Below are 54,281 nucleotides of genomic sequence, written 5' to 3' on the forward strand. Positions count from 1 at the left end.
CAACTTTTCCAACTGCCACGCAGGGATCGTCAAGCGCCTCACCGCGCTTGACGAGTTGCCCGCCTTGCTGGAGCCCGCCGCCAGGGCACGCCAGATCGCCGAGGAATCGCTCGAATTCTTCCGCGAAGCCATCTTCGAACACCACCTGGAAGAAGAGCGCGAGCTGTTCCCCGCCGTGATGGCCAGCGCCCAGCCCGGCGCGGAACTCGAACGGGTCAAGGCCATGGCCAAACGCCTGACCGATGAACACCGCGCCATCGAAGCCCTCTGGAAACAGCTGGAAAAGGGTTTGAAACCGGTTGCCAAAGGCCAGAGCACCCGCCTGGACGTGAGCGAGCTGCACCGCCTCGTGACCGAATACAAGGCCCACGCCACGTTCGAGGAGACCGAGTTTCTGCCCCTGAGCGAAGAAATCCTCGGCCGCAACAGCAACCACATGGCAGCGCTGGGGATGTCGCTGCACATGCGGCATGTGCCGCCGGTGAACGCCTATATCTGATCGGGTGCAGCGTCTGGCCGGCGCTGGTGCCGGACATGGTCATAAAAAAGGGGATGTCCTTACATCCCCTTTTTGCGAACAGCTCGCGAAAGCCGTTTTCAGCGCGAAAGCGCTGTGCGCAGCTCAGCCTCTGGCTGCATGGCCTGCTGTGGTACTCCGGTCATCGCGGGGTGCAGCGGCGATGCCTTGGTTGATGGGCTCAGGGCCTCCTGAATACCGATCTCGCTGATGCCGAAAGTCTGTTTCAGTGCGATGGTCTGCTGGTCCTTGCTGAGAAACACACCTTGTCCCTCTCCCCGGTTGGCGTTCGTCGCTGCCAACTGAGCCACGCTTCTTGCGATGGCGTCGATCTGCTCGGGTGAGTAGTTGGCGCCAAGGGAACCACTCAGGCGCTCAATCGCCATCTGGTGGACACGCTGCTGCTCGGGGCTCAACGCGGACCGAATCTGCGAAGAGGCAGTGGGCATATCCGGACTGTCAGTGGTTTTGGCCGGCGTGCGCGTTACGACACCCTCCTGAAAGCCTTCGACTTTCTTCATGCCGTCGAGCAGGGCTTCAAACTCCTTGCTGCTCAGGTTTTTGATTGCCTTGCCACGAAGCTCCACGCCCTGACGGTCACCTTCGGCGTAGACCGAGTTCGCGTAGGCATCGGTGTTGGCTTTGCCGGTGTAATCGTCCTTCGCATACCGGCCAAGCATCTCTGGAATCGTGCGATCGCCATGGGTGTTGGTCAACAGTTGGGCCTTGGCCGCTCGACCCGCTGCCTGGGTTTCAAAAATCGCGTTACCCCACTGGTCCAGCGCGACCACCCCGCCGTAACGTGCCTGAGCCGCCGCCAATGCGGCTTCGGGCGTCCGCGACGATGTCACCGTCTTGTCAGCGCTACCGGCATATTCGAACTTGAGGTTGCCTGGATTGTTGTTGCGCCAGGACACCGTGCCACCTTCGCGTGTCTCCTGCGACCCATCGTCCATCTGATAGACGCGGGTTTTACCTTCGGTCCTGATCAGATCTGTGATCTTGCTGGGTTCACCCATTGTTTTCTCCCTGTGAGTGTCTGGTGAGCGCGGGCACCGCGCTCATGCATGGCGTGCACAAGCTCAGGGGCGGGTTTCGCGTACCGTCACATCCTTGAGATGGTATTTGCCAGATCGGCTGATCTGACAAAAAGGTGTTGCTCGCAAACGCACCGTTTTTCCGTGGTACGGCGCGATGTCGAACTGCTCAATCGCCATGATGTTCATGATTTGCTCGCCACACTCGCCGCGGTCATCAAACCTGATCGGTACCGGGAGTTCCAAAGCGTAGGCTTTCAAGCCCGCGCCTTCGCCGGGCTGACCGAATTCGATCGGTCCCACGATCTTGCCGGTGAGTTCTCCCGGCGTGTCGAGGGTCGGAACGCTGAGGGTGGTGCCTGGTGTGCTGCAGGCGGTCAACGAAACGACGAGCGTGCAGACGGCAGCGGCCTGCGAAAAAGGACGCAGAAAAGATGTCATGTGAAACTCCCTGATGAATGGCAGCAGGCAGTATAGAAGCCTGCAACCCGTTCCCTGGAGCGATTGCCTTCCGCGACAACGAAAGGGGTTCAGCCCGCTGCCGCGCCGCTCGGCCGCGTCCGGTAGAACGTCACCGGGCTCGCCGGCACGGCGTTCAACACGCTGCGCTTGATCTTGCCCACCACGTGCATTTCGCAGGGCTTGCAGTCGAAGCGCAGGGTGAGCTTTTCATGGCCGTTGATGAGTTGCATGGGTTCGGCGCGCACCGTGCCCTGAACCCCCGTCACGCCCTTGGCCTGCTTGGGGCACAGGCTGAGGCTGTAGCGCACGCAGTGTTTGGTGATCATCAGGCTGACTTCGCCTTCTTCCTCGTGGCTCTCGTAGGCGGCGGCGATCATGTTCACGCCATGTTTCGCATAGAAGTCGCGGGCCTTGTGGTTGAACACGTTGGCCAGGTAGGTCAGGGTGTCTTCGGGGTAGGGGGCGGGCGGCTCCACCGGCTTTGCCCGCGGCAGGCGCTGCCACGCGGCGGTGCGGGCGGCTTCGAGTTTGTCGATGGCCTCGCGGCGCAAGGGGTTGAGCAGCGAGGCGGGCACGAAGCGGGGTCCATTCAGGTTCAGCGCCACGTCGATGGGCTGGAAGATGGTTTCACCCAGGCGTGAGAGGCTGTCGCGCAGCCGGGCATCGGCCTGCGCCGGGTCTTTCGCGGGTTCCAGCGCGCAGGGCAGGGTGGCGGTGGCGCTGTGGCCGTCTTCGTCGGTGACCGTGAGGCTCAGGCCGTTGGTGGTTTCGTCCAGCCTCAACCAGGCGCCGATGCGGCGCTCGGCCGATTTTTTCTCCAGCCCGCGCACCCAGTCCATGTCGCGGTTGCGGTTGATCTGCACGCCTTTGCGAAGGTCCTTGAAACTGTCCATCGGGTCTTTGGGGAACACGCGCCAGAGGCCCGGTTTGCCTGTCGACTCGGCCCGGTTGATCTGCAGGCCCACCAGTTCTTTCTGCAGGTCCAGGTAACACAGGCCATCGCCGTTGTGGATCACGGTGGCCGGGTCGTCGGTCTCCAGCTCCACGAAGTGGGGGCCGACCTGGGTGACGTAGCCGATGGGGCGGCCGGGGTTCTTGGGGGTGTCGAAGGCGCCGATGTCTTGCTGGCGGCCCTGCACGAAGTAGTCGGTGAACTCGCGGTTGAAGTTCTGGTCCGGGTCGGGCTGAAAGCTGAAGGTGCATTCGCCGCTGCTGGCGCGCGCCAACTCGGGGCGTTCTTCCAGGATCTGATCAAACAACACCCGGTAGTGGGCGGTGATGTTCTTCACGTAGCCCATGTCTTTGTAGCGGCCTTCGATCTTGAAGCTGCGCGCGCCGGCGTCGATCAGGGCGCGCAGGTTGTTGCTCTGGTTGTTGTCCTTCATGGAAAGGACATGCTTGTCGTGCGCGACGATGCGGCCCTGGCTGTCTTTCACTTCATAGGGCAGGCGGCAGGCCTGCGAGCAGTCGCCGCGGTTGGCGCTGCGCCCGGTGTGGGCGTGGCTGATGAAACACTGGCCGCTGTAGGCCACGCAGAGCGCGCCGTGGATGAAGAACTCCAGCGTGCAGCGCTGTGGGTCGGTGGCGGCGCGGATGTCGGCGATCTGCTGCAGCGTGAGTTCACGCGCGAGCACGATCTGGGACAGGCCGGCGTCCTGCAGGAAGCGGGCTTTTTCGGGCGTGCGGATGTCGGTCTGGGTGCTGGCGTGCAGCTGGATCGGCGGCAGGTCGATCTCCAACAGGCCCATGTCCTGGACGATGAGCGCGTCCACCCCAGCGTCGTAGAGCTGCCAGGCCAGCTTGCGCGCGGGCTCCAGCTCGTCGTCGCGCAGGATGGTGTTCATCGTCGTGAAGATGCGGCCGCCGAAGCGGTGCGCATGTTTCGCCAGCCGGGCGATGTCCTGCACGCGGTTGTCGGCGCTGGTGCGCGCGCCGAAGCTCGGCCCGCCGATGTAGACCGCGTCGGCCCCGTGGTTCACCGCCTCGATGCCGATGTCGGCGTCGCGCGCGGGGGAGAGCAGTTCGAGTTGGTGCGGCAGCATGGTCGGTGGGGCGGGGCGAAGAGGCAGAATCGGGGGAAAAATTCAAGCCGGTATTGTCCTGGAGAACGCCCATGAACGCAGCCACCGAAATCGCAAAGACCGCCATCGTGCTCGTGCACGGCTCCTGGCACGGCGCCTGGTGCTGGCGCCGCGTATTGCCCCTGCTGCGCGGCGCGGGTGTCGAGACGCACGCCGTCACGCTCACTGGCGTGGGCGAGCGGGCGCACTTGCTCAGCCCCGAGGTCGGCATCGACACCCACACCCAGGACGTGATCGGCCTGATCGAGGCCGAAGAGCTGCAGCGCGTGGTGTTGGTGGGTCACAGCTACGCGGGCAACCTCATCACCTGCGTGGCCGACCGCCTGCAGCGCACGCACCCGGGCCTGCTGCGCCACCTCGTTTACGTGGACGCGGGCGTGCCCAACCCCGGCGACAGCTGGAGCACGCCGCACAGCCCCGAAACCGTGGCCAGGCGCGTCAAGGAAGCGCAGGCCAGTGGCGGCCTGAGTTTTCCGCCGCCCGACGCCTCGTTGTTTGGCCTGGAAGGCGCCGACCGCGACTGGGTCAACCGCCGGCAGACGCCGCAACCCTTCCGGCTCTACCAGGAGCCGCTGCGCTTCGACCCGGCGCTGGTCTGGGCCGTGCCGCACAGCTTCATCGACTGCACCCACCCACCGCTGGCCACCATCGCGGCGTCGCGCCAGCGCGTGCGCAGCGAGCCGGGCTGGACGGTGTACGAAATGGCCACCGGGCACGACCCCATGGTGAGCGCGCCGCGCGATCTGGCGCAACTGCTGCTGGCGATTCACCACCGTTCTGCCGCCTGACGCCGGTATGTCCAGCGGAAACATGCTGCCAGGCCGTCTCGACCGCATCGACCTGCTGCGCGCCACCGCCATGCTGTGGATGACGGTGTTCCATTTCTGCTTTGACCTCGACCACTTCGGCTTCATCCGCGCGGACCTCCACCACGATCCGTTCTGGACCTGGCAGCGCAGCGCCATCGTGAGCCTGTTCCTGTTCACGGCCGGGCTGTCGCAGGCGGTGGCCTTGTCGCAGGGGCAGGGCTGGCCGCGTTTCTGGCGGCGCTGGGGGCAGGTGGCGGGCGCGGCGCTGCTGGTCACCGCGGGCTCCATGCTGATGTTCCCCAAAAGCTTCATCTACTTCGGGGTGCTGCACGGTATCGCGGTGATGTTGATCGTGGTGCGGCTGACCGCCGGCTGGGGCGCCTGGCTGTGGCCGCTGGGCGCACTGGCGATCGCGGCCAAGTTCATCGCACCGGCCGTGATCGCCACCGTGCCGGCGCTGCAGGTGCTCAACAGCCCGGGCCCGAATGCGCTGGGCTTCATCAGCCGCCTACCGGTGACCGAAGACTATGTGCCGCTGCTGCCCTGGCTGGGCGTGATGTGGTGGGGCGTGGCGGCGGGTCGCTGGGCCTTGTTGCACCGGCCGCAGTGGCTGGGGTCGGCGGACGCGCCGGCCACCGGCCTGAAACGCGGCCTGGTGACGCTGGGCCGCTGGAGCCTGAGCTACTACCTGCTGCACCAGCCGGTGTTGATCGGGCTGGTGAGTGCTTGGGTGTGGGTCAGCCGATGAGCATTGAACCCCGGTGTCTTTTTCGTTTTCCAACGGTGCCGGAGCGCAACCCAGCAGCCTGAAACAGTGCCACCCAGAGACACCGCCGGGCTGGCTCTGCCAGACGGCTGGTGTCGCCCCCGGAGGGTGACGCGAAGCGGCGCGGGGGGGGCGTTTAACCCGCGCAGAACGGCCGCAGGAACTGCCCGGCCACGAACAGGTCTTTCTCGATCGCGCGCCGCACGCCGGCGCTGTCGCGCAGCCGCAGCGCCATCACCACGTCGCCGTGTGCCTCGTTGATCACGCGCAACGAGGCGGACACCTCGAACAGTTTGTTGGACAGTGGCCCGACCTTGAGCCAGACGGTTTCGATCAGCGAGAGCAGGGTGGGCGACGCGGCGGCCTGGTACAGGCGCAGGTGAAAGAGCTCGTTGGCGTCCAGGTAGCCCTTGGCGTCGTTGACCTTGAGCGCGTCGCGCATCTTCTGCTCCAGCGCCAGCAGCTCGGCCACGCCGGCGGCATCGAGCCGGTGCGCGCCACGTTCGGCGGCTTCGCCTTCGAGCAGCAGGCGGGTCTGTAACACGTCGTCGAACTCGGCCAGCGACAGCCGGGGCACCAGCATGCCGCTGTGCGGCACGTTGACCAGTGCACCTTCGGCGGCCAGCCGCTGCAGGGCGGCGCGCACGGGCATGACGCCGACGCCCAACTGCTTGGCGATCGCGTGGATCTTGAGCCGTTCGCCCGGCAGGAATTTGCCCACCGTGACCCACTGGCGCAGGCGCAGGTAGGTGCTGTCCTGCTGGGTGGTAGCGGTGGTGTTCTTCATGGGACGGCGGGCGCCTTGATCTGGGTGATCACCTCGTCCAGCGCGGCGATCAACCGATCCACGTGGGCCTCGGTGGTCTGCGGGCAGACCAGCATCATGTTGTGAAAGGGCGTGATCATCACGCCGCGGTTGAGCAGGCCGAGGTGGATCAGGTGTTCCAGCTCAGCGTCGAGCGCTTGCCCGGCCTCGCTGCCGTTGCGCGGTGGTTCGGGGCAGAACTGGAACTCGGTGCGTGCGCCCACCTGGGTCACGCACCAGGGCAGGCCGTGGCGCGCCAGGGTCTGGCGAATGCCGTCCGCAAGCCGTGCCGAGACGGCCAGCATGTGCCCGTAGGCGGCTGGGGTCATCACCTCGCCGAGCGTGGCGCGCATGGCCGCCATGGCCAGCATGTTGCCGGTGAGCGTGGTGCCGATGCCGCTGTGGCCGGGTGGCGCGTCCTGCTTGGCTTTCACGGCGCGCTCGGCGAGGCGCTCGCTCATGCCGTAGACCGCGCAGGGCACGCCACCGCCCACCGGTTTGCCGAGCACGAGCGCGTCGGCCTCGATGCCGTGGGCGCGCGCGTAGCCGCCGGGGCCGGTGCTGATGGTGTGGGTTTCGTCCATCACCAGCCAGGCGCCGTGTTGCCGGATGAGCGCCTGCGCCGCCTCCCAGAACCCCGGCTCGGGCAGCACCATGCCGATGTTGGTCATGACCGGCTCGGCCAGCACGCAGGCCACGTCCCCTTGGGCCAGCGCGGCCTCCAGCGCGGGCAGGTCGTTGAACTCGACCACCACCGTGTGCTCGGTCAGGTCGTGCACCTGGCCCAGCAGGCTGTCGCGTTGCGTGGGCCGGCCGTCGATCAGATCGACGAACACGTCTTCGATGGTGCCGTGGTAACAGCCGTTGAACACCAACAGTTTCTTGCGCCCGGTGGCGGCGCGGATCCAGCGCACGATGTAGCGGTTGGCGTCGGTCGCGCTCAGGGCGAACTGCCAGAACGGCAAGCCAAAGCGCTCGGCGAGCAAGCTGCCGACGGCAGCGGCATCGGCCGTGGCCAGCATGGTGGTGTAGCCCCGCGTGGCCTGCCGCACCAGCGCGGCGGCGACCGGCGCGGGAGCGTGGCCGAACATCGCGCCGGTGTCGCCGAGGCAGAAATCCACCAGGGCGTTCCCGTCCACGTCGGTGACTTCGGCGCCGCTGGCGTGGGACACGTGCAGGGCAAACGGCGTGCCCCAGTCGTTCATCCAGTGCAGCGGCACGCCAAACAACAGGTGCTGCCGCGCCTGCGCGGCGAGCGCCGCCGAATGCGGATTGCGTGCGGCGTAGCTGTCGCGCTCGCGGGCCAGGAAAGCCTGGGCGCGGGGCCAGTCCAGGCCGGTCCGGCTGGGGAGGGAAGGGGTTGGAGTTTTCATCTCGCCTCTATCGTTTTTTCAAGATTCAACGCACATCCTCAACGGAACGCGGCCCCACCCAGCCGCGCAGCGGCGCAGGGGGTGCCACATACCCTCACACCAGCAACAGCAGGTGTTCGCGTTCCCACGAACTGATGACGCGGTTGTAGGTGGCGTACTCCACCTCTTTCACGGCCAGGAAGGCGTCGATGAAGGCCCCGCCCAGCATCTCGCGCAGCGGCTCGCATTCGCGCATGCGCCGGATCGAGTCTTCCATGTGGCTCGGCAGTTCGTGGTCCATGGCCCAGGCGCTGCTGTTCATGGGTTCGGTGGGCAGGCTTTGCTCCACCATGCCGAGGTAACCACAGGCCAGCGTGGCGGCCATGGCGAGGTAGGGGTTCACGTCCACGCCCGGCACTCGGTTTTCCAGCCGGCGGTTGGCCGCGTCCGACTCCGGCACGCGGATGCCGCAGGTGCGGTTGTCGTAGCCCCATTGCACGTTGATGGGCGCCGACATGTGGCGCGCGAGCCGGCGGTACGAGTTCACATACGGCGCGAGCATGGGCATGAGCTGCGGCACGTAGCGCTGCAGGCCAGCGATGTAGTGGTGAAACGCGGGGCTCACCGAGCCGTCGGGCAGGCTGAAGATGTTGTCGCGCGTCTTCGCGTCCAGGATGCTCTGGTGGATGTGCATGGCGCTGCCCGGCTCGGCCTCCATGGGCTTGGCCATGAAGGTGGCGAAGATGCCGTGGCGCAGCGCGGTTTCGCGCACCGTGCGCTTGAACAGGAACACGCGGTCGGCCAGGTCCATCGGCTCCCCGTGCGTGAAATTGATCTCCATCTGGCCCGCGCCGGCTTCGTGGATCAGCGTTTCCACCCCCAGGCGGTGCACCTCGCAGAAGCGCGAGAGCTCCAGGAAAAACGGGTCGAAGTCGTTCACCGCGTCGATCGAATACGACTGGCGGCCGGCCTCGGGCTTGCCGGTGCGGCCCAGCGGCGGCTGCAGCGGTTCGTGCGGGTTCTGGTGGCGCGCCACCAGGTAGAACTCCATCTCGGGCGCCACCACCGGCTGCCAGCCCTGCGTTGCGTAGAGCTGCAACACGCGGCGCAACACGCAGCGCGGGGAAAGCGCCACCGGTGTACCGTCGAACTCCTCGCAGTCGTGGATGATCACCGCGACCTGCTCCGCTGCCCAGGGCACCACCCGCGCGGTCGCCAGGTCGGGCACGCAGACCATGTCCGGGTCGGTGTCGCCCACGAAGGCGGTGTTGTCGGGCTGCTGGCCGTTGACCGTGTTGAGCAGCACGCTCTTGGGCAGGCGCATGTGGCCGGAGTTGAGGAACAGGTCCTTGGGCAGGATCTTGCCGCGTGCGATGCCCGTCATGTCGGGGATGACGCACTCCACTTCCTGGATGCGGTGCTGGGACAGAAAGTCCTGGATGCTGGGGCTGGAAGCAGACATGAAGATCGCTTTGTTTGATCAAATAATGGCGGGAATTATGTCAATTTATTCATGATCGTCAAATATTTGATCAAATATTGTCGTGACGACGGCTCTTCGAACCCGATGCGCAGGCACAAAAAAAGCGCGACCGAGGTCGCGCTTTTCGCCAGCAGGGAAGGGCGCCGAAGCGGCGCACCACCGTCGTTTCTTATTTGACCGTGGCCTTCTCGCGCAGGCTTTGCTGGAACGCCATCAGTTTCTGCTGTTGCATCTGCTGGGCGATCTGCGGCTTGATCTCTTCGAGCTTGGGCAACTGGGCTTGGCGCACGTCGTCCACGCGGATGATGTGCCAGCCGAACTGGCTCTTCACCGGCTCCTGCGTCATCTGGCCCTTGTCCAGCTTCACCATGGCTTCGGAAAACTCGGCCACGTAGCTGCCGGCCGCGGCCCAGTCCAGATCGCCACCGTTGGCGCCGGATCCCGGGTCCTTGGACTGCTTCTTGGCGATGTCTTCGAACTTGGCGCCGCCCTTGAGCGAGGCGATGATGGCCTTGGCTTCGTCTTCCTTTTCCACCAGGATGTGGCGGGCGCGGTATTCCTTGCCACCGTTGGCCGCGGCGAACTTGTCGTACTCGGCCTGCACCTCGGCGTCGCTCACCGGGTTCTTCTTCTGGTAGTCGGCGAACAGCGCGCGGATCAGGATGGTCTGGCGGGCCAGTTCCATCTGGGTCTTGTATTCGGGCGTGGCGGCGATGCCGCGCTTCTGCGCTTCCTGCACGAAGATCTCGCGCAGCACCACTTCTTCTTTCAGCTGTGCGCGCACGGTGTCATCCACCGGGCGGCCGGACGCCGCCACCTGCTGCGCCAGCGCTTCCACGCGCGCGGTGGGCACGGCTTTGCCGTTCACAACGGCCACGTTCTGCGCGGCGGCCCAGGGCGCAGCGACGATCAGGGCGGCCGCGGTCAGGGCCGACAGGGAAAATTTCATGGTGTTCCTCGGGTTGAAAAAAGGGGTTGGAGCGGCCGTGTGCAGCGAAGTTGCATGGCGCGGCGGCCGCAAAAAAAGGTGTCAGGGTGTGTCGAGGCCAACGGGCGGGGCGGTTGGCGGTGCGTGCATCGGTGGAAGGGTTCAGACCTTGATTTCAATCGCCAGCGCGTGCAGGCCCGCGTCGGTGAATTTTTGCAGCGCATCATACACAAGCCGGTGCTGGGCCACCCGGCTCTTGCCGGCAAACGCCGGCCCGCCGATGCGCACCCGGAAGTGGGTGCCATACCCCAGCGCGTTCGCGCCGGCATGGCCGGCGTGCGCGGCACTCTCGTCGAGCACCTCCAGCCAGGTAGGCGCCAGCGCGGCGCGCAGGGTCGCGTCCAGTGCCTCGGCCGTGGGCAGGGTCGTCTCTGTCATGGTTTCGGTTCCCCGTTGGCGGCGGAGCCGTCGTCTTTCAGATAGCGCGCGATGTACAGCCCCTGGCCCACGATGAAGATCACCGGGAACACATAGCCCCAGAGCTTGAAGTTCACCCAGTCTTCGGTGGAGTAGTACGCGGCCACGTAGGCGTTAATGCCCGCCATGAACAGGAAGTAGCCGATCCAGATCACCGTGAGCCGCGCCCACACCGGCGCGGGCAGCGTCAACTGGCTGCCCAGCAGAAGCTGCAGGAAGTTCTTCTTCCAGCCCCAGAGTGCCGCCCCCAGCACGATGGCCATGCTCGCGTACAACACGGTCGGTTTCCACTTGATGAAGCGCTCGTCCTGCAGCACCAGGGTCAGCGTGCCGAACACCAGCACCAGCACCAGCGTCACCTTGTGCAAGGTCTGCAACCGCCGGTCAATGGCATAGATGATGGCGGTCTGCACCACGGTGGCCACCATGAGCACGGCGGTGGCGGTGTAGATGTCGTGCAGTTTGTAGGCCGCGACGAAAAGGCCGATGGGGAAAAAGTCGATCAGAAAGCGCATGCGGGGATTATCGGGGTTGCGGCGCGGGTCGCGGTCCAGACGCACCGGGTATCCCGTTGGACCCACGAAGGTCTTGATACCAGAACCCTTGGCCCTGAAATGCCCGCAGCCCATACTCGGCGCATCCAACGCAACCCAGGAGAGCACCGCCCATGTCCCCTCAAGAACAACAGTCCATTCTGAGCATCGCCTTGCTGGCCGCGTTTTCGGACGGACACAAGGCCGACGCCGAGCGCGAGGCCATTCGCCACCTGGCGGACACACTCGGCCAGGAGCCCGGTGGCGCCGGGCTGACCCGGCTCTACCAGGACGTGCTGCTCAAGCGCGTTTCGCTGGCCGATGCCGTGGCTGGCCTGACGGACGCCGGTCAGCGCCAGCTCGCCTACGAAATGGCGGTGTGCGTCTGCGATGCGGACGGGCGCCAGAGCCCGGCTGAGGCCGCCTTCCTGGCCGACCTGAAGACCCGTCTGCAGCTGGACGCGGCGCAGGCCCTGGCGTTCGAGCGCGAGGTGGCGGCCCTCCTGGACGCGGCCGACGAGGCCGCCCCGGTGCCCGTGCCGGTGGCCGCCACCACGCCGGCGGCGCCACCGGTGCCACGGGCCGCGCCGCTCGATACCGCGCTCGACGCCCAGCTCGACAAAACCATCCTGAACGCGGCGCTGCTCAACGGCGCGCTGGAGCTGCTGCCGCAGTCCTGGGCCTCGATGGCCATCATTCCGCTGCAGGTGCGCATGGTCTACAACATTGGCAAGGCGCACGGTGTCGAGCTTGACCAGGGACACATCCGCGAATTCATCGCCGCCGTGGGCGTGGGCCTGACGTCGCAGTACCTCGAACAGTTCGGCCGCAAGCTGCTGGGAGGGCTGATCGGTGCCGCCGCGGGCCGCATGCTCGGCGGGCTGGGCCGAGCGGCCACGGGCGTGGCGTTTTCCTTTGCCACCACCTATGCGCTGGGCCAGGTGGCCAAGCGTTATTACGCGGGCGGCCGGGTGATGAGCACTGCGCTGCTGCAGGAAACCTTCCAGAACCTGCTGGAGCCGGCCAAGCAGATGCAGGCGCAATACCTGCCACAGATCCAGGCCACGGCGCAGACGCTGGACGCGGGCAAGGTGCTGGCGATGGTGCGGGGCGGTTGAAGGCACCGCCGCCCGCGCCCGAGACCGGCGGATGCAAGCAGGTGTAAAACCGGGGCTCCATGGCGGGCTCCGTGTCCGATCGCACCGAGCGGGCGTTTTTTGTCCTGCACAATCCGCGCTACTTTGACCCGTGAAGCAGCTGCAGCCACAGGCCCGACCAGGACCCGGTTTCACCGTTTCACCCAACCTTGGGATTTCCATGATGACGAAGACGACATACACCCGTTTCAAACTGATCGGCCTGGGCCTGGCGATGGCCACCCTGACGGCCTGCGGGGGTGGCAACGACGATCCTTTGCCCGGTGATACGTCGGGCGACGTGGTGGCCAAATACATCGGATCCTGGGAAAGCGAGTGCTACACCGACGATGGCGCCTCGGCCCACCTGCGGGCCGACATCACCAAGACCAGCGCCACCGGCTTTTCGGGCGACGTGATCGCCTATGCCTACATCGGCACCTCATGTTCAGGCCCGAGCGTGAAGTCTGAAAAGGTGTTGACGAATCTGCAGATGACCCACGTGGGCACCAAGGTGACCGCGGGCGTGACCGCCGACAAGTTCACCGGCACCTCCGACCAGGGTTCGAGCAAGGTGCTGCTGCACAGCGATGGCACCCTGCTGCAGATCGGCGACCCGGACTCCGGCAAGGACGCCGAGGGCTACCCGAGCGAATTCATCGAGTACAAGCTCTCGCGCATCTGATCGGGCCCGGCGGGTCTCACGGCCTCAAAGTTCAAGGTTTTATTGAAGAAGCCGTTGCACTCGCCTGATTTCATTGAGAAATCTGACATGCTCAGTGCTTAGGCCAGGCCGTTCCTCGGCTTGCCTGACACGGCATCAGGGCCTTGCGCGATGCATGCCGCCGTGTTGCGGCGCGTTTGTTCAGAATCCGGCGACCCCGCAGCTTGCGGGGTCAGTGTTGTGTGCCGGTTTGTGTTCCTGCCGCGCTGCCAGTGGCCTTCCGTGATGCATGGGGTGGGCCACGGCGCGTGCGGTGGATGTGCAGACAGGCTGCGGCATTTCCTCACCTGTCTTCAATAACACCATGAATTACCAGAAATTGATTCGGCACACCACCGTGGCCGCTCTCGCACTGTGCGCCGCCACCTGGGCTGGCGCGGAAGGGGCCCGCCCGCATTGGGAATACAAGGGTGAACACGGCGCCGCCCACTGGGGCGCGCTGGAACCCGGCTTCGAAGCCTGCGCACGCGGCATGGCGCAAAGCCCCATCGACATTCGCAACACCGTGAAAGAAGCGCTGCCCGCATTGGACTTCCAATACACGGCTGGCGCCCCCACGCTGGTCAACAACGGGCACACCGTGCAGGTGAACATGCCTGCGGGCAGCAAGCTGGTGGTGGATGGCAAGGCGATGGAGCTGCTGCAGTTTCACTTCCACACCCCCAGCGAAGAAGCCATTGGCGGCAAGCGCGCGGCCATGGTGGCGCACTTCGTGCACAAGGGCGAGGACGGCAAGCTGGGCGTGGTGGCCGTGCTGATCCAGCCCGGCAAGACCAATGCGGCCTGGGCGCCGATCTTCGAGCACCTGCCACGCGTGGGCGAGCAACTGACGGTGGACGGCCTCACCCTGGATGCCAGCACCCTGTTGCCCGCCAAGAAGGGCTATTACAGCTTTGCCGGCTCGTTGACCACGCCGCCCTGTTCCGAGGGCGTGCAATGGATGGTGCTCAAGGAACCCGTGAAGCTGGGCGCCCAGCAGATCAAGGCGTTCCGCCAGCTGTACAACGCCAACGCGCGGCCCCTGCAGCCGCTCCATGGGCGCGTCGTCAAGGAAAGCGCCTGACGAAAGCCAGCGACCCCATGGCTTCCATGGGGGGAGGGATGTGCCCTCGGGCACTCCCTTTGACGTCTTGCGGCCTCCTCAGGCCGGCAGGAAACCGTCGACAGACAGGTAACGTTCGCCGGTGTCGTAGTTGAAACCCAGCACCACGGCGTTGGCTGGCAGTTCCGGCAGCTTCTGCGCGATGGCCGCCAGCGTGGCGCCCGACGAAATCCCCACCAGCATGCCTTCTTCGCGCGCGCAACGGCGCGCCATCTCGCGGGCGGGTTCGGCGTCCACCTGGATCACGCCGTCGAGCAGCGTGGTGTCGAGGTTGTTGGGGATGAAGCCCGCGCCAATGCCCTGGATCGGGTGGGGCGCCGGGCTGCCGCCCGAGATCACGGGCGAGGCCACCGGCTCCACCGCGTACACCTTGAGCTGGGGCCATTTCGCTTTCAGCACCTGCGCGCAGCCGGTGATGTGGCCGCCGGTGCCCACGCCGGTGATCAGCACGTCCACACCCTCGGGGAAATCGGCGGCGATTTCGGCGGCCGTGGTCTTGGCGTGGATCGCGACGTTGGCCGGGTTGTTGAACTGCTGTGGCATCCAGGCGCCAGGGGTGCTGGCCACGATCTCTTCGGCCCGGGCGATGGCGCCTTTCATGCCCTTTTCACGCGGCGTGAGATCGAACGAGGCGCCGTAGGCCAGCATCAGGCGACGGCGCTCGACGGACATGCTGTCGGGCATGACCAGCACCAGCTTGTAGCCCTTGACGGCGGCCACCATGGCCAGGCCGATGCCGGTGTTGCCCGAGGTGGGCTCGACGATGGTGCCTCCGGGCTGCAGGGCGCCGGACTGTTCGGCGTCTTCCACCATGGACAACGCGATGCGGTCCTTGATGGAGCCACCCGGGTTGCTGCGCTCGGACTTGATCCACACCTGCTGCGAGGCCCCGGCAAACAGGCGGTTGATGCGGACGTGTGGCGTGTTGCCAATGGTCTTGAGGATGTTCACGGCTTTCATGCGGTCTCCGGTTCGTTGATGCTGGGCGCCAAGTATCCCCCGATCGGGGGTGCCGTGCAGGCCGCTCACATGGCCGCTTCGAGCATGGCGCGGTAATCCTGTGCGCTGGCGATGCGTGGATTGGTCTTGTGGCAGTGGTCGGCCAGGGCTCCTTCGATGACCTTGTCAAACAGGTCGGGCGTGACGCCCATGGCGGCCAGGCCATTGGGCAGGCCCAGGCGGGCGTTCATGTCCTCGATGGCCTCGGGCACGTCGCTGCCGCTGTGCAGGCCCATGGCATGGGCCATGCGGTCCAGGCGCCGGTCCTTTTTCATCGACTCGGCCTCGGCGTTGAAGCGAATCACGGCGGGCAGGAACATCGCATTGAGCGTGCCGTGGTGCAAGCGTGGGTTGACGCCGCCCAGGCTGTGGCTGAGCGAATGCACGCAGCCCAGCCCTTTCTGGAACGCCATCGCGCCCTGCATGCTGGCGCTCATCATGTTGAGCCGCGCCTCGCGGTCCTGGCCATCCCGGGTGGCGCGCTCGATGTGCGCCCAGCCACGCATCAGGCCGTCCAGCCCGATGCCGTCGGCCGGCGGGTTGAAGGCCGGCGCCATGAAGGTTTCCATGCAGTGGGCGATCGCGTCCATGCCCGTGGCCGCGGTCAACATGGGCGGCAGGCCCAGCGTGAGTTCGGGGTCGAGCAGGGCGGTCTTGGGCACCAGGTGCCAGCTGTGGAAACCGAGCTTGCGGCCATCGTCCACGATCACGATCGCACCGCGCGCCACCTCGCTGCCGGTGCCGGCCGTGGTGGGCACGGCGATCAGCGGCGGCACGCGGTCGGTGATCTTCGGCGAGCCGCCTTCGATGGTGGCGTAGGTCTTCAGCGGGCCTTCGTGCACCGCGGCGATGGCCACGCCCTTGGCGCAGTCGATGGCGCTGCCGCCGCCCAGCGCAACGAGTCCGTCGCAGCCTTGCGCCCGGTACACCGCCACGGCCGCGCGCACGGCGGCCTCGGTCGGGTTCGACGGCGTCTGGTCGAACACAGCAGGCTGCAGGTCGGGCAGGGCGGCCAGGGCCTTGTCCAGCAGGCCCGCGGCCTTCACGCCCGCATCGGTCACGATCAGCGGGCGTGTGATGCCCACCCGCTCGCACTCGGCCTGCAGTTGCGCCAGGGCGCCGAAGTCGATCAGGATGTTGGTCACATAGAGGATCTGGGCCATGCTTGTCTCGCTGTGTTGTGGTCTGAATTAGGATTCAAAACTATACGACCGCAGCGCTCCCGGGCCAATGCCGCACTCGATGCGACGGTCCCGCACAGGACATGGGCCACCTCGACGGCCAGACCTCACAAAAAACGCACCGCATGCCGCACCACGCCAACCCCCGAGCCTTGCTCACGCCCGCCATGCGCGGACTGCTCGACCGCATCGCCCGCGCCGGGCATCCGCCCATGCACGCCCTGTCCCCCGAGCAGGCCCGACAGGCCTACGAAGCCGGTGCGGGTGTGCTTGAGGTTTCCCCACACAAGCTCGCGCGCGTGGAAGACCTGCGCATCCCCACGCGCGATGGCCACGCCCTGCCGGCACGCCTGTTCGCGCCCGCGACCGGGCAGCCGCTGCCGGTGCTGCTGTTCTTTCATGGCGGCGGCTTCACCATCGGCAGTGTGGCCACGCACGAGCCGCTGTGCCGGCACCTGGCGCACCTGGCCCACTGCGCGGTGCTCTCGGTGGACTACCGGCTCGCGCCCGAGTGGCCTTTTCCCACCGCGGTGCACGACGCCTGGGACAGCCTGGCCTGGCTGCGCGAACAGGCGCCGGCGCTGGGCCTGGACGGCGCCCGGATCGCTGTGGGCGGCGACAGCGCGGGCGGCACGCTGTCGGCCGTGACGGCCATCGCCGCGCGCGACGCTGGCTGGCCGCTGGCACTGCAGCTGCTGTTCTATCCCGGCACCGCCGGCCACCAAAACACGCCCTCGCACCACAGCTTCGCCAAGGGCTTCCTGCTCGAAGAAGCACATATCGGCTTTTTCTTTGGCCACTACCTGCGCAGCCCGGCCGAGCGCGACGACTGGCGTTTCGCGCCACTCGATGGTGTGGACGAACGCGGCCAGTTGCGCGACCTGGAGGGCGTGGCACCGGTCTGGATGGGGCTGGCCGAATGCGACCCGCTGGTGGATGAGGGCGTGTTGTACGCCGACCGGCTGCGCATGGCCGGCGTGGCGGTGGATCTGGAGATCTACGCCGGCGTGGTGCACGGCTTCATCCAGTTCGGCCGCGCCATCCCGCAGGCGCTCAAAGCCCACAACGATGCGGCGCGTGCGCTGCGCCAGGCCTGGGGATCGGGCGCTTGAATCCGAGGTAATGGATGGGCGGTGCTGGGCGCCCATCCTCCGGACAAACCGGTGACCGCCAGGGATGCCCGGCGGCACTATGCTTGACGGCCCTGGCTTTTTGAGCCCACCGCCACCGACCCGGAGCCCCCCATGAGCCTCAAACGATCCGACTTCCGCTTTGTCCACCGCCTGCGCGTGCGCTGGGCCGAGGTGGACATGCAGAAGATTGTCTTCAACGCGCACTACCTGATGTACTTCGACACCGCGATCTCCGACTACTGGCGGGCGCTGGCGCTGCCCTACGAGGCGGCCATGCAGCGGCTCGAAGGCGATTTGTATGTGGTCAAGGCCACGCTGGAGTTTCACGCCTCGGCGCGGGTGGACGACCAGATCGAGGTGGCCATGAAATGCGGCCGCATCGGCACCTCATCGATCCAGTTCACCGGCGCCATCTTCCGGGGCGACGAACACCTGATCTCGGGCGACATCGTCTACGTGTTCGCCGACCCGGGCAGCCAGACCTCGCGCCCGGTGCCGCAGGCGCTGCGCGACATTCTCATGGGCTACGAGGCCGGCGAAACCATGAGCACAGTGAAGCTGGGCGCCTGGAACGAACTCGGCGCCGACGCGCAGCGCATCCGCACCGAGGTGTTCGTGCAGGAGCAGCGCATCCCCAAAGACCTGGAGCACGACGAGGCGGACCTGACGGCGCTGCACGCGGTGGCCCACAACCGGCTGGGCCAGCCGGTGGCCACCGGGCGGCTGATCCCGACCGGCGCACCGCGCGTGTCGCAGGTGGGCCGGCTGGCGGTAAACCGGGTGCTGCGCGGCGGCCATCTGGGCCAGCAGGTGTTGCAGGCCTTGACGGACGCGGCCCGCGCGCGCGGCGATCGCGAGGTGATGCTGCACGCGCAGCGCAGCGCCGAGGGGTTTTACGAACGCCTGGGTTACCAGCGCCGGGGGGAGCCGTTCGACGAAGCGGGCATCGCCCACCAGGAGATGTTCGTTCCGCTGCGGTAGGACGTCCCCCACAACGCGGCTCGGCTGGACCGTTTCGCGCATTGAGGGTCGCGTGGCGCCGCGGATGCGGTCTGCCCGCTTTCACCAGACCAGGGTTTCGCTGCGCCGGGCCTGCTCGGCCCAGGCGTGCGGGCCGTCCGGCGCGGGGCCGGGTGTGTGTGTCCATTCGCTGATCTGCACCTGCCAGCGCGGGGTGTCTGCCTCGGCCTGAGGGGGCTTCGTCGCGGGTTGCACGCGCAGCACCACGCTGCTGCGTGTGCCGTAGCCGCGCTCGGGCATGCGCACAAAGGGGCTGGACAGTGCCGATTCCACCTCGGGCGGCACACCGGTCAACGGCAACTCGTGCGCGGCCGCCGCCTGCCGATCGGCGAGCGCTTCGGTCAGGGGCGGCAACCAGCCGCAGGCTTCGTCCGTCGCCGCCATCCGCCGCAGCGATGCGCCCAGCGCGTCCTTCAAACGTTCGGTCTTGGGCCAGGGTGTGTCCAGCGCGGCGTTGGACAGGCCATACACGCCGCCGAGCAAGCGCTGGTGGTGCAGGGCCATGGCGCTGTCGTCGTGGGGGCGCTCGGGGTGGCGGTTGCTGAGCCAGGCCCAGACACCGCTGCGGAAGTCGCCCACCACCAGGTTGAAGCCACCGTAGGCGGCCGGGTCGATGTGCGCCAGCAGGGCCGCCTCGTCGCTGTCACCGCGCAGCCAGCGGGTGGCCAGCTCGCCCCGGCTGCGCTGGCCGGGGCCGGGTTGGGCGCTGCGCACATTGGTGAGCATGGCCACGCGACCGGTGTCGCTCGCGCCCAGCCAGGTGCCGCCGTCGCGCAGGTCGCGCCCGGCCACCACGGTGGGGCCGTCGGGCAATGTCCAGCGGTGCAGCGGTGCGGTGGGGCGGTCGAAAAACTCGTCGCGATTTGCCGCGATCAGCAGCGGGCAAGCCGGATCGGCGTCGATGGCGAAAGCAATCAGGCACATGGCGGTTTCCGTGCCGTGCGTGGCCGGCTCAGGCGCTCAGATGTCGTCCAGCAGCGGGTAGGGCAGGGGCAACAGGGTCAGCGCCGGGCCGTCGGCACTGGCCGCGCGCAGTTGGCCCCCGGCCGCAGCACTGGTCTGCATGGAGACAATGGCGTCCCAACCGGCCTCGGGGTGGGGCGCCGCGGCGGCCACGGTGCCGCAGGGCTGGCTGGCGTCGCTGTCGTGGAACACCTCCTGCCCCACCTGCAGCGGTCCGTCGCCATGGACCAGATAGGCCCGGCGCTTGAGCGTGCCGCGAAACTGGCTGCGGGCCACGACCTCCTGGCCGGGGTAACACCCCTTCTTGAAGTTCACGCCGCCGACCGACTCGTAGTTGAGCATCTGCGGCACGAAGGCCTCGACGATGGGCTGGGTGAGGGTGGCCACGCCACTCTGCACCTCCAGCCAGGCCCAGAGCGTCTCGGGCAAACGCTCGCCGGCCGGGGCCGGTTGTTCGGCCGGTGCGACCCACAGGGCTCGCGCCACGCCCGCGCCCGGGTACAGCCGCACCGTCTGGCCGTCATCGGGCCCGCCGGTCAGGCTCCAGGGCTTCTGCGCACCTGCGGGCAACGCGGCACCCGTCAGGCCCCAGATCTGGAACGCATCGCTGGCGTCGACCAGCTTGACCTTGGCGCGCAACACAAACATGGACAGCCGTTTCAGCGTGGCGGCCAGCACGTCGCGACTGCAGACCAGCAGGATGTCGTCGTGCGCGCGCTTGAAGCCGACAAAACTGGCCAGCATGCGGCCCTTGGCCGAGCAGAAGCCGGCCAGCCGCGCCTCGGACAGGCCGAGCAGCGAAAAATCCTGTGTCAACTGCCCGTGCAGGAACTTCGCCGCGTCCTCGCCCTGGGCGCGGATCACCCCCAGTTGGGGCAGGGGGGTGGCGCCCTGCAGCCGGGCCGGGTCAAGCGTGGTGAAAGGGGTGACTAGGGTCATGGTGGGGCCGGGTGATCAAAGGGCTGGGAAACAGCGGTCGATTATGATCTTTGGCCCGGTTCGCCGCCGGGTTGACCCTGGTTTATCCCCCTTCCTGCCCCTGTTCAACCCAAGCCCCTGATGCGCGCTTTCAAACTGTTGGTCGTTGCTGTCGTCGTCGCCACGCTGCTGCCCGCGCTGGGCGCCTGGTGGCTGCAGAATCCTCTGGACATGCCGCCCTCGGCAAGCGCCGAAACACCGCTGGAAGTGAACGTGCCCCCCGGGGCGTCGGCCCGCGCCGCCGCCCAGGCGGTGAGCCAGGCCGGGGTGCGCACCTCTTCGGTGCTGCTGTACGCCTGGTTCCGGTTTTCAGGCCAGTCGCGCGCGATCAAGGCGGGTACCTACGAATTCGCGCCGGGCACCACGCCGCGCAGCCTGCTGGACAAGCTGGTGCGCGGCGAGCAGGCCTTGCGCAGCCTGACGCTGGTCGAAGGCTGGAACATCCGCGACCTGCTGCAGGCGGTGCGCAGTTCGCCCGACCTGACGCAGGACCTGGACGGCCTGAGCCCGGAGGAGGTGATGGCGCGCATCGGTTACCCGGAGCGCCACCCCGAAGGGCGTTTTTTCCCCGACACCTACCGCATGGTCAAACACACCCCGGCATCGGTCGTGTTGCGCCAGGCCGCGCAGGCCATGGACGAGCGACTGGCCCAGGCCTGGGCCGAGCGCACGCCCAACACGCCGCTGCGCTCGGCCGACGAGGCCCTGATCCTGGCCAGCATCATCGAAAAAGAGACCGGCGTCGAGCGCGACCGCCCGATGGTGGGGGCCGTGTTCAACAACCGGCTGCGCATCGGCATGCGCCTGCAGACCGATCCGAGCGTGATCTACGGCCTGGGCGAACACTTTGACGGCAACCTGCGCCGTGTGGACCTGCAGGCCGACACCCCCTACAACAGCTACACCCGCGCCGGCCTGCCGCCCACGCCGATCGCCATGCCGGGCTGGAACTCGCTGCGGGCCGCCGTGCAGCCGGCCGCCACGCCGGTGCTGTATTTCGTCGCGCGCGGTGACGGCACCAGCCAGTTCAGCGCCACCCTCGACGAGCACAATGCGGCGGTGCGCCGCTTCCAGCTCAAGCGCTGAACACCATGTCCGAACCCAGCACGCCCCTTCCCGCCGGACTATTCATCACCTTCGAGGGCATCGACGGTGCGGGCAAGTCCACGCACATCGCGGGCCTGGCCGAGGCGTTTCGCCTGCAGGGGCGCAGCGTCACGCTCACGCGCGAACCCGGCGGCACACCGCTGGCCGAGAAGCTGCGCGCCCTGGTGCTGGGCGAGGCCATGGACCCGCTGACCGAATCGCTGCTGGTATTCGCCGCGCGGCGCGACCACCTGCTGAACGTGATCGAGCCGGCGCTGGCGCGCGGGGACGCCGTGCTGTGCGACCGCTTCACCGATGCCACGTTTGCCTACCAGGGCGGTGGACGGGGGTTCGACCTGGCCACACTCTCGGTGCTGGAGCGCTGGGTACAGACCACGCCCGCCGTGCGGGCCCCCGCGATTCGCCAACCCGACCTGACGCTGTGGTTCGACCTGCCCGCCGAGATCGCGGCGGCGCGCCTGGCCGATGCCCGCGCGCCCGATCGGTTCGAGGCCCAGCCGGTCGCGTTTTTCCGGCGCGTGGCGGCCGGTTATGCCGCGCGTGCCGAGGCCGCACCGCAGCGCTTCGCCCGCATCAACGCCGACCAGCCCCGCGAGCGGGTCTGGCAAGACATCGTCGACACTTTTGCGCGGCGTGGCTGGTGGCCCGGCACGCCCGTGGCTCCGGGTGGTTCGCATTGAGCGCACGGCCATGACGGAACCGTCCCACGCCGCAACGGCCCCCGCGCCCTGGATCCAGCGCCAGCTCTCGCGGCTGCTCGGTCAGCGCGGACACGCCTGGCTGCTGCAGGGGCCCTCGGGCCTGGGGCAGTACGAACTGGGCCTGGCGCTGGCCCAGGCCTGGTTGTGCGAAGCGCCCACCGCCACGGGTGCCTGCGGGGTGTGCAACAGTTGCCACCTGGTCGGCAGCCACGCCCACCCGGACTTCGTGGTCCTCATGCCCGAAACCGTGATGCTGGCCCTGGGCTGGCCCTTGTCCGAGTCGGCGCAAAAAGAGATCGACGACAAGAAGCGCAAGCCGAGCAAGGAGATTCGCGTGGAAGCCATGCGCGACACCGTGGCCTTTGCCCAGCGCACCAGCGCGCGCGGACGCGGCACCGCGGTGCTGGTGTACCCGGCCGAGCGCATGAACCACGTCACCGCCAACGCCCTGCTCAAGACCCTGGAAGAGCCGCCGGGCGACACGCGCTTCGTGTTGGCCAGCGAAGCCACGCACCAGCTCTTGCCCACCATCCGCAGCCGCTGTCAGACCCACGCCATGACCTGGCCGGACCCGGACGAAGCGCTGGAGTGGCTGCTGGCGCAGGCCCGCGCGCAGGGTGCGCCAAAAGCCACCGCCGAAGAAGCCAGGGTGTGGCTGCTCGCGGCGGGCGGGCGACCCGATGACGCGCTCGCCTGGGCTCGCACCGGGCTGAGCGCCCAAGCCTGGGGCCTGCTGCCCAAGGCGCTGGCCCAAGGGGACTGGAGCACCCTGGCCGACTGGCCCGCGGCCCAGCAGCTCGAAGTGTTGCAAAAGCTCTGCCACGATCTGATGGCGTCGGCCTCGGGCGCCGCGCCGCGCTTTTTTGCCGCCGATCATCTGCCCGCGGCCCCGCGCTGGGGCATCCTGGCGCGCTGGTCGCGCGAACTGATGGACGCCGCGCGCACCGTGGAACACCCCTTCAATCCGGGTCTGATGCAAGAGGCCTGGGTCGCCAGCACCCGTCTGGCGCTTGGCAGCAAGGCAACCCGCGGCTGAGTACCGCCCGCTGTGCCCCATGGCCAGCAGGCCGCTCGCTGGCCACGGGTTTGCCGCTAAACTTGAGCGCCATGAGCACTTCCCCTCCTTTGTCAGCGAATGCCGCACGCCCGAGCGTGATCCAGCTCTCCATCAAGGAGAAGGCGGCGCTCTACGCGGCTTACATCCCACTGTTCTCCGATGGGGGCATCTTCATCCCCTCGGCGCGTGAATACCGCCTCGGCGACGACGTGTACGTGCTGCTCAGCCTGCCCGATGACGCGCAACGCTACCCGGTGGCTGGCAAGGTCGCCTGGGTCACGCCCGCCAAGGCCCAGGGTGGGCGCACGCAGGGTGTGGGCATTCGTTTCCCGGCCGACGAAAAATCGCGCCTGCTCAAGCACCGGATCGAGGACATCCTGGGTTCCCATCTGGGTTCGGAACGATCGACCCAGACCATTTGAGTCCGGCTGCGCCCGCCAGCCCCGCTGAACACCCGCCCGCCTGCCCGCATGGCCGGCGGGCGCTGTCTTTGATGGATCGCCCCGCTTCATGTTCACCGACTCCCACTGCCACCTGAGTTTTCCCGAGCTGCGCGAGCGGCTGCCCGCCATCCTCGAAGCCATGCAGCAGGCTCAGGTGGAGCGTGCGCTGTGCATCTGCACCACGCTGGAAGAGTTTGAGGACGTGCACGCGCTGGCGCGCGAGCACACCAACCTGTGGTCCACCGTGGGGGTGCACCCGGACAACGAGGGCGTTCTGGAGCCGACGCTGGACGATTTGTTGACGCGGGCCGCCCGCCCGCGCGTGGTGGGCATCGGTGAGACCGGGCTGGACTATTACCGGCTGGGCGAGCGCAGTGTGGCCGACATGGAATGGCAGCGCGATCGCTACCGCACGCACATCCGGGCCGGAAGGCAGACCGGATTGCCGCTGGTGATCCACACCCGCAGCGCGTCCGAGGACACGCTGGCCATCCTGCGCGAAGAGGGTGGTTTTTCCAGCCTGGCCCAGCCATCGTCCGGCCAGGCCGTTTCACGCGGCGTGTTTCACTGCTTCACCGAAACCGAGGCGGTGGCCCGTGCGGCGCTGGAGCTGGATTTCTACATTTCGTTTTCCGGCATCCTGACCTTTCGCAACGCCGCCGACCTGCGCGAGGTGGCCCGTTTCGTGCCGCTGGAGCGCATCCTCATCGAAACCGACAGCCCCTACCTGGCGCCGGTGCCCCACCGCGGCAAGACCAACAACCCTTCCTACGTGCCCTTCGTGGCGCAGCAGATCGCCGAGATCAAAGGGCTGGCGCTGCAGGACGTGGCCGAGGCCACCAGCCGCAATTTCGAATGCCTGTTTGATCGAGTGACGGGGTGAACCATGCTGAGAAATGACTTTAATAAATCGATAAAGTTGATTGTTATTTCATGGTTTATTGGTTTTTTAGGAACGCTTCACGCCGGATCATTTGAAGACTATTTCAAAGCTGTCGTGCGTGACGACGAATCGGCCGTGATCGCGCTGACTCTGCGAGGCTTTGACCTGAACACCCGCAATGCCGATGGAGACCACGCGCTGTTTCTGGCCCTGCGTGAGGGATCCTTGAAGGTGGCGGATTTCCTGCTCGACCAGACGGTGGTTCAGGTCGAGGCGCGCAACGCCCAGGGCGAAAGCCCATTGATGATGGCGGCGCTCAAAGGCCATCTGGCGCAGGCCCGCCGGCTCATCCAGCGCAAGGCCGAGGTCAACAAGCCGGGCTGGACGCCGCTGCATTACGCCGCCAGCAACGCGACGCCCGTGAGCACGGACATGGTGCGCCTGCTGCTGGAACACCACGCCTACATCGATGCCGAGTCGCCCAACCACAGCACGCCCCTGATGATGGCCGCGCACTACGGTTCGACGGACGTGGTGCAACTCCTGCTGGAAGAGGGCGCGGACCCGATGATCCGCAATGAACAGGGCATGACCGCGATCGACTTCGCCCGCCGGGCCCAGCGCGACGCCCATGCCAGCCTGATCGCCTCCTTCGTGCGCGCCAGACAGCCCCAAGGCCGCTGGTAACCGGTTCGCCCCTCCTCGCGGGCGTGGGTTGCACCAGCCCTCGGGTAGGTGTAACCCACATGGCCGGGGCCCCCTGCGGCCCTCAGAATGCGTGCATATCCAAAACTTGAGGAGACGCATCGTGGCCCTGGCCAGTCAGAAAGATTTTTTCTCGGGACTCATGTTCACCGCGGTGGGCGGCGCCTTTGCCTGGGGCGCCACCACCTATGAAGTGGGGGAGGGTGCACGCATGGGCCCCGGCTACTTCCCGCTCATGCTGGGCATCTTGCTGGTGATCCTGGGCATCATCGTCACCATCAATTCCTTCAAGGCCGGCCCGCCGGGCGGGGACCTCGTGGGTGCGTTTGCCTGGCGTCCGCTGGGGTACGTGCTGGGCGCCAACCTGGCCTTCGGCGCGTTGCTGGTGGGTCTGCCGGCCTTGGGCATTCCCGCCATGGGCTTCATCGTCTCCATCTACGCGCTGGTGCTCATCGCGAGCATGGCGCGCAAAGGCGCCAGCCTGAAAGAGGCGCTGATCCTGGCCACCTTTCTGGCCATCGGCAGCTACGGTGCGTTTGTTTATCTGTTGAACCTGCAGTTCCCGGTGTGGCCTGCGTTCCTCTCGAACTGATCAGGAGCACACACAATGGAACTGTTTGACCATTTGGCGCTGGGTTTCGGCGTCGCCTTCACCTTCCAGAACCTCATTTACGCCTTCGTCGGTTGCCTGCTGGGCACCCTGATCGGTGTGCTGCCGGGCATCGGTCCGCTGGCGACCATCGCCATGCTGCTGCCCGCCACCTACGGGCTGCCCCCGGTGGCCGCGCTGATCATGCTGGCCGGCATCTACTACGGCGCGCAGTACGGCGGCTCCACCACCGCGATCCTGGTCAATCTGCCCGGCGAGTCCTCGTCGGTGGTGACGGTGATCGACGGTTACCAGATGGCGCGCAAGGGCAGGGCAGGTCCGGCCCTGGCCGCGGCCGGTCTGGGGTCCTTCTTCGCCGGGTGCGTGGGCACCCTCATCCTGGCCGCCTTTGCGCCTCCGCTGACCGAAATTGCGCTGAAGTTCGGCCCGGCCGAGTACTTTTCCCTCATGGTCGTGGGTCTCATCGGCGCCGTGGTGCTGGCATCGGGCTCGCTGCTCAAGGCGTTGGCCATGATCGTGCTGGGGCTGCTGCTGGGCCTGGTGGGCACCGACGTGAACTCCGGCGTGGCGCGTTTCAGCTTCGACATCCCCGAGCTCACCGACGGCATCAGCTTCCTGGCCATCGCCATGGGCGTGTTCGGTTACGGCGAGATCATCAGCAACCTGTCGAAGCCCGACGAGCACCGCGAAGTCTTCACGGGCGATGTGCACGGCATCATGCCGACCGCCGCCGATTTCAAGCGCATGCTTCCGGCCGTGCTGCGGGGCACCGCGCTGGGGTCGGTGCTGGGCATCCTGCCCGGTGGCGGCGCCTTGTTGTCTTCGTTCACGGCCTACACGATCGAAAAGAAGACCAAACTGCACCCGGGTGAAGTGCCCTTCGGGCAAGGCAACATCCGGGGCGTGGCCGCACCGGAAGCGGCCAACAACGCGGGTGCCCAGACCTCGTTCATCCCGCTGCTGACGCTGGGCATTCCGCCCAACGCCGTGATGGCGCTCATGGTCGGTGCCATGACCATCCACAACATCCAGCCGGGCCCGCAGGTCATGACCAGCAACCCGGAACTGTTCTGGGGCCTGATCGCCTCGATGTGGATTGGCAACGCGATGCTGATCATCCTGAACCTGCCGCTGATCGGGATCTGGATCAAGCTGCTGACCGTGCCGTACAAATGGCTGTTCCCGGCCATCGTGCTGTTCTGCGCCGTGGGGGTCTATTCCACCAACAACAACGTGTTCGACATCTGGATGGTGGCGCTGTTCGGCCTGATCGGCTACATCTTCATCAAGCTCGGCTGTGAGCCCGCACCCTTGCTGCTCGGGTTGATCCTGGGGCCGATGATGGAAGAGTACCTGCGCCGGGCGTTGCTGATCTCACGCGGCGACTGGTCGGTGTTTGTCACGCGGCCGTTGTCCGCCAGCCTGCTGGCCATCGCGGCCCTGTTGCTGGTGGTCGTGCTCATGCCCTCCATCAAGAAAAAGCGCGAAGAGGCCTTTGTCGAAGACTGAGTGCTGTGTTTGAACAAAAAAGCCCGGCGCAGGAATTGGCCGGGCTTTTTTGTGGGCGCCTGCGGGCGCCTTTTTGTTGGGGCGGATGGATCAGAGGAACATGCGCAGATGTTCGCCCGCCCATTGCAGCACCCAGAAAAAGGCGCTCATGACGACGCCTATGGTCAGGAATGGATGGTCAACCATGGTGTGCTCCAAAGGTCAATGCTGAGAGGCGCCCGGTATCGCCGAAGTGGTGGAATGCTCGGACGCGGCGTCCAACGAAGCGCCGTTGTCCGAAAGAACATCGCGGCTCTTGCCACACGCCCTGAACAACCCATGTATCGGCCGCCGACGCGGGCGCGACAGCGGTTTTCTGTATCAAAGTGTTCCTCGGCATGGCTTGGCTTTATGTTCCACGATGTATATTATGTTAATAAACAAGCGACAAGCATCGATCTTCAGGCCGCCGTATCCGGAACACCGGCTCGGCGCAACCCGTCAACATAGATGTCCAGCTGATCGGCATCCAGCACATAGAACAGCCGTTCCCGGGTCCAGTCGCAATTGAAGTCGGGTTTGCGCTCCAGCAATTGTTCAAGCGCGCTAGCGATCTCTTCGCCCGCACCGATGTGCCCCAGCGCGGCGAGCCGATGAGCAAACGGCCAATAGTGGCAATTCGGAGCCCGTACCGCCTGGCTGGCATAGGCATTGGCCCGCGCGAAGTCGCGGGCGAACAGCTTGGCCTGCGCTCGGTACGAAAGAAAGGCCCACCGCATGGGGTCGTGCGGACTGAGGTCGAGCGCATGCTGAAACAAGGGATCGGCGCGCTCGAAGTCACCCATGTAGACGTATGAATCCGCCAGGCCACACCAGGCGATGGCCAGTGCCGGATTGAGGGTGGTTGCCAAGGCCATTTCATCGATCGCGTCCCTGTAACGCTTCTTGACGGTGAGCACCCTGCCCAGCGCAAAACGCACGGATGCGTCCTGGTCATCGAGCTCGACGGCCCGAAGTGCGATGTTCAGGGCCTCATCCAGCTGCTGGGGCACTGGCGGCGCATCGAAGTAGATCATGCTGAGCACGACGGCGTAGGACAAGAATGCGTAGGCGAGCGAAAACTGCGGATCGAGCTCGACCGCACGCCGCAGCCAGGCCTGCGCCTCCCGGTTGTCGCCCGGGGTGGCCCGGTACAGGTGCGACATGCCCAGATGGAAATGGTCCCAGGCCTCCAGTGAGCGCGGTGGGTGCCGCACGAGGTGCCGACGCGTGAAATGCCCAATCTCGGGTTCGATGCGCCCGGCGATCTTCTCGGCGATGTCATCCTGCACGGAAAAGATGTCTCCCATGTCGCGGTCGTAGTGCTCGGCCAGCACGGCGTAGCCGTGGCGGGTATCGACCAGCTGGAAGCTGATGCGCAGGCGGCCCTGCGCGCAATGGATGGTGCCATCCACCAGGTAGTCCACCTGCAACGCCGTCGCGGCCATCTTCGGACTCGCGCGCTTGAGGCCGAAACTCGCGTTGCGGGCCAGCACGAACAGTGTGCGGCAGCGGGTGAGCAGCCCGATGAGGTCTGCTGCAATACCGTCGGCAAGGTGATCCTGCACGGGATCGCCACTCAGGTTGTCGAAGGGAATGACGGCCACCGACGGGCGCGGGCCCGGCTTGGGCGTCGCTGGCGAATCGATCACGACACCGTCGAGAGGGAATATCTGGGAGATGGCCCCGCCCGGGCTCGTTCCTCCCCTCACCTGGCCAATGAAACGCACGCCCTTGCGCGCATAGGTCCGTATCAGCCGCTGGCTGCGCCCGTCGTCATGAAGTGCCCTTCTGAGCACCGACAGGCGGCTTTCGATGGTCGAGTCGCATACGGTTCGGCCCTTCCATATCTGCCGGACCAGCTCGTCCTTGTCGACGACCCGTTCACGTTCACGAACCAGGTATGCCAACAGATCGAAGACCTGAGGCTCAAGGGCCACCTCCGAGCCCCTGAAGGTGAGCTCCCGCCGCGCCATGTCCAGTACGAAGTCTTCGAACAGGATGTCCATGATTCCTCACGAACGGAGCCGGGATCCGCTGGAGCAAAAGACCAGCAAAAGACAAGAGTTTCTTAAGGACACCACGTCGCTCCTTTGGGCAACATGAACTCCCCTTATTCAACCTGGAGCCGATCATGATCGTCGCACGTTGGCAAGTCAACGCCCGTTTCGGGCTAAAGCAGGAGCTGATCGATGAGATCAGGAACTGGTGGAAAACCATAGGACGTGACATCGGACAGACCGACGTCACCATCTTGACCGGCAGTGTCGGTGCCGCCGAGTCGCTCATCACCGTGGACGTGCGCTGCCCGGACATGGCCGAACTGCAGTCCCAATGGGATCAGCTGGCGCATTTTCCCGAACACAAGGCATTTGCCCTGCGGGTGGAGCCGTTGGTCGTCTCCGGTTCAACCCGTTGGGAGATCCTCAAGGTCGTCACGTGAGTCGCCGCTTCGAGTGGCATTTATCAAGGAGCATGAAAATGACAGTACGTTGCATACCCCTGGCCGCCCTGCTGTTGCTGGGTGCCCACCTCCCCGGCCACACGCAGGACAGCCCGCTTCCCGCCGGCTTCACAACCCAGCCGTTGCTCAAGACCGGCATGACACGCGACAACGAACCCATTCGCTATCCGGCGGCGAACCCCGAAATGGTTTCGGTCATCGGGACCCTGGAAAAAGGCGGCCGCACGCCTTTGCACATGCACCCAGTGCCGGTGTATGTCTATGTGCTTGATGGCGAAATCGAGCTGCGTACCGAAGGCAGTCAACCCCAGCGCTACAAGGCCGGACAGGCTTTCATCGAATCCCAGAACCGCCAGCACCAGGCTTTCAACGTGGCCCCTGAGGGCCCGAGTCGGCTGTTGGTCGTCTTTGTCGGAGAGGCCGGCAAGCCCACCACCGTCGCCGGCAACTGACCCACGCAACACGACCCCGTCCGCAACGATGAGCCCTCGCCTGGACGGTGTCATTGGCCCATGACTTGCTTGAAGCGGGTGTGATGCCGCCCATTCGGGGAAACACCAGCATGGTGCATCGGGCAATTGGACTGCCCAGACCTACAATGTGACCCTCCGGCAGGAGTCCAATCCGGCCACCCTCATTCAACCTTTGCAAGGAAATCCATGAAGCACCTGTTCCTGTCCCTGAGTGTGATCGCCGCCGCCACCCTGGCGGGTTGCGGCAAGACCGAAGCACCGGCCCCGGCCGCACCTGCAGCACCCGAACCCGCGGCCGCGGCACCCGCTCCCGCCAGCCAGTGGCCCGAGCTGCGCGTGGCCATCGACCCGACCTACAAGCCGTTCACCTACAAGACCGAAGCCGGCGAACCCGCCGGTTTTGACGTCGACATCGCCAAGGCCCTGTGCGACGAACTCAAGAGCAAGTGCGTTTTCGTCGAACAAGCCTGGGACGGCATGATCCCCGGCCTGCAGGCCAAGAAGTACGACGCCATCATTTCCTCGATGTCGATCACCGAGGAACGCAAGCAGGCCGTGGACTTCACGGGCAAGTACTACAACACACCCTCGTGTGTGGTGGTGAAGTCGGCACTGAAACTGGGCGCCGAAGCGGCCAACTTCAAGGGCAAGAAGATCGGCGTGCTCAAGGCGTCCACGCAAGAGAAATACGCCATGGGTGAACTCCAGCCCGCGGGCGCCACCATCGTGCCCTACGACGCCCAGGACCAGGTCTATCTGGACATCAAGTCCGGCCGCCTGGATGGCACTGTGGCCGATGTGGTCGAGGTCGCTGGTGGCTTCCTGTCCACCCCGGACGGCAAGGACTACAGCTGCGCCGGTGGCCGCATCCCGGTCGAGTTCGAGAAATACTTCGGCGCTGGCGCCGGTGTGGCGATCCGCAAGGAAGACACGGCCCTGCGTGACGCGCTGGATGCGGGCATCAAGGCCATCCGTGACAACGGCAAGTGGAAGGAAATCGCCGAGAAGCACGTTCCTGGCGTGGACATCTGGGGCTCCTGAGCCTGAGCGCCCGGAGGCCACGATCCAATGACGACTTACCTTCTCAGCATCCTTCAAGGGCTGTTGGTCACCATTGGTGTGTCCCTGGGCGCGCTCATCGTGGCCGCCCTGTTGGGTCTGGCCGGTGCGGCAGCCAAGCTGTCGCACCTCAAATGGCTCAACTGGGTGGGTGACATCTATTCCACCGTGATCCGGGGTGTCCCGGATCTGGTGTGGATGCTCCTGCTGTATTTCGGGGGCCAGATTCTGGTCAACGACATCGCGGAAGCCCTGGGCTTTCGCAGCGGTCCGCAGATCAACCCGTTCGTGGCGGGCGTGCTGACCATCGGTTTTGTGTATGGCGCCTACATGACGGAAACTTTCCGGGGCGCGATCATGAGCGTGCCCAAAGGCCAGTCGGAAGCCGGTTGGGCTTTTGGCATGAGCCGGTTCTACACATTCCGGCGCATGGTGCTCCCGCAAATGGTGCGTTTCGCCCTGCCCAGCTTCACCAACAACTGGCTGGTGCTGCTCAAGGCCACGGCCCTGGTGTCGGTGATCGGCCTGGCGGACATCACCAACCTGTCCAAACAGGCCGGCGCCGCGGCGCGTGGGCAGATCCCTGGCGCCGCCATCATCTTCATGGCCTTCGCCGGCCTGCTGTACCTGCTGATCACCAGCATCAGCCTGCTGCTGCTGCGCCACGCTGAAAAACGCTATTCGGTCGGCGTCAAGCGGGGGGATTTCTGATGGACAAGTTCGCCATCATTTTCCAGCCGCAAAACCTGCAGCTCTACTGGACCGGTTTCATCGCCACCATGGAGCTGCTGGCGGTCAGCCTGATCGCGGGCGCCTTGCTGACGCTGCCGCTCACGCTGATGCGCGTGTCGCGCAACCGCTGGGTCTCGTCCCCGGTCTGGCTGTTCACCTACGTGGTGCGTGGCACGCCGCTGCTGATCCAGGTCTATTTCATCTACTACGGCATCGCCCAGCTGGAGTGGGTGCAAGGCCTGTGGGACACCCACTGGCCGTTCACCTGGTTCAAAGACCCCTTCTTCTGCGCCGTGCTGGCGTTCACGCTCAACACCTGCGCCTATACCGTCGAGATGCTGGCGGGCGCCATCAAGGAAACACCGGCGGGCGAAATCGAGGCCGCTCAGGCGGCGGGTTTCGGCAAATGGAACATGATGTTCCGCCTGATCCTGCCCAGCGCCATGCGCCGCACCCTGCCCGGCTATTCCAACGAAGTGGTGATGATGCTGCACGCCACCTCGCTGGCCAGCGTGGTGCCCGCGCTGTACGACCTGACCAACGCGGCCTACGCCATCTACAAGACCTATTACCTGGCGTTCCAGCCGTTCATCTTCGTCGCGGTCCTGTATTTCGTGCTGACCTTCGCGCTGGTGTACGTGTTCCGGCTGCTGGAGCGCCGTTTTCTCGCTTATCTGCGCCCCATTGCCCACTGACACGACCACCCGTCCTGGGTTAGCCTTGCGCTGCATGACCGGCCCGATCGGGCAGACGCCCGCCCCCTGGCGGGTTCGTGGTCCTAGAACGTCGATATGCAACAGATCAACCACCCCCTCCTCTCGCCCGCGCTGGGCACCCAGCGCCACCTGAGCAGCTGGCATTTCGGTCCGGCGGGCCGCGGCCGCAAGGTCTATGTACAGGCCAGCCTGCACGCCGACGAACTGCCCGGCATGCTGGTGGCCCACCATCTGCGCGGTCTGCTTGAAGCCGCCGAACAGGACGGCCAGCTGCTGGGTGAGGTGGTGCTGGTGCCGCTGGCCAACCCGATCGGCCTGGACCAGACCACCATGCACCACCAGTTGGGCCGCTTCGAGCTGGCCAGCATGGAGAACTTCAACCGCAACTACCCGGACTTCTTCGCGCTGGTGAAGGACGAGGTGGTGGACCAACTGGGGCCGCAGGCCGAGGACAACAAACGCCTCATCCGCGCCGCCATGCGCCGTGCGCTGGACGCCCAGCGACCGGAAACCGAGCTGCAGAGCCTGCGCCTGACGCTGATGCAGCTGTCCCACGACGCCGACATCGTGCTCGACCTGCACTGCGATTTCGAAGCCGCGGTGCACCTGTACGTGGAACAGCCCATGCTGGACCAGATCGAGCCGCTGGCGCGCTTCCTGGGCGCGCGCGCGGTCCTGTGGGCCAGAGGGTCGGGGGCGTCCATCTCGTTTGACGAAGCGCTCTCCGGCCCCTGGTGGCGGCTGCGCGAACACTTCGCCGGCCGGTTTCCGGTGCCCTTGGCCTGCGCCAGCACCACGGTGGAACTGCGCGGCCAGACCGATGTATCCGAAGCGCTGGCTCGCCAGGACGCGCTCGCCATCTTCCACCACCTGCAACACGCGGGCGTCATCGCGGGCCCCGCGCCGGCCCTGCCCCCGGCCCTTTGCGAGGCCACTCCGCTGTCGGGCACCGAGTCGCTGCACGCGCCCCACCCCGGGGTGATCGCCTTCACCTGCGAGGTGGGCGACGTGGTGCGGGCCGGTCAGGTGCTGGCCCACCTGGTGGACCCGCTGACCCCGCGCGCCACCCCCATCCAGAGTTCGATCGACGGCGTGGTGTATGCCCGCCACAACCTGCGCTGGGCCACCAGCGGCCTGGAAATCTGCCGTGTCGCCGGCGCCACCCCGATCCGTTCCGGTAACCTGCTCAGCCCTTGAATCTTCCTCCATACCCATGACCACCAAACTCGAAGCCATCGACATCCGCAAGAGCTACGGCAGCCACGAAGTGCTCAAGGGCGTTTCGGTCACCGCCAACGCCGGCGACGTGATCAGCATCATCGGCTCCTCGGGGTCGGGCAAATCCACCTTTCTGAGGTGCATGAACCTGCTGGAGCGCCCCCAGGAGGGGCGCATCATCGTGGCCGGCGAAGAGCTCAAGCTGGTCAAGGCCAAGGACGGCATGCTCAAGGCCGCGGACGAGAAGCAGTTGCAGCGCGCCCGCTCCCGGCTGGCCATGGTGTTCCAGCATTTCAACCTGTGGTCGCACCTCACGGTGCTGGAAAACATTATCGAGGCCCCCATGCACGTGCTCGGTCAGAGCAAGGACGAGGCGGTCGCCACGGCCCGCAAATACCTGGAAAAGGTCGGGCTGCGCGATGTGGAGGGCAAGTACCCGACGCACATGTCGGGCGGGCAGCAGCAACGGGTGGCGATCGCCCGCGCGCTGGCGGTGGAGCCCGAGGTGATGCTGTTCGACGAACCCACCAGCGCGCTGGACCCCGAGCTTGTGGGCGAGGTGCTGCGCGTCATGAAGCTGCTGGCCGAGGAAGGCCGCACCATGCTGGTGGTGACGCACGAGATGGGTTTCGCGCGCGAAGTGTCCAACCACCTGATCTTCCTGCACAAGGGCTGCATCGAAGAGCAAGGCGTGCCGGCCGAGGTGCTGGCGCGGCCCAAGAGCGAGCGGCTGACCCAGTTCCTCTCGGGCAACCTGAAATAAACCCGGTCCCGCGCGGTCAAAACGCCAAACAGCGGGGATCTTGCCCCGCTGTTGGCCGGCTTGGCCCCCTTCCTTTTGTCGGAACATAGGCGCAGCCCGAACGGCCTCCCCTGTTGTTCCACACGAAAGGAAATCCCATGAGCACCACCGAAACGGTCGGAAGCAGCGTCACTGGCCAGTGGTCGCAGGCCCTGGCGTCCATCGGATCGGCCTTGTCCGGCAAGCTGCAGGACAAGATGTTGAAGAAGATGGACACCGACGGCAACGGCACGGTCGGCAAGACCGAATTCGAGGCCGCGATGGAGAAGGTTTCCACCAAGTACGGCATCGATCTGGGCCAGGATCCGCAGGCCCTGTTTGCGGGCCTGGACAGCGACAGCGATGGCGCCCTGAATGGAGAGGAACTGGGTCAGGTGATCCAGAACCTGTTCGCCCCGCCCACTAACACCCAGGATTTCCTGCAGTCGCGCGGCAACGAAGAACAGTTCGGTGCACTGGATTCCAACGGCGATGGCAGCCTGTCGATGGCGGAGTTCACGGGGCAAAGCAGCGCCGATGGGGCCGATCTGTCCATCGTGTCGACCACGACGACGACCACCACCCTGGTGAGCTCCGGGTCCGAAGTGCCTGTGGCCACCGGTGAAGTCGCACCCACCACGACCACCGCGCAAACCGACGCGGCAACCCCGGTGGCCGCCGCCCCCGCCGATCCACTGCAGGCCCTGATGGACGGGCTGGACAGCGATGGCGACGGTCAGATCAGCGACAGCGAGCTGACCACCTTCGTCAGCCAGCTCAACAGCCAGATCGAAGCCGCCACCCGCAAGTACAACGAAACCGCGCTCGCCGGCCTCAGCGACACCGGCGGCCTGAACGAGGCGGCCTGAGCCTGGCCCCTCAGGGCACCAGGGTCAGGCTGCTGGCCCAGCGCTCCGGCTGCATCCGCAGCGGCCGGTATTGCACCTCGGTCCAGGACCGGCTCATGTCGCGGTAGCGGCCTGAAAACACATTGCCGCTCTGCCCTGTCTGGTAGATGAAGCGGGAGTTCTCCAGATCGGACAGGTCGTACAGCGCGCGCAGGCTGGCGGCGTGCCGGTTGGCAAACGGGGCGTCGGCCTTGTCCAGGTGGTACTGCCCCACGTTGATGGTGAACGGATCGCCGCCGGTGGGGCCCCGCACCTCGAACAACGGCGCCAGCGCCTTCACATTGCTCAACGGGCGGTGCACCGAAATCGAAGGGTGCGCATCGCCCCAACGCCAGGTCGAAACGTCCTGGCCGTGTTTTTCCCGCAACCGGTCAAGCGCGCGCCCCAACGCCTGTGCGCTTGCCTCGGCACAACCCGGCGCGCCACACCAGCCGGTGTCGTCACGTTCCAGGATGCCCTCCACCGCGTTGCGGAACAGGCGCTTGCCGTACATGCCCTCGAAGCGCTCGCGGCCCAGTTTGCCGCCGATCACCCCACGCGTGAATTCGTCGACCCAGGCGGTGTAGATCAGCGGGGCCGCGGCGTCCGCGCGCATCACGCCGTCGAAACCTTTGAGCGCTTCCTGGGCCGCGGCGGCCAGTGGATGGCTGGACGCGGTCTTCTGCAGGAAGGGCAACAGGCGCAGGGTGGCGGCGGAAAACTGGTCGGCGTGCATGGCCTCGAACGAGGCCATGCTGTGCCGCGGTGTTTTCGCCAGCAGGGCTTCGATGCGCTCCTGGCGGTACGCCGCGGCCCAGTCCTGGGTCAGGAAATGCGGGTAGTCGGGGCCGTGGATGCGCTGGTTGGCGGTGGCGATCCAGCCCTTGGCGCCGTCGTCCTGCGGCGTGTCCTCGAAGCGCAGCCAGCCGGCCCAGTCGTAGCGTGCGTCCCAGCCCGGTGCCGGGGCCACGCCCCGGATGTCGTTGGCGGCGGACCGCACCGGCACCCGCCCCACGGCCTTGTAGGCCATGCGCCCGCTGCGGTCCGCCATCACCGCGTTCTGCATCGGTGCGTGGAACTGGCGAAACGCCTGCATCAGCTCTTCCACCGATCGCGCCCGGTTGGATTCGAGCGTCGCCTGCACATTGCGGTTGTCCGCATCCAGCGCGGTCCAGCGCAGCGCGACGGCATAGCGGGAGGTGTCGATCAGCTCCTGGGTGCGTCCGGGAATGTCGCTGAGCACGGGGCCGTGGCGGGTGCTGCGCACCGTGTGCTGCACGTCGGCCTGCCCCTTGACGCGGATCGTCTCGACCCGGGTTTCAAACGCGGTCCAGGCCTGGGCGCCGGAGTCAGACGGCACGCGGTACTGCACGGGGTTGGACGGGTTGATCTGCTCCAGGTACAGGTCCTGCACGTCGGGCCCGGTGTTGGTGAATCCCCAGGCCACCTGGTCGGTGCGACCGAGCACCACGAAGGGGGTGCCCGGCAGCGTGGCGCCGATCGCGTTCATGCCTTTGATGCCGCCCGCGTCGGGCGCCTGCAGATGGGCGAAATACCAGATGGCGGGAGCACTCAGGCCGAGGTGCGGGTCGTTGGCCAGCAGCGGCTGGCCGGTCTCGCTGCGCGAGCCCGCCACCACCCAGTTGTTGGAGCCCTTGCCCTCGATGTTGCCCAGCTCGTTGGCCCAGAGCTGCATGTCGCGGCCGATCTGCGCCATCATCGTCGGCGCCGGGGCGGCCGACGACGAGGTCTGGGCGGGCCCGGCGCGGTACACGCCCAGCTCGCGGTACAGGCGCGCCAGATCGGCCTGCGCCGCCGGCGGTTCGCCGGGGTATGGCGGGAACAGCTGCCACAGCTGCGCCGTGTCCAGCACCTGCAAGGCCGAGAGCCGAGCCAGCTCGTTGCCCCAGTTGCCCCCCAGGTCGAGCGCCATCATGAGCGCCCAGCCCGCGCTGTCCAGCGGGTCCCAGTACTGCCCTGCCCGGGCCGCTTCGCGCGGGTCGATGCCCAGGAGGTGGAACTCGGGTGACAGCGCCTGGTCGCTGTGGGCAAAGAACGCGTTGACGCCGTCGCTGTAGGCCTGCAGCGCCACCTGCGCCTCCTCGGGCAAACCGGCGAACTGCCGGCGCGCGGCCTCACGGATGCCCAGGGTGCGCATGAGCCGGTCGGTGTCCAGCGTGGCCGGACCCACCACCTCGGAGAGCGTGCCGCGCATGATGCGGCGGTTGAACTCGAGCTGCCAGCCACGTTCCTGCGCATGCACATAGCCCATGGCCATCCAGGCATCGCGCGGGTCGCTGGCCCGGATGTGGGTCACATCGCCCGCATCGCGCTGCACCTGCACCCCCGCGCCAAGACCGGTCAGCCGCAGCTCACCGCGGGTCTGGGGCAGGCTTTGCCCGATGTAGATCGCGGCAGCGACCGCCACCACACACAAAAGGGCGAACAAGGCCCATGCGAAACGTTTGGTCCAGCGCACGTTGTCTCACTTCGTTGGTTTTATGGATTCCTGCCTGGAGGTGGCCTGCCCAGCAGGCCCTCCAGCGGCCGTCCCCTTCGCGGGGATTCGATGGCCTATTTGCGCGATTGTCCGCGCCCGAGCAGCATGTTGCCATCCACCAGCCGGAAGCGCACGGTGGGGGCGCTGAAATCCGAGAACGGCGCGCCCATGGCGATCTCGCCATCGCTGTGCAGCAGGCACTCCTGCCGACGCAGGGCGATCACGTTGTCTCCCCCGGCGAACCGCACCCAGGTGCCGTAGCTGCTCACGTCTTCCAGCACATAGTTGCCGGAGCGGATGTCGATGCTGGCGTGCGTGCGGGAAACCCGGGGGTCGTTGACCACAAAACCGGCCTCCGGCACGCGGCCGATGGTCAGCGGCAGATCGGTGATGCTGAACAAGCGGCTGGCGTCGAGCCAGGCCAGCTCGATGCCACCAAAAACCGAATCGGCCGACACCCCCAGGGTGTGCAGATCGGCCGGCAAGGTCAGGAATTCCGACAGCATTTCGGTCTGCCATTCGATGCGGAACACCTCGCACGGCTCGGCCCGGCCCTTGATGCGCATGGGCCCCAGGCTGCGGCTGCGCACCCCGCTTCGGGGGCTCAGCTTGCGCACCACCGCATCGTTGACCAGGATCTGCTCCGGCCCGGCCAGATCGCTCAGGCGCGAAGCCAGGTTGACGGCATCGCCAAAACAGTCGCCATCGACCTGCACCACCTGACCACGGGCCATGCCGATCTGCATCATGAGCTTGAGCCGGTTGGGCCAGTTGGAAACCCGCTTGGCGTGCTCCTGCTGGATCTGCACCATGGTTTCAATGGCATGGCGGTTGCTGGAGAAAGAGAGCAACACACCATCGCCCAGCATCTTCACCACCTTGCCACCGTTCTCCAACCCCATCGAACCAATCCATTGCGTCAGTTTGGTGACGGCCTGGGTGGCGCGGTCATTGCCCAGTGTTTCGAACACGGACACGCTGCCTGTCAAATCCACAAATGCAATCGTCAGTTCGGCCATGGGTACTTGAGAAATTGCCTGGAATTACAACACACCGGATCGTCGGATCTGGCCTGGACGACACCAGGGAATGCGCAGCGCTCAGGCCCGGTTCTTGCCGAGCCATGGCCCGACCCGATGTGACATTTTGGGCCGTTGATCGGTTCACGGTTTTTCAACCGCATTCGTCCCAAGGTTCTACATACTTGAATCGACCCCACTCGCCATGAGCCATGACTACCCACAAGGTATTAAAACCGCTGGGAATGCACCTTGAATAACCCTGCCAAGCCCATGATTTACATGTTGTTTTTTTGATTTTCATCAATAACAAAACGTTGCACGGCACCGGCTCGGCGGCGTATTCTTGAGACCAATAAAGACAAAGTCGTTGAGGCCACCTTCATGCGCTGGATCAAACCCGGTTTACGGAACAGTATTTCGGCCCTTTTGGGGGCGGAACTGCGCAAGGACTCGCCCGAAGCCTTGGAGCCTGTGCGCCAGGCGATGCTGGCAGCCCTGGGGCAAGAAGGTGCAAAGCTCAACCCGCGCCTCAGGAACAGACTGCTGTACCTGCACGACGTCCACGCCCTGTGGTTTGCCCGCTCGGAAATGGTGGCCGTGCTCAGCAGCCTGCACGGTGAAGCGAAGGCGGTGGACACCGTCATGGGTTTGTCCCACCTCTTCCAGGGCCTGCTGCCTCAAAGCCTGATGGACTCCTGCCGCCTGCGCCGCTGAGTCACGGTGCATCGGCACCCGGCAGCTGACCCGAGAATTTTTCATCCCCAGAAGATCAGGGCCTCCCGGCCCTGCACCAGCAGCTCCACCTTCTGCCCCACAGGCAACAGCACCTTGGTCGGCACATGGCCAAACGGCAGGCCGGTCAATACCGGGGTCTTGGTCTTGCTGCGCAACCAGTCCACCACCGTCTGCAGCTTGAACCCACGGTCGTGCGGGCTGAGTTTGTAGCGGTTGAAGGTGCCCAGCAACACCGCTTTCTGTTCACCCAAGATGCCGGCGTGCAGCAGCTGGGTGAGCTGGCGCTCGATGCGGTATGGATGCTCGTTCACATCCTCCAGAAACAGGATGCCCCCCTTGACTTTGGGTAGCCAGGGCGTGCCCACCAGCGAACACAACACCGACAGGTTGCCGCCCCAGAGGGTGGCGTTGCGCACCTGCAGTGAAGGTGCTTCCTCGACCGGCTTCTTGGCCCGTGCCGCCAGCGCCGGCAGATCGGATTTGGGCAGTTGCCAGCCCGTGCCCTCACCCTGCCCACAGACCATGTCGTCGAAGCAAGCTTCCATGATGTCGTCGGGGGCGTCTTCGGTGCCGAAGTCTTCGCCCAGCGCCGGGCCGGCCCAGGTGGTGGCGCCCGTCTTGACCAGCAGCGCGCACTGCAGCGCGGTGAAGTCGCTCAGGCCCACGAAGCGGGTTCCTTTTTCGACGGCCTTGGCGATTTTTTTGTAGGGCAGCTCGGGCAGGATGCGCGTGAGGCCGTAGCCACCGCGCGAGATCAGCGCCACATCGGCACCGCTGGCCGCCGCGCGGGTGACGGCCGCTAGGCGCGTGGCGTCGTCGCCGGCGAAGCGCGTGTGGCTGGCGAGTGCGGCCTCGTCGATTTCGACTTCGTGCCCCAGGCCCTTGAGGCGGGCCACGCCGCGCTTGAACGCGGCCTTGTCGCGCACGGCGCTGGACGGGGAGTAGATATAGATGTGGCTCATGTGAAACGATGGAAAACGGTCAGGGACAGGATCATCGCGTAAAAAACGCGTCGGCTTCGCGGGCGATGCGCTCGCCATGCTCCTGCACGAAATGCCCGGCCTGGGGCAGCAGCAGCGGTTCGGGGCAGTTGCGGATGTCGTGCTGCAGCGCGCGCATCACCGGCTCACCCAGCACCGGGTCTTGTTGGCCGATGGCCATGAAGGTCTGCCCCTGCCAGTCATGGCGCCAGAACTCGCGGGCCTGGCGCGAGACGGCGGCACCCTCGTCGTCGGCCAGCTCGGGCACCATCGCCGGGAAAGCGCGCAGCGCGGCACGGTGGCCCCGGTCTGGAAAAGGGGCGTTGTAGGCCGCGCATTCTTCGGCGCTCATCTGCGGGTTGCCGCGGGCGAAGAGCCGGGCGATGTCGAAGTCGGGGTTCTTGGCGCACATCTCCCGCCAGGCCAGAAAGCCGGGCGAGAGCGGCGCGTCACCCGTGGCCAGGGTGGTGTTCATCACCAGCAGGCCGCGGTAGCGCTCGGGAGCGGCCATGGGCAGCGTCAGGCCGAGCAGCCCCCCCCAGTCCTGCACCACCAGCACCACGTTGCGCAGATCGAGCCGCTCGACCAGCTCCAGCAGCACCTGCCGGTGCCAGGTGAAGCTGTGGGCGCCCTCCTTCTTGGGCTTGTCGCTCTTGCCGAAACCGATCAGGTCGGGCGCGACCACCCGAGCGCCGCCAGCGGTGAACACGGGAATCATCTTCCGGTAGAGGTAGCTCCAGGCCGGGTTGCCGTGCAGGCAGAGCCAGGTGATGGCGGCATCGCGCGGGCCTTCGTCCAGGTAATGCAGGCGCAGGCCGGCCAGCGAGGGCAGATCGCTGACGCAGTGCGGCGCCCAGGGGTAGCCGGGCAGGCCCTCGAAACGCGCTTCGGGTGTGCGCAAGGCGTCTTCGCGCAAGGGATGCGCGGCGCGGCGCTGGTCTTCGCGCCGCTGCCGGAAAAAGTCGCTGAGCAGTGCGCCGCACTCGTCGGCCAGCACCCCGCCCTGCACCGCCGTCTGGTGGTTCAGCCGAGGTTCCGCAAACAGATGGACCACCGAGCCGGCCGCACCGGTCTTGGGGTCGGCCGCGCCAAACACCACGCGCTGGAGCCGCGCATGCAGCATGGCCCCGCTGCACATGGCGCAGGGTTCCAGCGTCACGTAGAGCGTGCAGTCGTCCAGCCGGTAGTTGCCCAGCGCCCGGGCCGCCGCACGCAGCGCGACGATTTCGGCGTGGGCGGTCGGGTCGAGGCCGTCGATCGGCGCATTGCGGCCGGTGGCGATCACGCGTCCGCCCTGTACCACGACCGCGCCCACCGGCACCTCGCCGGCCTGGGCTGCCCGCTGCGCCTCGGCCAGGGCTGCGCGCATGAAACGCTGGTCGGGAATGGCGATGTCGGGCATGCGGCGAGTGTAGGCCAGGGTCTGTCCGCTCTGGCATGATCGGGGGTTCTTCTGGTTTACCCTGATGTCAAACGCCTCTCAACGCCGCTGGGAGCTGGACGCCCTGCGGGGCCTCATGCTCGTCCTGATGACGCTGACCCACATGCCGACGATGTATTCGTTGCCATCGGGCCAGCCGTTCGGCTTTGTCTCGGCCGCCGAGGGCTTCGTGTTCCTGTCGGCCTTCATGGCGGGCCGCGTGTACGGCGGCCGGGCCCGGCGCGATGGCCTGCCAGCCATGCAGGCCGCCTTCCACAGCCGCGCGCTCAAACTCTACCTGTGCCAGTTCGGCCTGCTGTTGCTGGCCTTCACGCTGATCGCCTGGCTCGGCGTGCACAACCGGCAGGGCGGCGTCACCGGCCTGCTCGAATTTTTCTTCATCGACCCCTCGGCCGCGGTGGTCGGGGCCGCCATGCTGATCTACAACCCGCCGCTGCTGGACATCCTGCCGCTGTACATCGCCCTGATGCTGCTGAGCCCGTGGCTGCTGCGCCGAGGCCTGCAGCAGGGTTGGCGTGGCGTGCTCACGGTCAGCGCCCTGCTCTGGCTGGCCCAGCAATGGGGGCTGGGTCTGGCGCTGCACGAGCTGACCGGCCGGTTGATCGATTTTCCGGTGCCCTACAAGGACATGGGCGCCTTCCATTGGTTGGCCTGGCAGGCGCTGTGGGTGGCCGGCCTGTGGCTCGGCGCGCGGCGGCAGCCACTGCCGCGTTTCCCATGGTGGCTGCTGGTTCCTGCGGCGCTGTACGCGCTGGGCATGCTGCTGTGGCGCCACATGGTGGGCCAGGACCCGATGCCCGGCGTGCCCGCGGTCGGCCAGTTGCTCGACAAATGGTCGCTCGGGCCGCTGCGGGTGTTGAACTTTGCCAGCGTGTTCGTGCTGCTGGTGTCGGCCGGCCCCTGGCTGCGGCGTGTGCTGCCGCGCCCCCGGCCGCTGGAGCTGCTGGGGCGCAACTCGCTGTCGGTGTTTTGTGCCCACATCGTGATCGCGCTCTTCACGCTCGCCTTCTTCGGCTCCACCCAGGTCATCCGCCCCTGGAGCACCGATGTCGCGCTGCTGGCCGGCGCGTTCGCCGGTCTGTTCGCCGTTGCGATGGCGGTGGAAACACGCGAGCGTCGTGGCTGGCGCCCGGCGCTGGTGTGGCGTTCAGGGGCGCAGATGCGCTGAGACCACCTGGCGCCAGAGGCCATAGCCCTCGGCGCTCAGGTGGAGCTGGTCGCGCAGATACAGCTCGGGACGCGGCTGTCCGTCGTTGTCCAGCATGGCCGCGTGCACGTCGATGTAGTCCAGATTGTCTTGCGCCAGCACGTGGGTCTGGATCAGCAGGTTGGCCTCGCGCATGGCCATCATGTGCGCCAGCCGCGAAGGGCTGGGTTTGATCGACAGGTAGGCGATCCGTGTGTTGGGCAGCGCGCTGTGCACCTGCTGCACGAACCGCACGAAATGGGCCAGCAGGTCCTGCGGCGTGGCGCCCTCGGTCAGGTCGTTTTCACCCGCGTAGAGCACCACCAGCCGTGGCCAGTACGGCAACACGAGGCGGTGCACCAGATCGGCGCAGTCCGACAGGCGCGAGCCGCCAAACCCGCGCCGGATCACCACCGGCTGTTCTGGGAAGGCCTTCTCCAGGCCGGTCCACATCCGGATCGACGAACTGCCCACGAACAACACCCCACCAGGCGCCGGTGGTTGCCGCCCGTCGGCCGCCGCGAAGGCATCCAGTTCGGCCTTCCAGCGCAGTTCGGCCGGTGAACCGCTCTGAGCGCGGGCGTGGACCCAACTCAGGGCGGCCAGCGCGGCGACGAGACACCCGCGTCGGTTCATCTCGTGGGGTATCCGCTCATGCCCGGGTGAGGCATCCCGTCAGCCAGCGAGTGCTCGCCAAAAACACCGCACGCGAACCGCGTGGCCGCTTGGGCCCCGACGGCATTCGAGATCCGGCTGGCGAACCGGCGCTTGCACATCCACGCCAGTGCGTGGACGAGGTGTCTGTCGCTGAACCGAGGTGGCAGATGCATGGGTGAAGCTCCAGGTGGCCGACCTACCGACGATCAGCGCAAGGGCCAACGCCCCAGCACGATATGCCGGGTCTGGCCCAGCAGGCTGTGCACCAGCACGAACTCGCGCGCCGTCCATGTCAGCGGCTCGACCGTCTGGACAGGCATGTTCTCGCGGTCGTAGAGCAGGGTCATGTGCGGGGTGAAGCTGCCACTGCGGGGCTTGGGGCAGGCGGCGCGCTGCAGCGCCAGATCCAGCGTCTGCCACAGCCGCCGCAGGGCTTCGTGGGGCTGCCCGGAGCACAGCACCAAGGGGTGTGTGCCCCGGTGGGTGGCAAAGCTCATGACCTGGTCGAAAGCGATTTCCATGGGCGGCAGATGCACCGTGTCGGCCGCGTTGCGGGCCGCGCTCACGATGTCCTCGCGCAGCCCCACGTGGTCACCCAGGTGGTGCAGGGTCACATGCAGCCGCTCGGGCGCCAGGAGGTGGCCCGCCAGCCCGAACCGCTCGCGCAAGCCGTGTGCTTGCTGCGACAACCTGGCTGCATCGCCCGCGTCCGGGAACAAGCCCAGGAACAGGCGGTCGGTCGGCCTTTGCGGCGGCTCAAAGCCGGGCAACGAGCCCTGCAAGGGCGCGGATGGGTTTCGGCGGGCGCCCGACATGGTGATCGCAACCGCTGGGCTTCAGGCGCCGTTCATTCCCACTCGATGGTCGCCGGCGGCTTGCTCGACACGTCGTAGGTCACGCGGTTGATGCCGCGCACCTCGTTGATGATCCGGCTCGACACTTTTTTCAACAAGGCATAGGGCAGTTCGGCCCAGTCGGCGGTCATGAAATCGCTGGTCTGCACCGCGCGCAGCGCCACCACGTAGTCGTAGGTGCGGCCGTCGCCCATCACACCCACGCTCTTGACCGGCAGGAACACGGTGAAAGCCTGGCTCGTGAGGTCGTACCAGCTCTTGCCGCTGATGGGGTCGAGGGTGGAGCGCAATTCTTCGATGAAGATCGCGTCGGCCCGGCGCAGCAGGTCGGCATACTCCTTCTTCACCTCGCCCAGGATGCGCACGCCCAGGCCCGGCCCGGGGAACGGGTGGCGGTAGACCATGTCGTGCGGCAGGCCCAGCGCCACGCCCAGTTCACGCACCTCGTCCTTGAACAGATCGCGCAGCGGTTCGAGCAGTTTCAGGCCCAACTGCTCGGGCAGGCCACCCACGTTGTGGTGGCTCTTGATGGTGACGGCCTTCTTGCTCTTGGCGCCGCCGGACTCGATCACATCCGGGTAAATAGTGCCTTGTGCCAACCACTTGGCGCCTTTTGTTGATGCACCACTTGAAATCAATTTGGCGGCTTCGGCCTTAAAAACCTCGACGAATTCGCGGCCGATGATCTTGCGTTTGGCTTCCGGATCGCTCACGCCGGCGAGGTGGCCGAGGAACTGGTCGGCCGCGTCCACCCGGATCACCTTGGCGTGCAGCTTGCCGACGAACATGTCCATCACCATGTCGCCTTCATGCAGGCGCAGCAGGCCATGATCGACGAAAACGCAGGTCAGCTGGTCGCCGATGGCGCGGTGGATCAGCGCCGCCGCTACCGAGGAGTCCACACCGCCGGACAGGCCCAGGATCACTTCTTCGTCGCCCACCTGCTCGCGGATCTTCTGCACCGCTTCTTCGATGTGATCGCGCATCACCCAGTCGGGGTTGGTCTTGCAGATGTCGAGCACAAAGCGCTCCAGCAACGCCCGGCCCTGCACCGTGTGCGTCACTTCCGGGTGGAACTGCACGGCGTAGTAGCCGCGCGCCTCGTCGGCCATGCCGGCGATGGGGCACGAATCGGTGCTGGCCATGAGTTTGAAGCCGGGCGGCATCTCGGTGACCTTGTCGCCGTGGCTCATCCAGACCTTGAGCATGCCGTGGCCGTCGGGGGTGTGGAAGTCCTCAATGCCCTTGAGCAACGCGGTGTGGCCGCGGGCGCGGACTTCGGCATAACCGAATTCGCGGGTGTGGCCCGCCTCCACCTTGCCGCCGAGCTGCTGTGCCATGGTCTGCATGCCGTAGCAGATGCCCAGCACCGGGACGCCCAGTTCAAACACGGCATCCGGGGCCTTGTCGTCCACCTCGTACACGCTGGCGTGGCTGCCGGAGAGGATCACGCCCTTGAGCTGGCCATCGGCGGCGAACTCGCGCACCCAGGCGTCGCTCACGTCGCAGGGATGGACCTCGCAATACACATGGGCTTCGCGCACGCGGCGGGCAATGAGCTGGGTGACCTGGGAGCCGAAATCGAGGATGAGGATTTTCTGGTGCTGCATGGTGGTCGGTGGACTTCAGAAAAAAACAAAGGCCGCCAACAAGGACAGCCCGAAGAGCAAGTGACCCAACCCAGGGCACCGCGGAACCGGCTTTGCCGGGCCGCTGGTGCCGCCCCCTGGGGGGTGACGCCGCAGGCGGCGCGGGGGGTAACCTATTCCGCGCGGTAGTTCGGCGCCTCTTTGGTGATCTGCACGTCGTGCACGTGGCTCTCGCGGATGCCGGCCGAGGTGATCTCGACAAACTCCGCCTTGGCGCGCATGTGTTCGATGGTCGGGCAACCGCAATAGCCCATGGAGGCGCGCAGGCCGCCGGCCATCTGGAAGATGATCGACACGACCGAGCCCTTGTAGGGCACGCGGCCTTCGATGCCCTCGGGCACCAGCTTGTCTGCGTTGGGGTTACCGGTGCTGCTTTCCTGGAAGTAGCGGTCGGCGCTGCCCTGCTGCATGGCACCGATGGAACCCATGCCGCGGTAGCTCTTGTAGCTGCGGCCCTGGTACAGCACGATCTCGCCCGGCGCCTCTTCGGTGCCGGCGAACATGCCACCCATCATCACCGTGTTGGCGCCGGCTGCAATGGCCTTGGCGATGTCACCGCTGTAGCGGATACCGCCATCGGCGATCATGGGCACGCCGGTGGTCTGCAGCGCCGTGGCCACGTTGTCGATGGCCATGATCTGGGGCACGCCCACACCGGCCACGATGCGGGTGGTGCAGATGGAGCCAGGGCCGATACCGACCTTGACACCGTCGGCACCCGCTTCCACCAGCGCCAGAGCGGCGCTGCCGGTGGCGATGTTGCCGCCGATCACGTCCACCTGCGGGTAGTTCTGTTTGACCCAACGCACGCGGTCGATCACGCCCTTGCTGTGGCCGTGCGCCGTGTCCACCACGATCGCGTCCACACCCGCCTTGACCAGCGCTTCGACGCGCTCTTCGGTGCCCTCGCCCACGCCCACCGCTGCACCGACGCGCAGCCGGCCCGAAGCGTCGCGCGCGGCATTGGGGAAGTTGAGCTGTTTGGTGATGTCCTTGACCGTGATCAGACCCTTGAGTTCGAAGGCGTCGTTGACCAGCAGCAGGCGTTCCAGCTTGTGCTTGTTGAGCAGGGTCTTGGCCTCGGCCGGCGTGGTGCCGTCGGGCATGGTGATCAGGCGCTCACGCGGCGTCATGATCTCGCTGACCGGCAGATCGAAGCGGGTTTCGAAGCGCAGGTCGCGACCGGTGACGATACCGACCACCCGGCCATCCTGGACCACCGGGAAGCCGGAAATACCGAGGTCGTCGGACAGCTTCATGACCTGGTGCACCGTGGTCTGTGGCGAGATCACCACCGGATCGCGCAGCACACCCGACTCGTAACGCTTCACCTTGGCCACGTGGGCGGCCTGCTCCTGCGGGGTGAGGTTCTTGTGGATGATGCCGATGCCGCCCTCCTGGGCAATCGCGATCGCCAGTCGCGCTTCCGTGACGGTGTCCATGGCCGCGGAAACCAGGGGCAGGTTCAGCTTGATGTTGCGGGAGAACTGGGTGGCGAGCGAGGTGTCCTTGGGCAGGACCTGGGAGTACGCTGGCACCAGCAACACGTCGTCGAAGGTGAGCGCTTTGCCGAGTAGGCGCATGGGGTAAAGCTCCAAAAGCGCCATTGTATCCGCCGCCGAACCAAGCACATTCAGGACCAGGGTGTCAAAAAACAGGTATGGGGGTGACAAAAAACGACCCGAACCGCCACTTGTTGACGTCGCTTGGCGGCGTGTCAAGCCGTTTGCACGGCGAGGCCGTTAAACTGCGGCCATGGCTCACCGCACACCCTCCCCAACATTCAAACGCGCATGGTCCGTTGCTGCCGTGGCATTGCTCGGCTGCGGCAGTGTTCTGGCGCAATGGCAGTGGATCGACAACTCCGGCAACCGCGTATTCAGCGACACACCGCCGCCAGCGGGTGTGCCGGACAAGAACATTCTGAAGAGTCCGGGCGCCCGAACCGCGCCTGCGCCCACCTCAGAGACCGCGCCTGCTGCCGACGCAGCGCCCGCCGCCCCCACCACCGCTCCCAAATTGAGTGGCCGAGACGACGAACTGGAAGCCAAAAAGAAGCAGGCCGAAGAAGCCGAGCAGGCCAAGAAGAAAGCCGAAGCGGCAAAACTGGCCAAGGCCCGTGCCGAAAACTGCGAACGCGCCAAGCGCGCCAAAACCACACTCGACTCGGGTGTGCGCATGGCCACGATGAACGCCAAGGGTGAGCGCGAAATCATGGACGACAACGCTCGGGCGGCCGAAAGCAAGCGCCTCGACGCCATCGTGCGATCCGACTGCGGCCCGCTCCCAGCACCCAAGTGAGGGTGTTTCGCGGGCTGCGTCCGACTTGACTCAGTAGCCCGCCTTCGAGCCCGGACGCCTGCGGGCAAACAGACCGGCGCCGCGTGCGCCCTGCCCCACGAAGCGCTCCCGGCGTGCCACCTTGGGGTCCACCCGCAGCAGCCGGTAGACCTCCACCCGGTCCCCTTCACGCAACACGGTGTCGGGGCCGGCTTTGTGGTTCCAGATACCGGTGGCCAAGCCCTCCTCACCGATCTCCGGAAAGCGCTGCAGCCAGCCCGCCTGCTCCAGTGCCTGCCACAGGGTGCAGGCTTGGTCCACCGACAGTGCCTGCTCGTGCACCTCGCGCGCGGCGCTGGCATACATCAGGGTGATGTTCATGCCGTGCCCTCAGCCAGCACCATAGACCTGGTCGGCGCGTTTGACGAAGGCGTCCACCAGATTGCCGGCGATCTTGTCGAAAATCGGCCCCACGAGGGTTGCCAGGGTCTGGCTGGAAAAGCCATAGGTCAAACGAAACTCCACTTTGCAGGCCCGCTGACTGCCATCACCCAGCGGGGTGAAATCCCAGCAACCTTCCAGGTGTGAAAACGGCCCGTCCACCAGCTCCATGAGCACCTGGCGATCGTCCACATGGGTGTTGCGGGTGGTGAAGCTGTGACGCAGGCCACTGAGCGCCATGCCCACACGGGCCACCATGCCACCCGCATCGCGCTCGATCACTTCGCTGTGATCGCACCAGGGCAGGAACTGCGGGTAATGGTGCACATCGGTCACCAGTGCGAACATCTCGTGCGCGCTGTGCCAAAGCAAAACTGACTTTTGAATCGTTTTCATACAATCGGCGTGCATTCAGGGCCATCTGCCAGATTCGGCAAGGCGCCCGCGCAGCGTGTTCGCTGCCATTGTATTGGCCTGAAACGGCCGCAACTGAAACCCCATGGCCACCAAACCCAGCAAGACCGCGCCCGCCAAGGGTGTCGACACCCGCATCGCCGACAACAAAAAAGCGTTCTACAACTACGCGATCGAAGAGCGCTTCGAGGCCGGGGTGGTGCTCGAAGGCTGGGAGGTCAAGGCCCTGCGCGAAGGCAAGGTGCAGCTCACCGACGGATACGTGGTGATCCGGGCTGGCGAGCTGTTTCTGATCGGTTGCCAGATCAACCCGCTCAACACCGCTTCCACCCACATCAGCCCGGACGCGGTGCGCACCAAGAAGCTGCTGTTGCACAAGGACCAGATCCGCCGCCTCATCGGCAAGATCGAGCAAAAGGGCTACACCCTAGTGCCGCTGAACCTGCACTGGAAAAACGGCAAAGTGAAATGCGAGCTGGCATTGGCCAAGGGCAAGGCCGAACACGACAAGCGCGACACCATCAAGGAGCGCGAAGGCAAGCGCGAGGTGGAGCGGGTGATGAAGTCGCGCCACCGCTAGATTTTTTTGCGAGCACCGGGAATAAACCGGGTCTCCCGGATGTTTGTGAGAGTGCAGCCCTGTGCTGCGTTCCGCAACATCCCCACTGGAGGTTTCCATGAAGTTCCCCGCGCTCGCCACCCTGACCCTCGCCCTGCTGGGCGCCACCGCATCCGCTTACGCCGAAGTGCCGGCCAAAGTGATGAACGGCATGCTGGTCGGCCCCAACCAGATGACGCTCTACACCTTCGACAACGATGTGGCCGGCAGCGGCAAGTCCGTCTGCAACGGCCCCTGCGCCACCAACTGGCCGCCGCTCATGGCGGCCGACGGCGAGCAGCCCAGCGGCGACTTCACCGTGATCACGCGCGACGACGGCAAGAAGCAATGGGCTGTCAAAGGCAAACCGCTGTATTACTGGGTCAAGGACAGCAAACCCGGCGACGCCACCGGCGACGGCGTCAACAAGGTCTGGCACGCGGCCAAGCCCTGAGTTCCGCCCTTCCCCGCCCCGCGCATGAATCCGAACGAGCTCCTGAGCGAAATTCCCAGCCTTCGGCGTTACGCGCGGGCGCTGACGGGCGATGCCTGGGCGGCCGACGATCTGGTGCAGGACACGCTGGAGCGGGCCTGCACGAAACAACGCCTGTGGCGCGAAGGCACGGATCTGCGCGCCTGGCTGTTCACCCTGATGCACAACCTGTACATGAACCAGTTGCAGCGCGTCCGGCGCCAGAGCGCCGCCGGACGCGAGGTGGATGTGGACGACAGCGAAGTCGAGCTGATCGCACCCACCCTGCCCACCGACACCGCGCTCGATCTGCAGCGCTGCCTGCTGCTGCTGCCGGAGGAACAACGCGAGGTGCTGTTGCTGGTGACGCTGGAAGACCTGTCGTACAAGACCGTGGCCAAAATCACGGGCGTGCCGGAGGGCACGGTGATGTCCCGGCTGTCGCGGGCCCGCCACCGGCTGCAGGCCCTGATGGATGGCGCACCGGCCGCAGCAGGTCTGCAACGCGCCGCCGAGCCGGTGCCGCTGCGCCGGCTGAAATGAATTTGCCGGATGAGTGAACCCATGAAACCCGATACGCCACCTCCCGTTGCCGCCCCCGTGACCGACGATGAGCTGCACGCCCTCATCGACGGCCACCTGCCGCCCGCAGATCGCCAGGCCATCGAAGCCCGGCTCTTGCAGCAGCCCGAGGCCAGCCGCCGGCTCGCCGACTGGCGCGCGCAGCGCGAAGCCCTGCGGGCACTGCATGCTCCCCTGCTGGAGGCGCCGGTGCCCCAGCCGATGCGCGACGTGCTGCTGCGCGCCGCCGCCGCTCGCCGCCAGGCCAACGACTGGTGGCGCTGGGGCGGCATGGCCGCCAGTGTGGTGGTGGCCTTCGGCCTGGGTTGGCTGAGCCATGGCGAATGGCCGGGTCGGGCGGGCACGCCCAGCGTGGTGGGGCAACGGAGCCTGGCGTTTGCGCAGCAGGCGGCCGTGGCCCATGTGGTGTATTCACCCGAGGTCCGCCACCCCGTGGAGGTTGCCGCGAGCGAGCAGGCGCATCTGGTGCAATGGCTCTCCAAACGACTGGGCAAACCGCTGGCGGTGCCGGATCTGAGCGCGCAGGGCTACCAGCTGATGGGGGGCCGCCTGCTGCCGGGCGACACCGGCGCGCGCGCCCAGTTCATGTACCAGGACGCCAGCGGTGTCCGCCTGACCTTGTACCTGGGCGCGCTGGACACCGGTCCGAACGGCACGGCAGGGGGCGAAACCGCGTTTCGCTTCACCGACGATGGCCCGGTGCCGCGCTTTTACTGGGTGGATCAGGGCTTTGGCTACGCCCTGGCGGGCCCCCTGCCCCGCGAAGCCCTGCTGGCGCTGGCCCGGGTGGTTCACGGCCAGCTCTGAAGGGTCAGGGTCAGCCCAGCTGGCGCAAGGGGTGTGCGTCGGCCGCCCAGGGGCTCTCAAAGAACGCGGCCACCTGCGCGGGCGTCACGTCTTCGATGCGCGGCGGGTTCCAGCGCGGGGTGTTGTCCTTGTCCACCGCCAGCGCACGGATGCCCTCCACCGTCTCGCTCTGCGCGGCGGGGCGCAGATGGAAGCAGCGATGCACCATGTCCCGCTCCATGCGCAGGTCGTCGGCCAGGCCCATGGCGCGCGCGCGGCGCACCTGCTCCAGCACCACGTGCAGCATGAGCGGTGAACGCTGGCGCAGGGTAGCGGCGGTGGCGCGCGCCCAGTCGCTGTCGGTGGCGTCCAGCGTGGCGATGATTTGCACCATGTCGGGCAGGCCAAACACGCGATCCACTTCCTGCATGGGCCAGGCCCCCGGGGTGACCGTGGTGTTCAGGTGGTTGGCGCACCAGCGCTCCACCGAAGCGCCGTTTTCGAACGGTGTTTGCGCCAGTGAGGCCCACAGGCCGGGCAAACGGCCAGAGTCGATGAAGCCGTCGGCCAGCCCCGCGGCCATGGCATCGCGCGCGCCCAGCACATGGCCCGTGAGCGCGAGGTATTCGCCCAGACGACCCGGGCAACGGCTCAGGAAGTAGCCGCCCCCCACGTCGGGGAACAGGCCGATGTTGGTTTCGGGCATGGCGAGCTTGCTGCGCTCGGTGACGATGCGCAGGCTTGCCCCCTGGCTGATGCCCATGCCCCCGCCCATGACGATGCCGTCCATGAGCGCGATGTAGGGTTTGGGGTAGGTGTGGATCAGGTGGTTGAGCGCGTACTCTTCGGTGAAGAAGTCTTCCAGCGCCGGGTCACCGGCCAGCGCGGCCTGGTGGAAGAAGCGGATGTCGCCCCCCGCGCAGAAGGCACCGAACGGGCCTTCCTTGTTGACGCCACGCACCACAACGGCCAGCACCATGCCATCGTCTTTCCACGCCCGCAGCGCCTGGGTGATGGTGCGGATCATCTCCAGCGACAGGGCGTTGAGCGCCCTGGGCCGGTTCAGCGTGATGCAGCCCACCCGGCCCTGGATCTCGGTGACGACGTGGGTTTCGGCGGTGGATGCGGTCATCTTCGTGTTTCCGGAGGTGGCGTTCATTGTGGCGGTTTGTCGACCGTCTGGATACGTGGCGAGCCCGCGCGCGCGCGCCAGCCCAGCAGCTCGTTGAGCACCAGGGCGCCGATGACCAGGCTGCCGCCCAGCAGCACCTCGTCGCCCGGCACTTCGCCGGCCCCGATCCAGGCCCAGAGGATACCGAAGATGACTTCGAGCAGGGCCAGCAGCGACACCTCGGGCGCCTTGAGCACACGGGCACAGACCACCGACAGTGCGCAGGGGATGGCCAATTGCACCAGGCCCAGCAGGGCCAGCCAGGCCACGTCGCTGCCGGTGGCAGTGAAAGGCATGGCCAGCGGCCAGGTGAGCAGCGACGAGATCACCGCGCCCAGCAGCACCGAGGGCACCAGGTCGATCTTTTCGCCATGGGTCTGGCCACGTTGCACCACCGTCCAGTTGATCGCGCCGGCCACGGGCACGCAGAGCGAAAACAGCGAGCCCAGCAGCAGCCCGCCGGTATCGATCTCGGGGTGGGTCACGGCCGCGACGAACTGGCTGCCATACATGTAGGCGATGCCCGCGCCGGCCGCCACGATGGCCAGCCAGGTGCGTGTTGCCAAGCGATGGCCGATGAAGACGCGCGCCAACAGGGCGGTGAACAGCGGCCCCACCGACATGATCACCAGCACGTTGGCCACGCTGGTGAAGGTCAGCGCGA

Annotated in this window: 56 protein-coding genes and 1 pseudogene (2 of these 57 only partly in view); 31 read left to right on the forward strand and 26 right to left on the reverse strand. The window is 66.3% G+C overall.

Annotation, left to right across the window (positions count from 1 at the left end):
- Nucleotides 1-499: the 3' portion of a hemerythrin domain-containing protein gene (locus tag KIH07_RS15995; protein ID WP_226492917.1), read on the forward strand. Its footprint begins 41 nt before the window's first position; the window shows 499 of its 540 coding nt (coding positions 42-540); its start codon lies off the left edge, out of view; its stop codon occupies nt 497-499.
- A 98-nt stretch (nt 500-597) separates the two neighbouring features.
- Here the strand turns inward: KIH07_RS15995 and KIH07_RS16000 are convergent, their stop codons facing one another.
- From KIH07_RS16000 to KIH07_RS16010, 3 genes are all read right to left on the reverse strand, one after another.
- Complete coding sequence (locus tag KIH07_RS16000; protein WP_226492918.1) at nt 598-1,536, reverse strand: hypothetical protein; 939 nt, start codon at nt 1,534-1,536, stop codon at nt 598-600.
- Nucleotides 1,537-1,599: 63 nt separating this feature from the next.
- A complete protein-coding gene (locus KIH07_RS16005; protein WP_226492919.1) occupies nt 1,600-1,995 on the reverse strand; it encodes a hypothetical protein in 396 nt (131 codons plus the stop codon).
- 89 nt (nt 1,996-2,084) lie between these two features.
- Nucleotides 2,085-4,058 (reverse strand): peptidase U32 family protein, encoded by a 1,974-nt coding sequence (locus KIH07_RS16010; RefSeq protein ID WP_226492920.1) that lies wholly within the window; start codon nt 4,056-4,058, stop codon nt 2,085-2,087.
- A gap of 71 nt (nt 4,059-4,129) precedes the next feature.
- Between KIH07_RS16010 and KIH07_RS16015 the strand changes: the two genes are divergently transcribed.
- Nucleotides 4,130-4,885: an alpha/beta fold hydrolase gene (locus tag KIH07_RS16015; RefSeq protein WP_226492921.1), complete on the forward strand. Its 756-nt coding sequence runs from the start codon at nt 4,130-4,132 to the stop codon at nt 4,883-4,885.
- Between the two features lie 22 nt (nt 4,886-4,907).
- Nucleotides 4,908-5,654 (forward strand): heparan-alpha-glucosaminide N-acetyltransferase, encoded by a 747-nt coding sequence (locus KIH07_RS16020; protein ID WP_226492922.1) that lies wholly within the window; start codon nt 4,908-4,910, stop codon nt 5,652-5,654.
- A 154-nt stretch (nt 5,655-5,808) separates the two neighbouring features.
- Here the strand turns inward: KIH07_RS16020 and KIH07_RS16025 are convergent, their stop codons facing one another.
- From KIH07_RS16025 to KIH07_RS16050, 6 genes are all read right to left on the reverse strand, one after another.
- Entirely contained in the window at nt 5,809-6,459 is a 651-nt protein-coding gene (locus KIH07_RS16025; protein ID WP_226492923.1) for a GntR family transcriptional regulator, read from the reverse strand.
- Complete coding sequence (locus tag KIH07_RS16030) at nt 6,456-7,850, reverse strand: aspartate aminotransferase family protein (protein ID WP_226492924.1); 1,395 nt, start codon at nt 7,848-7,850, stop codon at nt 6,456-6,458. Before KIH07_RS16030 ends, KIH07_RS16025 begins: the two co-directional genes overlap by 4 nt.
- Nucleotides 7,851-7,944: 94 nt before the next feature.
- A complete protein-coding gene (locus tag KIH07_RS16035; protein WP_226492925.1) occupies nt 7,945-9,291 on the reverse strand; it encodes a glutamine synthetase family protein in 1,347 nt (448 codons plus the stop codon).
- A 190-nt stretch (nt 9,292-9,481) separates the two neighbouring features.
- On the reverse strand, nt 9,482-10,261 hold the full coding sequence (locus KIH07_RS16040; RefSeq protein ID WP_226492926.1) for a peptidylprolyl isomerase: 780 nt from the start codon (nt 10,259-10,261) through the stop codon (nt 9,482-9,484).
- Nucleotides 10,262-10,402: 141 nt separating this feature from the next.
- The gene (locus tag KIH07_RS16045) at nt 10,403-10,678 is read right to left on the reverse strand and encodes a BolA family protein (protein ID WP_226492927.1); all 276 of its coding nucleotides are present in this window, start codon (nt 10,676-10,678) and stop codon (nt 10,403-10,405) included.
- Entirely contained in the window at nt 10,675-11,232 is a 558-nt protein-coding gene (locus KIH07_RS16050) for a septation protein A (RefSeq protein WP_226494729.1), read from the reverse strand. The genes KIH07_RS16045 and KIH07_RS16050 overlap by 4 nt, the downstream gene beginning before the upstream one ends.
- Nucleotides 11,233-11,375: 143 nt before the next feature.
- Between KIH07_RS16050 and KIH07_RS16055 the strand changes: the two are divergent.
- The 3 genes and pseudogenes from KIH07_RS16055 to KIH07_RS16065 all read left to right on the forward strand — a co-directional run.
- Nucleotides 11,376-12,368: pseudogene (locus KIH07_RS16055) on the forward strand (YcjF family protein); the annotation flags it as partial.
- Between the two features lie 202 nt (nt 12,369-12,570).
- Nucleotides 12,571-13,071 (forward strand): hypothetical protein, encoded by a 501-nt coding sequence (locus tag KIH07_RS16060; protein ID WP_226492929.1) that lies wholly within the window; start codon nt 12,571-12,573, stop codon nt 13,069-13,071.
- A 343-nt stretch (nt 13,072-13,414) separates the two neighbouring features.
- Nucleotides 13,415-14,173, forward strand: coding sequence for a carbonic anhydrase (locus KIH07_RS16065; RefSeq protein ID WP_226492930.1), 759 nt, complete (start codon nt 13,415-13,417; stop codon nt 14,171-14,173).
- A 78-nt stretch (nt 14,174-14,251) separates the two neighbouring features.
- Here the strand turns inward: KIH07_RS16065 and cysK are convergent, their stop codons facing one another.
- Together cysK and KIH07_RS16075 are read right to left on the reverse strand one after the other, a co-directional pair.
- Nucleotides 14,252-15,172, reverse strand: a complete 921-nt coding sequence (gene cysK, locus KIH07_RS16070; protein WP_226492931.1) for a cysteine synthase A — start codon at nt 15,170-15,172, stop codon at nt 14,252-14,254.
- 65 nt (nt 15,173-15,237) lie between these two features.
- Nucleotides 15,238-16,374: an iron-containing alcohol dehydrogenase gene (locus tag KIH07_RS16075; protein WP_226492932.1), complete on the reverse strand. Its 1,137-nt coding sequence runs from the start codon at nt 16,372-16,374 to the stop codon at nt 15,238-15,240.
- A 143-nt stretch (nt 16,375-16,517) separates the two neighbouring features.
- Here KIH07_RS16075 and KIH07_RS16080 point away from each other — a divergent pair, with 143 nt between their 5' ends.
- A complete protein-coding gene (locus KIH07_RS16080; RefSeq protein WP_226494730.1) occupies nt 16,518-17,504 on the forward strand; it encodes an alpha/beta hydrolase in 987 nt (328 codons plus the stop codon).
- Between the two features lie 132 nt (nt 17,505-17,636).
- On the forward strand, nt 17,637-18,506 hold the full coding sequence (locus KIH07_RS16085; protein ID WP_226492933.1) for a YbgC/FadM family acyl-CoA thioesterase: 870 nt from the start codon (nt 17,637-17,639) through the stop codon (nt 18,504-18,506).
- 81 nt (nt 18,507-18,587) lie between these two features.
- On the opposite strand, the gene KIH07_RS16090 is transcribed toward KIH07_RS16085, so the two are convergent.
- The gene (locus KIH07_RS16090) at nt 18,588-19,469 is read right to left on the reverse strand and encodes an NRDE family protein (RefSeq protein ID WP_226492934.1); all 882 of its coding nucleotides are present in this window, start codon (nt 19,467-19,469) and stop codon (nt 18,588-18,590) included.
- Nucleotides 19,470-19,505: 36 nt separating this feature from the next.
- The gene (locus KIH07_RS16095) at nt 19,506-20,447 is read right to left on the reverse strand and encodes a YgfZ/GcvT domain-containing protein (RefSeq protein ID WP_226492935.1); all 942 of its coding nucleotides are present in this window, start codon (nt 20,445-20,447) and stop codon (nt 19,506-19,508) included.
- A 120-nt stretch (nt 20,448-20,567) separates the two neighbouring features.
- On the opposite strand from KIH07_RS16095, the gene mltG reads away from it, so the two are divergent.
- The 8 genes from mltG to KIH07_RS16135 all read left to right on the forward strand — a co-directional run bounded on the left by mltG (nt 20,568) and on the right by KIH07_RS16135 (nt 27,501).
- Nucleotides 20,568-21,572 (forward strand): endolytic transglycosylase MltG, encoded by a 1,005-nt coding sequence (mltG, locus tag KIH07_RS16100; protein WP_226492936.1) that lies wholly within the window; start codon nt 20,568-20,570, stop codon nt 21,570-21,572.
- 5 nt (nt 21,573-21,577) lie between these two features.
- Entirely contained in the window at nt 21,578-22,273 is a 696-nt protein-coding gene (tmk, locus tag KIH07_RS16105; protein WP_226492937.1) for a dTMP kinase, read from the forward strand.
- Nucleotides 22,274-22,283: 10 nt separating this feature from the next.
- Nucleotides 22,284-23,330 (forward strand): DNA polymerase III subunit delta', encoded by a 1,047-nt coding sequence (locus KIH07_RS16110; protein ID WP_226492938.1) that lies wholly within the window; start codon nt 22,284-22,286, stop codon nt 23,328-23,330.
- A 71-nt stretch (nt 23,331-23,401) separates the two neighbouring features.
- Nucleotides 23,402-23,773 carry a PilZ domain-containing protein gene (locus tag KIH07_RS16115; RefSeq protein ID WP_226492939.1) on the forward strand — a complete coding sequence of 124 codons (372 nt, stop codon included), beginning with the start codon at nt 23,402-23,404 and terminating at the stop codon, nt 23,771-23,773.
- A gap of 88 nt (nt 23,774-23,861) precedes the next feature.
- A complete protein-coding gene (locus KIH07_RS16120; protein ID WP_226492940.1) occupies nt 23,862-24,677 on the forward strand; it encodes a TatD family hydrolase in 816 nt (271 codons plus the stop codon).
- 114 nt (nt 24,678-24,791) lie between these two features.
- Nucleotides 24,792-25,364, forward strand: coding sequence for an ankyrin repeat domain-containing protein (locus KIH07_RS16125; protein WP_226492941.1), 573 nt, complete (start codon nt 24,792-24,794; stop codon nt 25,362-25,364).
- Between the two features lie 121 nt (nt 25,365-25,485).
- On the forward strand, nt 25,486-25,974 hold the full coding sequence (locus KIH07_RS16130; RefSeq protein WP_226492942.1) for a tripartite tricarboxylate transporter TctB family protein: 489 nt from the start codon (nt 25,486-25,488) through the stop codon (nt 25,972-25,974).
- Between the two features lie 15 nt (nt 25,975-25,989).
- Entirely contained in the window at nt 25,990-27,501 is a 1,512-nt protein-coding gene (locus KIH07_RS16135; RefSeq protein ID WP_226492943.1) for a tripartite tricarboxylate transporter permease, read from the forward strand.
- 440 nt (nt 27,502-27,941) lie between these two features.
- Here the strand turns inward: KIH07_RS16135 and KIH07_RS16140 are convergent, their stop codons facing one another.
- Entirely contained in the window at nt 27,942-29,528 is a 1,587-nt protein-coding gene (locus tag KIH07_RS16140) for a winged helix-turn-helix domain-containing protein (protein ID WP_226492944.1), read from the reverse strand.
- 125 nt (nt 29,529-29,653) lie between these two features.
- Here KIH07_RS16140 and KIH07_RS16145 point away from each other — a divergent pair, with 125 nt between their 5' ends.
- The 8 genes from KIH07_RS16145 to KIH07_RS16180 all read left to right on the forward strand — a co-directional run bounded on the left by KIH07_RS16145 (nt 29,654) and on the right by KIH07_RS16180 (nt 35,831).
- Nucleotides 29,654-29,962, forward strand: a complete 309-nt coding sequence (locus tag KIH07_RS16145) for a hypothetical protein (protein ID WP_226492945.1) — start codon at nt 29,654-29,656, stop codon at nt 29,960-29,962.
- On the forward strand, nt 29,959-30,435 hold the full coding sequence (locus tag KIH07_RS25490; RefSeq protein WP_226492946.1) for a cupin domain-containing protein: 477 nt from the start codon (nt 29,959-29,961) through the stop codon (nt 30,433-30,435). The genes KIH07_RS16145 and KIH07_RS25490 overlap by 4 nt, the downstream gene beginning before the upstream one ends.
- Before the next feature lie 207 nt (nt 30,436-30,642).
- Nucleotides 30,643-31,497, forward strand: a complete 855-nt coding sequence (locus KIH07_RS16155) for a transporter substrate-binding domain-containing protein (protein WP_226492947.1) — start codon at nt 30,643-30,645, stop codon at nt 31,495-31,497.
- Between the two features lie 27 nt (nt 31,498-31,524).
- Nucleotides 31,525-32,226 (forward strand): ABC transporter permease, encoded by a 702-nt coding sequence (locus tag KIH07_RS16160; RefSeq protein WP_226492948.1) that lies wholly within the window; start codon nt 31,525-31,527, stop codon nt 32,224-32,226.
- A complete protein-coding gene (locus KIH07_RS16165; protein WP_226492949.1) occupies nt 32,226-32,942 on the forward strand; it encodes an ABC transporter permease in 717 nt (238 codons plus the stop codon). Before KIH07_RS16160 ends, KIH07_RS16165 begins: the two co-directional genes overlap by 1 nt.
- A 96-nt stretch (nt 32,943-33,038) precedes the next feature.
- Nucleotides 33,039-34,160 (forward strand): succinylglutamate desuccinylase/aspartoacylase family protein, encoded by a 1,122-nt coding sequence (locus tag KIH07_RS16170; protein WP_226492950.1) that lies wholly within the window; start codon nt 33,039-33,041, stop codon nt 34,158-34,160.
- A gap of 16 nt (nt 34,161-34,176) precedes the next feature.
- Nucleotides 34,177-34,944 (forward strand): ABC transporter ATP-binding protein, encoded by a 768-nt coding sequence (locus tag KIH07_RS16175; RefSeq protein WP_226492951.1) that lies wholly within the window; start codon nt 34,177-34,179, stop codon nt 34,942-34,944.
- Nucleotides 34,945-35,081: 137 nt separating this feature from the next.
- Nucleotides 35,082-35,831 carry an EF-hand domain-containing protein gene (locus tag KIH07_RS16180; RefSeq protein WP_226492952.1) on the forward strand — a complete coding sequence of 250 codons (750 nt, stop codon included), beginning with the start codon at nt 35,082-35,084 and terminating at the stop codon, nt 35,829-35,831.
- Between the two features lie 10 nt (nt 35,832-35,841).
- Here the strand turns inward: KIH07_RS16180 and KIH07_RS16185 are convergent, their stop codons facing one another.
- Both KIH07_RS16185 and KIH07_RS16190 read right to left on the reverse strand, forming a co-directional pair.
- Nucleotides 35,842-38,328 carry a penicillin acylase family protein gene (locus KIH07_RS16185; protein WP_226492953.1) on the reverse strand — a complete coding sequence of 829 codons (2,487 nt, stop codon included), beginning with the start codon at nt 38,326-38,328 and terminating at the stop codon, nt 35,842-35,844.
- A 95-nt stretch (nt 38,329-38,423) separates the two neighbouring features.
- A complete protein-coding gene (locus tag KIH07_RS16190) occupies nt 38,424-39,368 on the reverse strand; it encodes an adenylate/guanylate cyclase domain-containing protein (protein ID WP_226492954.1) in 945 nt (314 codons plus the stop codon).
- 384 nt (nt 39,369-39,752) lie between these two features.
- Here KIH07_RS16190 and KIH07_RS16195 point away from each other — a divergent pair, with 384 nt between their 5' ends.
- Nucleotides 39,753-40,085: a hypothetical protein gene (locus tag KIH07_RS16195; protein ID WP_226492955.1), complete on the forward strand. Its 333-nt coding sequence runs from the start codon at nt 39,753-39,755 to the stop codon at nt 40,083-40,085.
- A 41-nt stretch (nt 40,086-40,126) separates the two neighbouring features.
- Here KIH07_RS16195 and KIH07_RS16200 read toward each other — a convergent pair whose 3' ends face one another.
- Nucleotides 40,127-41,068 (reverse strand): LD-carboxypeptidase, encoded by a 942-nt coding sequence (locus KIH07_RS16200; RefSeq protein WP_226492956.1) that lies wholly within the window; start codon nt 41,066-41,068, stop codon nt 40,127-40,129.
- Between the two features lie 31 nt (nt 41,069-41,099).
- Nucleotides 41,100-42,488 (reverse strand): tRNA adenosine(34) deaminase TadA, encoded by a 1,389-nt coding sequence (tadA, locus tag KIH07_RS16205; protein WP_226492957.1) that lies wholly within the window; start codon nt 42,486-42,488, stop codon nt 41,100-41,102.
- A 64-nt stretch (nt 42,489-42,552) separates the two neighbouring features.
- On the opposite strand from tadA, the gene opgC reads away from it, so the two are divergent.
- A complete protein-coding gene (opgC, locus tag KIH07_RS16210; protein WP_226492958.1) occupies nt 42,553-43,695 on the forward strand; it encodes an OpgC domain-containing protein in 1,143 nt (380 codons plus the stop codon).
- On the opposite strand, the gene KIH07_RS16215 is transcribed toward opgC, so the two are convergent.
- The 4 genes from KIH07_RS16215 to guaB all read right to left on the reverse strand — a co-directional run bounded on the left by KIH07_RS16215 (nt 43,675) and on the right by guaB (nt 48,456).
- Nucleotides 43,675-44,349: an SGNH/GDSL hydrolase family protein gene (locus KIH07_RS16215; protein ID WP_226492959.1), complete on the reverse strand. Its 675-nt coding sequence runs from the start codon at nt 44,347-44,349 to the stop codon at nt 43,675-43,677. The genes opgC and KIH07_RS16215 overlap by 21 nt on opposite strands.
- A 227-nt stretch (nt 44,350-44,576) precedes the next feature.
- Nucleotides 44,577-45,185 (reverse strand): 2'-5' RNA ligase family protein, encoded by a 609-nt coding sequence (locus KIH07_RS16220; RefSeq protein WP_226492960.1) that lies wholly within the window; start codon nt 45,183-45,185, stop codon nt 44,577-44,579.
- Between the two features lie 32 nt (nt 45,186-45,217).
- The gene (gene guaA, locus KIH07_RS16225) at nt 45,218-46,834 is read right to left on the reverse strand and encodes a glutamine-hydrolyzing GMP synthase (protein ID WP_226492961.1); all 1,617 of its coding nucleotides are present in this window, start codon (nt 46,832-46,834) and stop codon (nt 45,218-45,220) included.
- Nucleotides 46,835-46,986: 152 nt separating this feature from the next.
- Nucleotides 46,987-48,456 (reverse strand): IMP dehydrogenase, encoded by a 1,470-nt coding sequence (gene guaB / locus KIH07_RS16230; protein WP_226492962.1) that lies wholly within the window; start codon nt 48,454-48,456, stop codon nt 46,987-46,989.
- A gap of 226 nt (nt 48,457-48,682) precedes the next feature.
- Between guaB and KIH07_RS16235 the strand changes: the two genes are divergently transcribed.
- Nucleotides 48,683-49,174, forward strand: coding sequence for a DUF4124 domain-containing protein (locus KIH07_RS16235; protein ID WP_413465754.1), 492 nt, complete (start codon nt 48,683-48,685; stop codon nt 49,172-49,174).
- 30 nt (nt 49,175-49,204) lie between these two features.
- On the opposite strand, the gene KIH07_RS16240 is transcribed toward KIH07_RS16235, so the two are convergent.
- The gene (locus KIH07_RS16240) at nt 49,205-49,534 is read right to left on the reverse strand and encodes an RnfH family protein (RefSeq protein WP_226492964.1); all 330 of its coding nucleotides are present in this window, start codon (nt 49,532-49,534) and stop codon (nt 49,205-49,207) included.
- Nucleotides 49,535-49,543: 9 nt separating this feature from the next.
- Entirely contained in the window at nt 49,544-49,990 is a 447-nt protein-coding gene (locus KIH07_RS16245; protein ID WP_068168977.1) for a type II toxin-antitoxin system RatA family toxin, read from the reverse strand.
- Nucleotides 49,991-50,093: 103 nt separating this feature from the next.
- On the opposite strand from KIH07_RS16245, the gene smpB reads away from it, so the two are divergent.
- From smpB to KIH07_RS16265, 4 genes are all read left to right on the forward strand, one after another.
- Complete coding sequence (gene smpB, locus KIH07_RS16250) at nt 50,094-50,588, forward strand: SsrA-binding protein SmpB (RefSeq protein WP_068168974.1); 495 nt, start codon at nt 50,094-50,096, stop codon at nt 50,586-50,588.
- A 97-nt stretch (nt 50,589-50,685) separates the two neighbouring features.
- Complete coding sequence (locus KIH07_RS16255) at nt 50,686-51,060, forward strand: hypothetical protein (protein ID WP_226492965.1); 375 nt, start codon at nt 50,686-50,688, stop codon at nt 51,058-51,060.
- A 24-nt stretch (nt 51,061-51,084) separates the two neighbouring features.
- On the forward strand, nt 51,085-51,621 hold the full coding sequence (locus KIH07_RS16260; RefSeq protein WP_226492966.1) for a sigma-70 family RNA polymerase sigma factor: 537 nt from the start codon (nt 51,085-51,087) through the stop codon (nt 51,619-51,621).
- A 21-nt stretch (nt 51,622-51,642) separates the two neighbouring features.
- Nucleotides 51,643-52,467 (forward strand): anti-sigma factor family protein, encoded by an 825-nt coding sequence (locus KIH07_RS16265; protein WP_226492967.1) that lies wholly within the window; start codon nt 51,643-51,645, stop codon nt 52,465-52,467.
- A 10-nt stretch (nt 52,468-52,477) separates the two neighbouring features.
- Here the strand turns inward: KIH07_RS16265 and KIH07_RS16270 are convergent, their stop codons facing one another.
- Complete coding sequence (locus KIH07_RS16270) at nt 52,478-53,578, reverse strand: enoyl-CoA hydratase/isomerase family protein (protein WP_226492968.1); 1,101 nt, start codon at nt 53,576-53,578, stop codon at nt 52,478-52,480.
- Between the two features lie 23 nt (nt 53,579-53,601).
- Nucleotides 53,602-54,281: the 3' portion of a DMT family transporter gene (locus tag KIH07_RS16275; RefSeq protein WP_226492969.1), read on the reverse strand. The gene runs 343 nt beyond the window's last position; only the last 680 of its 1,023 coding nucleotides appear in the window; the start codon falls outside the window, past its right edge; it ends in the stop codon at nt 53,602-53,604.

The organism is Hydrogenophaga taeniospiralis, assembly GCF_020510445.1.
Taxonomy (GTDB): Bacteria; Pseudomonadota; Gammaproteobacteria; order Burkholderiales; family Burkholderiaceae_C; genus Hydrogenophaga.

What these genes read in the sequence shown, in the direction of transcription:
- KIH07_RS16170 (WP_226492950.1), top strand. Translation starts at nt 33,039, where the DNA reads ATGCAACAGATCAACCACCCCCTCCTCTCGCCCGCGCTGGGCACCCAG.
- KIH07_RS16220 (WP_226492960.1), bottom strand. Translation starts at nt 45,185, where the DNA reads ATGTCGGGCGCCCGCCGAAACCCATCCGCGCCCTTGCAGGGCTCGTTG.
- KIH07_RS16040 (WP_226492926.1), bottom strand. Translation starts at nt 10,261, where the DNA reads ATGAAATTTTCCCTGTCGGCCCTGACCGCGGCCGCCCTGATCGTCGCT.
- tmk (WP_226492937.1), top strand. Translation starts at nt 21,578, where the DNA reads ATGTCCGAACCCAGCACGCCCCTTCCCGCCGGACTATTCATCACCTTC.
- KIH07_RS16145 (WP_226492945.1), top strand. Translation starts at nt 29,654, where the DNA reads ATGATCGTCGCACGTTGGCAAGTCAACGCCCGTTTCGGGCTAAAGCAG.
- KIH07_RS16050 (WP_226494729.1), bottom strand. Translation starts at nt 11,232, where the DNA reads ATGCGCTTTCTGATCGACTTTTTCCCCATCGGCCTTTTCGTCGCGGCC.
- KIH07_RS16085 (WP_226492933.1), top strand. Translation starts at nt 17,637, where the DNA reads ATGAGCCTCAAACGATCCGACTTCCGCTTTGTCCACCGCCTGCGCGTG.
- KIH07_RS16265 (WP_226492967.1), top strand. Translation starts at nt 51,643, where the DNA reads ATGAAACCCGATACGCCACCTCCCGTTGCCGCCCCCGTGACCGACGAT.
- KIH07_RS16180 (WP_226492952.1), top strand. Translation starts at nt 35,082, where the DNA reads ATGAGCACCACCGAAACGGTCGGAAGCAGCGTCACTGGCCAGTGGTCG.
- KIH07_RS16175 (WP_226492951.1), top strand. Translation starts at nt 34,177, where the DNA reads ATGACCACCAAACTCGAAGCCATCGACATCCGCAAGAGCTACGGCAGC.
- smpB (WP_068168974.1), top strand. Translation starts at nt 50,094, where the DNA reads ATGGCCACCAAACCCAGCAAGACCGCGCCCGCCAAGGGTGTCGACACC.
- KIH07_RS16165 (WP_226492949.1), top strand. Translation starts at nt 32,226, where the DNA reads ATGGACAAGTTCGCCATCATTTTCCAGCCGCAAAACCTGCAGCTCTAC.
- KIH07_RS16005 (WP_226492919.1), bottom strand. Translation starts at nt 1,995, where the DNA reads ATGACATCTTTTCTGCGTCCTTTTTCGCAGGCCGCTGCCGTCTGCACG.
- KIH07_RS16015 (WP_226492921.1), top strand. Translation starts at nt 4,130, where the DNA reads ATGAACGCAGCCACCGAAATCGCAAAGACCGCCATCGTGCTCGTGCAC.
- KIH07_RS16190 (WP_226492954.1), bottom strand. Translation starts at nt 39,368, where the DNA reads ATGGCCGAACTGACGATTGCATTTGTGGATTTGACAGGCAGCGTGTCC.
- KIH07_RS16120 (WP_226492940.1), top strand. Translation starts at nt 23,862, where the DNA reads ATGTTCACCGACTCCCACTGCCACCTGAGTTTTCCCGAGCTGCGCGAG.
- KIH07_RS16065 (WP_226492930.1), top strand. Translation starts at nt 13,415, where the DNA reads ATGAATTACCAGAAATTGATTCGGCACACCACCGTGGCCGCTCTCGCA.
- KIH07_RS16155 (WP_226492947.1), top strand. Translation starts at nt 30,643, where the DNA reads ATGAAGCACCTGTTCCTGTCCCTGAGTGTGATCGCCGCCGCCACCCTG.
- KIH07_RS16110 (WP_226492938.1), top strand. Translation starts at nt 22,284, where the DNA reads ATGACGGAACCGTCCCACGCCGCAACGGCCCCCGCGCCCTGGATCCAG.
- KIH07_RS16270 (WP_226492968.1), bottom strand. Translation starts at nt 53,578, where the DNA reads ATGACCGCATCCACCGCCGAAACCCACGTCGTCACCGAGATCCAGGGC.
- KIH07_RS16095 (WP_226492935.1), bottom strand. Translation starts at nt 20,447, where the DNA reads ATGACCCTAGTCACCCCTTTCACCACGCTTGACCCGGCCCGGCTGCAG.
- mltG (WP_226492936.1), top strand. Translation starts at nt 20,568, where the DNA reads ATGCGCGCTTTCAAACTGTTGGTCGTTGCTGTCGTCGTCGCCACGCTG.
- KIH07_RS16080 (WP_226494730.1), top strand. Translation starts at nt 16,518, where the DNA reads ATGCCGCACCACGCCAACCCCCGAGCCTTGCTCACGCCCGCCATGCGC.
- KIH07_RS16140 (WP_226492944.1), bottom strand. Translation starts at nt 29,528, where the DNA reads ATGGACATCCTGTTCGAAGACTTCGTACTGGACATGGCGCGGCGGGAG.
- KIH07_RS16255 (WP_226492965.1), top strand. Translation starts at nt 50,686, where the DNA reads ATGAAGTTCCCCGCGCTCGCCACCCTGACCCTCGCCCTGCTGGGCGCC.
- KIH07_RS16115 (WP_226492939.1), top strand. Translation starts at nt 23,402, where the DNA reads ATGAGCACTTCCCCTCCTTTGTCAGCGAATGCCGCACGCCCGAGCGTG.
- KIH07_RS16240 (WP_226492964.1), bottom strand. Translation starts at nt 49,534, where the DNA reads ATGAACATCACCCTGATGTATGCCAGCGCCGCGCGCGAGGTGCACGAG.
- tadA (WP_226492957.1), bottom strand. Translation starts at nt 42,488, where the DNA reads ATGCCCGACATCGCCATTCCCGACCAGCGTTTCATGCGCGCAGCCCTG.
- KIH07_RS16010 (WP_226492920.1), bottom strand. Translation starts at nt 4,058, where the DNA reads ATGCTGCCGCACCAACTCGAACTGCTCTCCCCCGCGCGCGACGCCGAC.
- KIH07_RS16090 (WP_226492934.1), bottom strand. Translation starts at nt 19,469, where the DNA reads ATGTGCCTGATTGCTTTCGCCATCGACGCCGATCCGGCTTGCCCGCTG.
- KIH07_RS16035 (WP_226492925.1), bottom strand. Translation starts at nt 9,291, where the DNA reads ATGTCTGCTTCCAGCCCCAGCATCCAGGACTTTCTGTCCCAGCACCGC.
- guaB (WP_226492962.1), bottom strand. Translation starts at nt 48,456, where the DNA reads ATGCGCCTACTCGGCAAAGCGCTCACCTTCGACGACGTGTTGCTGGTG.
- KIH07_RS16075 (WP_226492932.1), bottom strand. Translation starts at nt 16,374, where the DNA reads ATGGCCCAGATCCTCTATGTGACCAACATCCTGATCGACTTCGGCGCC.
- KIH07_RS16215 (WP_226492959.1), bottom strand. Translation starts at nt 44,349, where the DNA reads ATGAACCGACGCGGGTGTCTCGTCGCCGCGCTGGCCGCCCTGAGTTGG.
- KIH07_RS16020 (WP_226492922.1), top strand. Translation starts at nt 4,908, where the DNA reads ATGCTGCCAGGCCGTCTCGACCGCATCGACCTGCTGCGCGCCACCGCC.
- KIH07_RS16060 (WP_226492929.1), top strand. Translation starts at nt 12,571, where the DNA reads ATGACGAAGACGACATACACCCGTTTCAAACTGATCGGCCTGGGCCTG.
- KIH07_RS16030 (WP_226492924.1), bottom strand. Translation starts at nt 7,850, where the DNA reads ATGAAAACTCCAACCCCTTCCCTCCCCAGCCGGACCGGCCTGGACTGG.
- KIH07_RS16195 (WP_226492955.1), top strand. Translation starts at nt 39,753, where the DNA reads ATGCGCTGGATCAAACCCGGTTTACGGAACAGTATTTCGGCCCTTTTG.
- KIH07_RS16045 (WP_226492927.1), bottom strand. Translation starts at nt 10,678, where the DNA reads ATGACAGAGACGACCCTGCCCACGGCCGAGGCACTGGACGCGACCCTG.
- KIH07_RS16160 (WP_226492948.1), top strand. Translation starts at nt 31,525, where the DNA reads ATGACGACTTACCTTCTCAGCATCCTTCAAGGGCTGTTGGTCACCATT.
- KIH07_RS16245 (WP_068168977.1), bottom strand. Translation starts at nt 49,990, where the DNA reads ATGAAAACGATTCAAAAGTCAGTTTTGCTTTGGCACAGCGCGCACGAG.
- KIH07_RS16260 (WP_226492966.1), top strand. Translation starts at nt 51,085, where the DNA reads ATGAATCCGAACGAGCTCCTGAGCGAAATTCCCAGCCTTCGGCGTTAC.
- KIH07_RS16200 (WP_226492956.1), bottom strand. Translation starts at nt 41,068, where the DNA reads ATGAGCCACATCTATATCTACTCCCCGTCCAGCGCCGTGCGCGACAAG.
- KIH07_RS16135 (WP_226492943.1), top strand. Translation starts at nt 25,990, where the DNA reads ATGGAACTGTTTGACCATTTGGCGCTGGGTTTCGGCGTCGCCTTCACC.
- opgC (WP_226492958.1), top strand. Translation starts at nt 42,553, where the DNA reads ATGTCAAACGCCTCTCAACGCCGCTGGGAGCTGGACGCCCTGCGGGGC.
- guaA (WP_226492961.1), bottom strand. Translation starts at nt 46,834, where the DNA reads ATGCAGCACCAGAAAATCCTCATCCTCGATTTCGGCTCCCAGGTCACC.
- cysK (WP_226492931.1), bottom strand. Translation starts at nt 15,172, where the DNA reads ATGAAAGCCGTGAACATCCTCAAGACCATTGGCAACACGCCACACGTC.
- KIH07_RS16025 (WP_226492923.1), bottom strand. Translation starts at nt 6,459, where the DNA reads ATGAAGAACACCACCGCTACCACCCAGCAGGACAGCACCTACCTGCGC.
- KIH07_RS16000 (WP_226492918.1), bottom strand. Translation starts at nt 1,536, where the DNA reads ATGGGTGAACCCAGCAAGATCACAGATCTGATCAGGACCGAAGGTAAA.